The sequence below is a fragment of the Prescottella sp. D32 genome (genome assembly GCF_037287305.1).
GTDB classification, from domain to species: Bacteria; Actinomycetota; Actinomycetes; order Mycobacteriales; family Mycobacteriaceae; genus Prescottella; species Prescottella equi.
Map to the genome: position 1 here is coordinate 968687 of NZ_JARBSW010000002.1, position 57031 is coordinate 1025717.

General features: G+C 68.7%; 61 protein-coding genes (2 of these 61 cut by a window edge). 21 read left to right on the top strand and 40 right to left on the bottom strand.

All coding sequences use genetic code 11. The features are described 5' to 3' along the window. The 5 genes in view from rlmB to carD are tightly spaced (at most 13 nt apart) and all read right to left on the bottom strand, a layout consistent with a single transcriptional unit that may run on beyond the window. On the bottom strand, positions 1 to 94 hold the beginning of the coding sequence (gene rlmB / locus PSS76_RS14160; protein ID WP_005515672.1) for a 23S rRNA (guanosine(2251)-2'-O)-methyltransferase RlmB. It extends 872 nt beyond the left edge of the window; 94 of the gene's 966 nt are visible here — the first part of the coding sequence; it begins with the start codon at positions 92 to 94; its stop codon lies off the left edge, out of view. Then, positions 94 to 1503, bottom strand: coding sequence for a cysteine--tRNA ligase (gene cysS / locus PSS76_RS14165; protein ID WP_005515673.1), 1410 nt, complete (start codon positions 1501 to 1503; stop codon positions 94 to 96). Before cysS ends, rlmB begins: the two co-directional genes overlap by 1 nt. A gap of 11 nt (positions 1504 to 1514) precedes the next feature. Then, on the bottom strand, positions 1515 to 1991 hold the full coding sequence (gene ispF, locus PSS76_RS14170; RefSeq protein WP_013414809.1) for a 2-C-methyl-D-erythritol 2,4-cyclodiphosphate synthase: 477 nt from the start codon (positions 1989 to 1991) through the stop codon (positions 1515 to 1517). A gap of 13 nt (positions 1992 to 2004) precedes the next feature. After that, positions 2005 to 2688: a 2-C-methyl-D-erythritol 4-phosphate cytidylyltransferase gene (ispD, locus tag PSS76_RS14175; RefSeq protein ID WP_064079753.1), complete on the bottom strand. Its 684-nt coding sequence runs from the start codon at positions 2686 to 2688 to the stop codon at positions 2005 to 2007. Positions 2689 to 2690: 2 nt separating this feature from the next. Next, complete coding sequence (gene carD, locus PSS76_RS14180; RefSeq protein WP_005515676.1) at positions 2691 to 3179, bottom strand: RNA polymerase-binding transcription factor CarD; 489 nt, start codon at positions 3177 to 3179, stop codon at positions 2691 to 2693. A 297-nt stretch (positions 3180 to 3476) separates the two neighbouring features. On the opposite strand from carD, the gene PSS76_RS14185 reads away from it, so the two are divergent. Both PSS76_RS14185 and radA read left to right on the top strand, forming a co-directional pair. Next, complete coding sequence (locus PSS76_RS14185) at positions 3477 to 4073, top strand: copper chaperone PCu(A)C domain-containing protein (RefSeq protein WP_005515677.1); 597 nt, start codon at positions 3477 to 3479, stop codon at positions 4071 to 4073. Positions 4074 to 4151: 78 nt separating this feature from the next. Continuing rightward, on the top strand, positions 4152 to 5540 hold the full coding sequence (gene radA / locus PSS76_RS14190) for a DNA repair protein RadA (protein ID WP_041673837.1): 1389 nt from the start codon (positions 4152 to 4154) through the stop codon (positions 5538 to 5540). A gap of 3 nt (positions 5541 to 5543) precedes the next feature. Here the strand turns inward: radA and PSS76_RS14195 are convergent, their stop codons facing one another. Next, entirely contained in the window at positions 5544 to 6104 is a 561-nt protein-coding gene (locus PSS76_RS14195; protein ID WP_238840365.1) for a PaaI family thioesterase, read from the bottom strand. Positions 6105 to 6189: 85 nt separating this feature from the next. Between PSS76_RS14195 and disA the strand changes: the two genes are divergently transcribed. Next, a complete protein-coding gene (gene disA, locus PSS76_RS14200) occupies positions 6190 to 7284 on the top strand; it encodes a DNA integrity scanning diadenylate cyclase DisA (protein ID WP_081185932.1) in 1095 nt (364 codons plus the stop codon). A 28-nt stretch (positions 7285 to 7312) separates the two neighbouring features. On the opposite strand, the gene PSS76_RS14205 is transcribed toward disA, so the two are convergent. Together PSS76_RS14205 and PSS76_RS14210 are read right to left on the bottom strand one after the other, a co-directional pair. Next, positions 7313 to 7987 carry a hypothetical protein gene (locus tag PSS76_RS14205; RefSeq protein ID WP_081122501.1) on the bottom strand — a complete coding sequence of 225 codons (675 nt, stop codon included), beginning with the start codon at positions 7985 to 7987 and terminating at the stop codon, positions 7313 to 7315. Positions 7988 to 8148: 161 nt separating this feature from the next. Further along, positions 8149 to 8775: a carbonic anhydrase gene (locus PSS76_RS14210; RefSeq protein ID WP_081122502.1), complete on the bottom strand. Its 627-nt coding sequence runs from the start codon at positions 8773 to 8775 to the stop codon at positions 8149 to 8151. Positions 8776 to 8853: 78 nt separating this feature from the next. Between PSS76_RS14210 and PSS76_RS14215 the strand changes: the two genes are divergently transcribed. Next, on the top strand, positions 8854 to 9774 hold the full coding sequence (locus PSS76_RS14215; protein ID WP_081122503.1) for an HhH-GPD family protein: 921 nt from the start codon (positions 8854 to 8856) through the stop codon (positions 9772 to 9774). Between the two features lie 6 nt (positions 9775 to 9780). Here the strand turns inward: PSS76_RS14215 and PSS76_RS14220 are convergent, their stop codons facing one another. Beyond that, positions 9781 to 10518: an alpha/beta fold hydrolase gene (locus PSS76_RS14220; protein WP_337456272.1), complete on the bottom strand. Its 738-nt coding sequence runs from the start codon at positions 10516 to 10518 to the stop codon at positions 9781 to 9783. Between the two features lie 70 nt (positions 10519 to 10588). Between PSS76_RS14220 and mhuD the strand changes: the two genes are divergently transcribed. The 3 genes from mhuD (at position 10589) to PSS76_RS14235 (ending at position 12141) form a co-directional block, all read left to right on the top strand. Continuing rightward, positions 10589 to 10903 (top strand): mycobilin-forming heme oxygenase MhuD, encoded by a 315-nt coding sequence (gene mhuD / locus PSS76_RS14225; RefSeq protein WP_005515686.1) that lies wholly within the window; start codon positions 10589 to 10591, stop codon positions 10901 to 10903. Positions 10904 to 11146: 243 nt separating this feature from the next. Next, a complete protein-coding gene (locus tag PSS76_RS14230; protein WP_005515687.1) occupies positions 11147 to 11341 on the top strand; it encodes a CbtB domain-containing protein in 195 nt (64 codons plus the stop codon). Beyond that, on the top strand, positions 11332 to 12141 hold the full coding sequence (locus tag PSS76_RS14235; protein ID WP_081122504.1) for a CbtA family protein: 810 nt from the start codon (positions 11332 to 11334) through the stop codon (positions 12139 to 12141). The genes PSS76_RS14230 and PSS76_RS14235 overlap by 10 nt, the downstream gene beginning before the upstream one ends. A gap of 1 nt (position 12142) precedes the next feature. On the opposite strand, the gene PSS76_RS14240 is transcribed toward PSS76_RS14235, so the two are convergent. The 4 genes from PSS76_RS14240 to PSS76_RS14255 all read right to left on the bottom strand — a co-directional run bounded on the left by PSS76_RS14240 (position 12143) and on the right by PSS76_RS14255 (position 16769). Beyond that, complete coding sequence (locus tag PSS76_RS14240) at positions 12143 to 12901, bottom strand: DsbA family oxidoreductase (protein WP_337456289.1); 759 nt, start codon at positions 12899 to 12901, stop codon at positions 12143 to 12145. Positions 12902 to 12962: 61 nt separating this feature from the next. After that, on the bottom strand, positions 12963 to 14645 hold the full coding sequence (locus PSS76_RS14245) for a class I adenylate-forming enzyme family protein (protein ID WP_337456273.1): 1683 nt from the start codon (positions 14643 to 14645) through the stop codon (positions 12963 to 12965). 174 nt (positions 14646 to 14819) lie between these two features. Then, positions 14820 to 15482: a response regulator gene (locus PSS76_RS14250; RefSeq protein ID WP_005515691.1), complete on the bottom strand. Its 663-nt coding sequence runs from the start codon at positions 15480 to 15482 to the stop codon at positions 14820 to 14822. Positions 15483 to 15524: 42 nt separating this feature from the next. After that, a complete protein-coding gene (locus PSS76_RS14255) occupies positions 15525 to 16769 on the bottom strand; it encodes a sensor histidine kinase (protein WP_013414799.1) in 1245 nt (414 codons plus the stop codon). Between the two features lie 167 nt (positions 16770 to 16936). Between PSS76_RS14255 and PSS76_RS14260 the strand changes: the two genes are divergently transcribed. The 7 genes from PSS76_RS14260 (at position 16937) to PSS76_RS14290 (ending at position 20680) form a co-directional block, all read left to right on the top strand. Next, a complete protein-coding gene (locus tag PSS76_RS14260) occupies positions 16937 to 17545 on the top strand; it encodes a DUF4352 domain-containing protein (protein WP_022593979.1) in 609 nt (202 codons plus the stop codon). Between the two features lie 318 nt (positions 17546 to 17863). Next, complete coding sequence (locus PSS76_RS14265) at positions 17864 to 18058, top strand: CbtB domain-containing protein (RefSeq protein ID WP_013414798.1); 195 nt, start codon at positions 17864 to 17866, stop codon at positions 18056 to 18058. After that, positions 18049 to 18867, top strand: coding sequence for a CbtA family protein (locus PSS76_RS14270; RefSeq protein WP_275793200.1), 819 nt, complete (start codon positions 18049 to 18051; stop codon positions 18865 to 18867). Before PSS76_RS14265 ends, PSS76_RS14270 begins: the two co-directional genes overlap by 10 nt. A gap of 69 nt (positions 18868 to 18936) precedes the next feature. Then, on the top strand, positions 18937 to 19371 hold the full coding sequence (locus PSS76_RS14275; protein ID WP_005515707.1) for an SH3-like domain-containing protein: 435 nt from the start codon (positions 18937 to 18939) through the stop codon (positions 19369 to 19371). Then, a complete protein-coding gene (locus PSS76_RS14280; RefSeq protein WP_005515709.1) occupies positions 19368 to 19667 on the top strand; it encodes an SH3-like domain-containing protein in 300 nt (99 codons plus the stop codon). Before PSS76_RS14275 ends, PSS76_RS14280 begins: the two co-directional genes overlap by 4 nt. A gap of 9 nt (positions 19668 to 19676) precedes the next feature. Beyond that, entirely contained in the window at positions 19677 to 20351 is a 675-nt protein-coding gene (scnC, locus tag PSS76_RS14285; protein ID WP_013414796.1) for a thiocyanate hydrolase subunit gamma, read from the top strand. After that, positions 20348 to 20680 carry an SH3-like domain-containing protein gene (locus PSS76_RS14290; protein ID WP_005515712.1) on the top strand — a complete coding sequence of 111 codons (333 nt, stop codon included), beginning with the start codon at positions 20348 to 20350 and terminating at the stop codon, positions 20678 to 20680. The genes scnC and PSS76_RS14290 overlap by 4 nt, the downstream gene beginning before the upstream one ends. Before the next feature lie 51 nt (positions 20681 to 20731). On the opposite strand, the gene PSS76_RS14295 is transcribed toward PSS76_RS14290, so the two are convergent. Beyond that, positions 20732 to 21166 (bottom strand): OsmC family protein, encoded by a 435-nt coding sequence (locus tag PSS76_RS14295; RefSeq protein ID WP_013414795.1) that lies wholly within the window; start codon positions 21164 to 21166, stop codon positions 20732 to 20734. A gap of 66 nt (positions 21167 to 21232) precedes the next feature. Between PSS76_RS14295 and PSS76_RS14300 the strand changes: the two genes are divergently transcribed. After that, on the top strand, positions 21233 to 21880 hold the full coding sequence (locus tag PSS76_RS14300; protein ID WP_022593975.1) for a hypothetical protein: 648 nt from the start codon (positions 21233 to 21235) through the stop codon (positions 21878 to 21880). Between the two features lie 6 nt (positions 21881 to 21886). Here the strand turns inward: PSS76_RS14300 and PSS76_RS14305 are convergent, their stop codons facing one another. Further along, positions 21887 to 23482: an MFS transporter gene (locus tag PSS76_RS14305; RefSeq protein WP_013414793.1), complete on the bottom strand. Its 1596-nt coding sequence runs from the start codon at positions 23480 to 23482 to the stop codon at positions 21887 to 21889. Positions 23483 to 23571: 89 nt separating this feature from the next. On the opposite strand from PSS76_RS14305, the gene PSS76_RS14310 reads away from it, so the two are divergent. Next, the gene (locus tag PSS76_RS14310; protein WP_231849555.1) at positions 23572 to 24198 is read left to right on the top strand and encodes a nucleoside/nucleotide kinase family protein; all 627 of its coding nucleotides are present in this window, start codon (positions 23572 to 23574) and stop codon (positions 24196 to 24198) included. A 51-nt stretch (positions 24199 to 24249) separates the two neighbouring features. Here the strand turns inward: PSS76_RS14310 and PSS76_RS14315 are convergent, their stop codons facing one another. The 20 genes from PSS76_RS14315 to PSS76_RS14410 all read right to left on the bottom strand — a co-directional run bounded on the left by PSS76_RS14315 (position 24250) and on the right by PSS76_RS14410 (position 46085). Further along, positions 24250 to 26805 (bottom strand): ATP-dependent Clp protease ATP-binding subunit, encoded by a 2556-nt coding sequence (locus tag PSS76_RS14315; protein ID WP_005515718.1) that lies wholly within the window; start codon positions 26803 to 26805, stop codon positions 24250 to 24252. A 268-nt stretch (positions 26806 to 27073) separates the two neighbouring features. Then, complete coding sequence (locus tag PSS76_RS14320) at positions 27074 to 27808, bottom strand: sigma factor-like helix-turn-helix DNA-binding protein (protein ID WP_081205625.1); 735 nt, start codon at positions 27806 to 27808, stop codon at positions 27074 to 27076. A gap of 98 nt (positions 27809 to 27906) precedes the next feature. Next, positions 27907 to 29070: an acyltransferase family protein gene (locus PSS76_RS14325; protein ID WP_064079605.1), complete on the bottom strand. Its 1164-nt coding sequence runs from the start codon at positions 29068 to 29070 to the stop codon at positions 27907 to 27909. Next, positions 29067 to 30917: a hypothetical protein gene (locus PSS76_RS14330; RefSeq protein WP_306256402.1), complete on the bottom strand. Its 1851-nt coding sequence runs from the start codon at positions 30915 to 30917 to the stop codon at positions 29067 to 29069. The genes PSS76_RS14325 and PSS76_RS14330 overlap by 4 nt, the downstream gene beginning before the upstream one ends. A 687-nt stretch (positions 30918 to 31604) precedes the next feature. Continuing rightward, positions 31605 to 31958: a histone-like nucleoid-structuring protein Lsr2 gene (locus tag PSS76_RS14335; RefSeq protein WP_337456274.1), complete on the bottom strand. Its 354-nt coding sequence runs from the start codon at positions 31956 to 31958 to the stop codon at positions 31605 to 31607. A 127-nt stretch (positions 31959 to 32085) separates the two neighbouring features. After that, positions 32086 to 33597, bottom strand: coding sequence for a lysine--tRNA ligase (gene lysS, locus PSS76_RS14340; protein ID WP_022593961.1), 1512 nt, complete (start codon positions 33595 to 33597; stop codon positions 32086 to 32088). A gap of 82 nt (positions 33598 to 33679) precedes the next feature. After that, complete coding sequence (locus PSS76_RS14345) at positions 33680 to 34102, bottom strand: rhodanese-like domain-containing protein (protein ID WP_005515730.1); 423 nt, start codon at positions 34100 to 34102, stop codon at positions 33680 to 33682. Further along, positions 34099 to 34683, bottom strand: a complete 585-nt coding sequence (locus PSS76_RS14350; RefSeq protein ID WP_005515731.1) for a cysteine dioxygenase — start codon at positions 34681 to 34683, stop codon at positions 34099 to 34101. The genes PSS76_RS14345 and PSS76_RS14350 overlap by 4 nt, the downstream gene beginning before the upstream one ends. A gap of 150 nt (positions 34684 to 34833) precedes the next feature. After that, a complete protein-coding gene (locus PSS76_RS14355) occupies positions 34834 to 35646 on the bottom strand; it encodes a type III pantothenate kinase (RefSeq protein WP_022593959.1) in 813 nt (270 codons plus the stop codon). Positions 35647 to 35650: 4 nt separating this feature from the next. Next, positions 35651 to 36073: an aspartate 1-decarboxylase gene (panD, locus tag PSS76_RS14360; RefSeq protein WP_005515735.1), complete on the bottom strand. Its 423-nt coding sequence runs from the start codon at positions 36071 to 36073 to the stop codon at positions 35651 to 35653. A 32-nt stretch (positions 36074 to 36105) separates the two neighbouring features. Continuing rightward, positions 36106 to 37050, bottom strand: coding sequence for a pantoate--beta-alanine ligase (panC, locus tag PSS76_RS14365; RefSeq protein ID WP_013414785.1), 945 nt, complete (start codon positions 37048 to 37050; stop codon positions 36106 to 36108). Further along, a complete protein-coding gene (locus PSS76_RS14370) occupies positions 37047 to 37973 on the bottom strand; it encodes a Rossmann-like and DUF2520 domain-containing protein (RefSeq protein ID WP_041673831.1) in 927 nt (308 codons plus the stop codon). The genes panC and PSS76_RS14370 overlap by 4 nt, the downstream gene beginning before the upstream one ends. A gap of 134 nt (positions 37974 to 38107) precedes the next feature. Then, positions 38108 to 39079 carry a DUF6779 domain-containing protein gene (locus PSS76_RS14375; RefSeq protein WP_084979469.1) on the bottom strand — a complete coding sequence of 324 codons (972 nt, stop codon included), beginning with the start codon at positions 39077 to 39079 and terminating at the stop codon, positions 38108 to 38110. A gap of 93 nt (positions 39080 to 39172) precedes the next feature. Further along, the gene (locus PSS76_RS14380) at positions 39173 to 39640 is read right to left on the bottom strand and encodes a DUF3180 domain-containing protein (RefSeq protein ID WP_238780603.1); all 468 of its coding nucleotides are present in this window, start codon (positions 39638 to 39640) and stop codon (positions 39173 to 39175) included. 5 nt (positions 39641 to 39645) lie between these two features. After that, positions 39646 to 40152, bottom strand: a complete 507-nt coding sequence (gene folK, locus PSS76_RS14385) for a 2-amino-4-hydroxy-6-hydroxymethyldihydropteridine diphosphokinase (protein WP_064077718.1) — start codon at positions 40150 to 40152, stop codon at positions 39646 to 39648. Beyond that, a complete protein-coding gene (folB, locus tag PSS76_RS14390; protein ID WP_022593951.1) occupies positions 40149 to 40568 on the bottom strand; it encodes a dihydroneopterin aldolase in 420 nt (139 codons plus the stop codon). The genes folK and folB overlap by 4 nt, the downstream gene beginning before the upstream one ends. Positions 40569 to 40593: 25 nt before the next feature. Then, on the bottom strand, positions 40594 to 41403 hold the full coding sequence (gene folP, locus PSS76_RS14395; protein WP_044990435.1) for a dihydropteroate synthase: 810 nt from the start codon (positions 41401 to 41403) through the stop codon (positions 40594 to 40596). A gap of 32 nt (positions 41404 to 41435) precedes the next feature. Continuing rightward, entirely contained in the window at positions 41436 to 42053 is a 618-nt protein-coding gene (folE, locus tag PSS76_RS14400) for a GTP cyclohydrolase I FolE (protein WP_005515748.1), read from the bottom strand. Positions 42054 to 42137: 84 nt separating this feature from the next. Further along, a complete protein-coding gene (gene ftsH / locus PSS76_RS14405) occupies positions 42138 to 44471 on the bottom strand; it encodes an ATP-dependent zinc metalloprotease FtsH (RefSeq protein WP_084865463.1) in 2334 nt (777 codons plus the stop codon). Between the two features lie 261 nt (positions 44472 to 44732). Next, a complete protein-coding gene (locus PSS76_RS14410; RefSeq protein WP_337456276.1) occupies positions 44733 to 46085 on the bottom strand; it encodes an amidase in 1353 nt (450 codons plus the stop codon). Between the two features lie 99 nt (positions 46086 to 46184). Here PSS76_RS14410 and PSS76_RS14415 point away from each other — a divergent pair, with 99 nt between their 5' ends. Next, positions 46185 to 48524: a protein kinase domain-containing protein gene (locus tag PSS76_RS14415; RefSeq protein ID WP_081185910.1), complete on the top strand. Its 2340-nt coding sequence runs from the start codon at positions 46185 to 46187 to the stop codon at positions 48522 to 48524. On the opposite strand, the gene hpt is transcribed toward PSS76_RS14415, so the two are convergent. The 4 genes from hpt to dacB are packed head-to-tail and all read right to left on the bottom strand — an operon-like array spanning position 48485 to position 52530. Next, the gene (hpt, locus tag PSS76_RS14420) at positions 48485 to 49039 is read right to left on the bottom strand and encodes a hypoxanthine phosphoribosyltransferase (protein WP_005515752.1); all 555 of its coding nucleotides are present in this window, start codon (positions 49037 to 49039) and stop codon (positions 48485 to 48487) included. The two genes, PSS76_RS14415 and hpt, sit on opposite strands and share 40 nt — an antisense overlap. A 12-nt stretch (positions 49040 to 49051) precedes the next feature. After that, positions 49052 to 50041, bottom strand: a complete 990-nt coding sequence (tilS, locus tag PSS76_RS14425; protein ID WP_260985173.1) for a tRNA lysidine(34) synthetase TilS — start codon at positions 50039 to 50041, stop codon at positions 49052 to 49054. Beyond that, positions 50038 to 51087, bottom strand: coding sequence for an Rv3626c family coenzyme F420 biosynthesis-associated protein (locus PSS76_RS14430; RefSeq protein WP_005515757.1), 1050 nt, complete (start codon positions 51085 to 51087; stop codon positions 50038 to 50040). Before PSS76_RS14430 ends, tilS begins: the two co-directional genes overlap by 4 nt. A gap of 33 nt (positions 51088 to 51120) precedes the next feature. After that, positions 51121 to 52530 carry a D-alanyl-D-alanine carboxypeptidase/D-alanyl-D-alanine endopeptidase gene (gene dacB / locus PSS76_RS14435; RefSeq protein ID WP_081205617.1) on the bottom strand — a complete coding sequence of 470 codons (1410 nt, stop codon included), beginning with the start codon at positions 52528 to 52530 and terminating at the stop codon, positions 51121 to 51123. A 179-nt stretch (positions 52531 to 52709) separates the two neighbouring features. Here dacB and PSS76_RS14440 point away from each other — a divergent pair, with 179 nt between their 5' ends. From PSS76_RS14440 to sigJ, 4 genes are all read left to right on the top strand, one after another. Then, on the top strand, positions 52710 to 53201 hold the full coding sequence (locus PSS76_RS14440; RefSeq protein ID WP_005515761.1) for an inorganic diphosphatase: 492 nt from the start codon (positions 52710 to 52712) through the stop codon (positions 53199 to 53201). 97 nt (positions 53202 to 53298) lie between these two features. Then, positions 53299 to 53961: a transcriptional repressor LexA gene (lexA, locus tag PSS76_RS14445; protein ID WP_005515762.1), complete on the top strand. Its 663-nt coding sequence runs from the start codon at positions 53299 to 53301 to the stop codon at positions 53959 to 53961. A gap of 123 nt (positions 53962 to 54084) precedes the next feature. Beyond that, a complete protein-coding gene (locus PSS76_RS14450) occupies positions 54085 to 54558 on the top strand; it encodes a carboxymuconolactone decarboxylase family protein (protein ID WP_013414772.1) in 474 nt (157 codons plus the stop codon). Position 54559: 1 nt separating this feature from the next. Then, a complete protein-coding gene (gene sigJ, locus PSS76_RS14455; protein ID WP_337456277.1) occupies positions 54560 to 55423 on the top strand; it encodes an RNA polymerase sigma factor SigJ in 864 nt (287 codons plus the stop codon). A gap of 22 nt (positions 55424 to 55445) precedes the next feature. Here the strand turns inward: sigJ and PSS76_RS14460 are convergent, their stop codons facing one another. Continuing rightward, positions 55446 to 57031, bottom strand: the 3' portion of a protein-coding gene (locus PSS76_RS14460; RefSeq protein ID WP_005515765.1) for an MDR family MFS transporter. The gene runs 91 nt beyond the window's last position; the window shows 1586 of its 1677 coding nt (coding positions 92–1677); its start codon lies off the right edge, out of view; its stop codon occupies positions 55446 to 55448.

The window sequence follows — 57031 nt, forward strand, 5'->3', positions numbered from 1 at the left end:
GGCCCTTGCTGCGCTTGCCGCCGGATCCGACGACCTGGCCCTTCTTGGTGCCACCCTTGCGGATCGCACCGCGCCTGCTCGAATTACCCGCCATCACTTACCCGATTCGTTGGAAGAAGCTTGCTCGAGCGACCACTCGGGTCCGCTCGGAGTGTCGGTCACGGCGATGCCCGCCGCAGCCAACCGGTCGCGGACCTCGTCGGCCACCGCCCAGTTCTTGTCGGCCCGCGCCTGCTGGCGCCGGTCGAGTTCGGCCTGCACGAGCACGTCGAGTGCGCCCATTGCCGCCGCGTCGTCCGACGCAGCGGTCCACTGCTCGTCGAGCGGATCGACGCCCAGGATCCCGAGCATCGCCCGGACCTGGCCTGCGAGCGCCCGCGCGCCGTCCGCGTCACCGGACTCGAGCGCGATGTTGCCCTCGCGTACCCGGCCGTGGATCTCGGCAAGGGCCGCAGGCACGTTCAGGTCGTCGTCGAGCGCCGCCGCGAACTCCTCGGTCCACTTGCCGACCTGGACCTCGCCGGCCCGCTCGGCCGTCCGCTGCACGAACGACTCGCAACGCCGGTACCCGGCGGCGGCCTCCTGCAGCGCCTCCTCGGAGTACTCGAGCATCGACCGGTAGTGGGCGCTGCCGAGGTAGTACCGAAGTTCCTGCGGGCGAACGAGTTTGAGTACGTTCGGCACCGAAAGCACGTTGCCGAGCGACTTCGACATCTTCTCGCCCGACTTGGTGACCCAGCCGTTGTGCAGCCAGTACTGCGCGAAGTCGTCACCGGCGCACTTGGCCTGCGCGATCTCGTTCTCGTGATGCGGGAACACCAGATCCAGTCCGCCGCAGTGGATGTCGAACGCCTGGCCGAGGTAGAACACCGCCATCGCCGAGCATTCGAGGTGCCATCCGGGCCGGCCCGGACCCCACGGTGTGGGCCACGACGGCTCGCCCGGCTTGGCGGCCTTCCAGAGCGTGAAGTCCCGCGGATCCCGTTTGCCCGCACCCGCGCTCTCGCCCTGGTGGACGTCGTCGAGCTTGTGCCCGGACAACCGCCCGTACTCGGGGAAGCTCCGGACGTCGAAGTAGACGTCGCCGCCCGACGCGTACGCGTGACCGTTGTCGATGAGCCGCTGCATCATCTCGACCATCTGGGTGACGTGCCCGGTCGCGCGCGGCTCCACCGACGGCGGCAGCACACCCAGCTGCCGGTAGGCCCAGTCGAACGAACGCTCGAATGTCGCGGCCCACTCCCACCACGGGCGGCCCGCCTCGGCGGCCTTGTTCAGGATCTTGTCGTCGATATCGGTGACATTTCGCACGAACGCGACGTCGTAGTCGTGCGCGAGCAGCCAGCGGCGCAGCACGTCGAACGCGACGCCACTGCGGACGTGGCCGATGTGAGGTTCGCCCTGGACGGTGGCGCCACACAGGTACACCGAGGCATGTCCGGGGGTCAGCGGGACGAAGTCACGCGGAGCCCGTGTCACGGTGTCGTATAGGCGCAGGGTCACGACGAGCGATTCTACCGGGCGCTAGCAGCGGGGATGATCAGCGCGGTCGCCACCGCGGCGATGCCCTCGCCGCGACCGGTGAGCCCCAGTCCGTCGGTGGTGGTCGCCGATACCGAGACCGGTGCACCGAGGACGTCACCGAGCACCCGCTGGGCCTCCTCGCGGCGGGGACCGATCTTCGGCCGATTGCCGATGACCTGCACGGATGCGTTGCCGACGGTGTAGCCGGCGTCACCGAGCAGACGTCGGACCTCGGTGAGCATCCGCACACCGGAAACCCCGTCCCACTCGGGTCGGCCGGTGCCGAACACCGAACCGAGATCGCCCAGACCGGCCGCCGAGAGGAGTGCGTCACACAGCGCGTGGGCGGCGACGTCACCGTCCGAGTGCCCGGCGCAGCCGTCGACGTCGTCGAACAACAGACCGGCCATCCAGCACGGACGGCCCTTCTCCACGGGATGGACGTCCGTACCGATTCCGACTCGCACGCTCTCGGGCTCCTTACTCGGGTCCGGCCTGCCCGAGCAGTACCCGGGCCAGCGCGAGATCCCACGGGGTGGTGATCTTGAATGCCTCGGGCTCGCCGACGATGGTCCGGACCGGCTCGCCGAGCCGCTCGACCAGGCCGGCGTCGTCGGTCGCGTCCCCGTTCACGTCCTCGTACGCCCGACGCAACAGGTCGGCGTCGAAGCCCTGCGGGGTCTGGACGGCTCGCAGTTCCGAACGCGGCGGTGTGCCCGTGACGGTGCCGAGCACGTCGACGGTCTTGATGGTGTCGCTCACCGGCAGGACCGGCACGACGGCAGTGCGACCGGCCTGCAGTTCCGCCACGACGCGGGCGATCAACGACGGCGGCGTCAGTGCCCGCGCGGCGTCGTGCACCAGCACCAGACCGGCTTCGGGCGCCGCGGCGAGACCCGCACGGACCGAATCCGCGCGCTCCTCACCACCGACGACGACGAGCACTTCCGCGGGCAGGTCTGCCCGAGCAGCCTCGACGAGTTCGTCGGGAACGATCACCACAATGGTGTCGACGACGCCCGAACCGAGGAGTCCGTCGACGGCGCGGCGCAGCATGCTGCGACCACCGAGTTCGACGAACGCCTTCGGCACGGGCTCACCCAGCCGAACACCACGTCCGGCTGCAGGGACCAGCGCTACGACCGGCCCCCCGTTGTCACTCACTGTCAGGATGCTGCGGCCAGGACCTCGTCGAGGATGATCTCCGCCTTGGCGTCGTCCGTACCTTCCGCCAGGGCCAGCTCACCCACGAGGATCTGACGCGCCTTGGCCAGCATCCGCTTCTCGCCGGCCGACAGGCCGCGATCCTGCTCACGCCGCCACAGATCACGCACGACCTCGGCGACCTTGTTCACATCACCCGAGGCCAGCTTCTCCAGGTTCGCCTTGTAACGGCGAGACCAGTTCGTCGGCTCCTCGGTGTGCGGCGCACGAAGCACCTGGAACACCTTGTCGAGACCCTCCTGACCGACCACGTCACGCACGCCGACGTACTCGGCGTTCTCCGCGGGAACGCGGACGGTGAGATCACCCTGCGCGACCTTCAGAACGAGGTATTCCTTCTGCTCACCCTTGATGGTGCGGGTTTCGATCGCCTCGATCAACGCCGCTCCGTGATGGGGGTATACGACGGTGTCTCCGACCTTGAAAATCATCTGTCCCGTGCCCCTTTCGATCTTTCGAGTTTAACACGTGACCAAACGATCGTCCCATCAACGGCGCAGGTCAGGGGCGTCGTTACCTGATCTTAGGGGTTGACAGAGTGCCCCAACCGTGCATTTCGACCCCCCTCGGAGACCCCTCCGGAGCACCCCCGCGGACGCCCGATCCTGTACTCCGCCAACCGTTGCGCGCCCGACACGACCTCGTAACGAGTACCCAGAGTGCGGCGCCTCGAGGGTGACTACTACTCTGCCTAGTGGATTGTGAACCTGACCCATGGAGGACAACCCGTGACTGCTCTCACTGCGTCGCCGACTCGCCGAGTCATGGCCGCCGTCGCTCTCGCCGCCGGCGCGACGCTCATGCTGTCCGCGTGCGGAGCGGGTCAGATCTCGCAGACCGCGACCCAGGTCGCTGCCATCAACGGCAACCAGGCCACCAGCGGTGACATCGCGCTGCGCAACGTGCACGTCGTGTACCCGAACTCCGAGGAGTTCAGCATCGAGCCCGGCGGCGACGCCGAGCTCGCGTTCACCGCTGTCAACCTCAGCGAGTCGAAGTCGGACCGCCTGAAGTCCATCAAGACGGACTACGCCGGCTCGGTGAAGATCGACGAGAAGGACGGCACGCTCGAGATCAAGCCGCAGTTCGCGCTCGGCGCCGGCAACCCGGACGTCTCGGTTCCCGAGGAGGCGCCCGAGCACGTCAGCCTGATCGACGTCACCCTCCAGGACATCCGCGAGGGCGTCCGTCCGGGCCTGACCTTCCCGGTCATCTTCACGTTCGAGAACGCCGGCGACATCGTCGTGCAGGTCCCGGTCGACGCCGGCCCGAAGACCGAGCGCCACGAGTCGGAGAAGTCCCCCGTCGTGTCCGAGGGGCACTGACCCACAGCACGTGAAGGAAGGCCCGGGCGACAGTGTCGCCTGGGCCTTCCTGTCTGTGGCAGCCACTAGGATTCCCGGGTGGCCAAACCCAAATCCAGCTTCAGGTGTTCGTCGTGTCAGCACACGGTTGCCAAGTGGGTCGGCCGCTGCCCCGAGTGCGGCACCTGGGGGTCCATGGACGAGGCCCCGGTCCTGGCAGCGGTGACGTCCCGCCCCGGAGCCTCGCTGGCCCGCGCGGGCGCGGCGGCACTGCTCCCGTCCACACCTGCGACGCCCATCACCCAGATCGACGGCAAGACCACGCGTGCCAAGGCGACCGGCGTGGACGAACTCGACCGGGTCCTCGGCGGCGGCGTCGTCCCCGGATCGGTGGTGCTGCTCGCCGGTGAACCCGGCGTGGGCAAGTCGACGCTGCTGCTCGAGGTGGTCCACCGGTGGGCCACCCGCAGCGCCGACGACCGCGCGCTGTACGTCACCGGCGAGGAGTCGGCGGGACAGGTGCGCCTGCGCGCGGACCGCACCGGCGCGGTGCACGAGCGGGTCTACCTCGCCGCGGAGTCCGATCTGGCGACGGTTCTCGGTCACGTCGAGCAGGTCCGCCCCACGCTGCTCATCGTCGACTCGGTGCAGACCATGCTCGCGGCGGACGTCGACGGCGTCGTCGGCGGTGTCACGCAGGTGCGGGCCATCACGAGTGCGCTGACGTCACTCGCGAAAGCCAGCGGCGTGCCGGTGCTGCTCATCGGCCACGTCACCAAGGACGGCGCGGTGGCCGGTCCGCGGTCGCTCGAGCACCTGGTCGACGTTGTGCTGCACTTCGAGGGCGACAAGCACTCCACCCTCCGCATGATCCGCGGCATCAAGAACCGGTTCGGCGCCGCCGACGAGGTGGGCTGCTTCGAACTGCGCGAGGACGGCATCGTCGGCGTGAGCGACCCGTCCGGACTGTTCCTGCACCACCGACTGGACGAGGTGCCCGGCACCGCCGTGACCGTCACGATGGACGGCAAGCGTCCACTGCTCGGCGAGGTGCAGGCACTCGTGGCGCCCACCCACAACCCGTCGCCGCGGCGGGCGGTGAGCGGACTCGACTCGGCGCGCGTGTCGATGGTGCTGGCCGTGCTCGAGCGCCGGCACTCGATCAAGCTCTCCGACAAGGAGGTCTACGCCGCGACCGTCGGCGGCATGCGGATGACGGACCCGTCGTGCGATCTCGCGCTCGCGATCGCGGTGGCGTCGGGCAGCAAGGACCGTCCGATCCCGGCCGGCACCGTCGTGCTGGGCGAGGTCGGCCTGGCCGGCGAGGTCCGCCGGGTGAGCGGCGTCGGCCGCCGGGTCGCCGAGGCCGCGCGCCTGGGCTTCACGCGCGCGGTGGTTCCGGTCGACTCCGGCGAACTACCGAAGGGCATCCGGGCGATCGAGGTCGCGAACGTCGGAGATGCCTTGCGGGCGTTGAGTCTTCGCTGAGCGTCAGACCGCGGAGGTGCCGAACGGCGACGTCGGCTGACCGTCGACGAACGCCGCGGTGGGCGCGAAATGCTCCGGGTCAACCGTCAGGAACAGCCCGCGCGAGGTCGCGACCGGGGTGTTCGGGTCGGTGCCCGGTCCCTCGACGATGAACGCCTCGGAGGTCGTGTAGGCCTTGCGCCGGACGGTGCCCTCGATCCGCGCACGGAACTCGAGCACCGAGCTGAGCGGGATGGGCCGGGCGAAGTCGATCTCCAGGTGCGCGGTGACGACCGGGCCGCCGAGCACCATGCACGCCATGCCCTGGACCTCGTCGAACGCGGTCGACAGGATGCCGCCGTGGATCACACCCGGTCCGCCCTGATAGCGGTTCGCCACCTCGAGCCGACCGGTGACGGTCAGGTCCTCGCCGGCCTGGAAGGTCATGGCCATACCGGCGGGCTGGTCGTCGCCGCAGCCGAAGCACTTGGACCAGTGCTGCGGGAGCGGTTCCCCGGGAGCGGGGTACCAGTCCGGCACCTCCGGAAGAACGAGGTCATCGGGCAAGGTCCAAGTACTGCTCACAACTAGGTAATGTAGATGCGGCCCGACCGCGGCCCGTATGCGGCACGGCAAGATGTGACGTCGACCGCACCTGGGGGGATCCGCGATGAACGATGTGCCCGCGTCGACGGTTGCACGCGACACCCGGGAGACCATCGCCCGGCTCGCGCCCGGAACCGCCCTCCGCGACGGCCTCGAGCGGATCCTGCGTGGACGCACCGGCGCGCTGATCGTGCTCGGTTACGACGACCAGGTCGAGGAACTGTGCGACGGCGGCTTCGAACTCGACGTCGACTTCGTGCCCACCCGGCTGCGCGAGCTGTCGAAGATGGACGGCGCCGTCGTGCTGTCCACCGACGGCACCCGCATCCTGCGCGCCAATGTGCAGCTGGTGCCGGACCATCGCATTCCGACCGTCGAATCCGGGACCCGGCACCGTGCGGCCGAACGGACCGCGATCCAGACCGGATATCCGGTGGTGTCGGTGAGCCAGTCGATGAGCATCGTCAGTGTGTACGTCGGCGGGATCAGGCATGTCATCAACGCGTCGGAGACGATTCTCTCGCGTGCCAACCAGGCCGTCGCCACCCTCGAGCGCTACAAGTCCCGCCTCGACGAGGTCACCAGGCAGCTGTCGGTGGTCGAGATCGAGGACTTCGTGACCCTGCGCGACGCCCTGACCGTGGTGCAGCGACTCGAGATGGTGCGCCGGGTCTCGGTCGAGATCGAGCAGGACGTCCTAGAACTGGGGACCGACGGCCGGCAGCTGGCACTGCAGCTGGAGGAACTCGTCGGCGACAACGACGCCGTCCGGCAGCTGATGGTCCGCGACTACCTGGCCGGCAGCGAGCCGGCCTCGGCGACGGCGGTGGATAGCACCCTCGCCGCGCTCGACAAGCTCACCGACGTGGACCTGCTCGACCTCACGACGCTCGCCCGCGCGTTCGGGTACCCCGGGACGATCGAGGCCCTCGATGCGCCGATGAGTCCGCGCGGCTATCGCGTGCTCACCAGGGTTCCGCGGCTGCAGTTCATGCAGATCCACCGGCTGGTCTGCTCGTTCGGGACGCTGCAGGGGCTGCTGGCCGCAACTGCCGCGGACCTGCAGTCGGTGGACGGCATCGGCGGCCTGTGGGCCCGGCACATCCGGGAGGGCCTGTCGCGACTCGCGGAGGCGTCGATCAACGGGCCATACGACTAGGCCGGTACGTCGGGCCGGCGCCGTCGGCTCATGCGATGTTGAACGGCTCCGGGTTGCTCTTGAGGGAGCCCAGCTGCCCGACCACGGTGTATCCGCCGGGGGCGACCGGCTCGCGCGGCGCCGTGCAGCCCGGTGCCGACGTCTTCGCCGACCACTTGACGGTGAAGCGTGCCTGGCCGCCCGGCTCCAGCGTCCGGACCTCCGGCTCCGACGACGGGAAGCAGTCGACGTTGGACCACAGGCGGTTCGCGCCGTCGAGCGAGTACACGAGCACCTGCTGCAGGCCCGACCCGAGATCGCGCTCGCACGCGTTGGTGCCGATGTTCGTGATGGCGATCGTGAAGCCCGGCTCGTCACCCGCCTTGTACTGCGGCTGGTCCGGGGTCACCTTGAGCGCGAGCGACTGGTCGGCGCAGTCCTTGGACGGGTTGGCCGACGTGGTGCTGCTCGCCGTCGTCGTGGAGGACGAGTCGGCACCCGAGGTTCCCGACGGATCCTCGGACTGCGACGTCGTCGGCGCCTCGCTCGATTCCGTCAGCTCGGACGTGGCCGCGGCGGCGGTCGACTCGGAGTCGTCGTCACCGCCGCCGATGGACAGGACGATCCAGACGATCAGCGCGAGCACCACGACGGCGGCGCCGATGGCGAGCGCCCGCCGGCGCCAGTAGATCTCCGGGGGCAACGGTCCGTTCGGTTCAAGCACGACTCAACCGTAATTGGCCCCGGCCGGTACCCGCCTGAGCAGCCTCGGCGTGTCGCTCCCCCGAAGCTGCCGGACCATGCATTAAAGAAGTGCCGCCCCGGCTCCGCGCACACCGGCGGCCCCGGAGCCGATATCGCTCCGGGGCCCCTGTGACGGAGGTGTCAGTCGACGGACTCGCCGACGTCGCCGACGACGCTCTGCAGCTTGATGTCGCCCTCGGCGAGCTTGTAGGTGACGCCGACGATGGCGCACTTGCCGGCCTCGACGGCCTCGGAGATGATCCGCGACCGCTGCATCAGCAGCGAGCCGGTCTCCACGACGTGACGGCGCTCGAGGTCGTCGACGGTGCTCAGGCCCTCACGGCGACCCATCAGGATCGACGGCGAGACGCGCTCGACGACGTCACGGATGAAGCCGGCCGGAATGGCACCGTTGTCGAGGGCGTCGAGTGTGGCCTTGACGGCGCCGCAGCTGTCGTGGCCGAACACGACGATCAGCGGGACATTGAGGACCGCGACGGCGTACTCGATGGATCCGAGGACGGCACTGTCGATCACGTGACCGGCCGTGCGGACGACGAACGTGTCGCCGAGGCCCTGGTCGAAGATGATCTCGGCGGCGACTCGGGAGTCACCGCAGCCGAAGATCACTGCGGTCGGATGCTGGGCGTCGACCAGCTTCGCACGGTCGGCAATACCCTGGCTCGGATGCAGCGGGGTACCACTGACGAAACGCTCGTTACCCTGCTTGAGGGCTTTCCAAGCGGAGATCGGGTTGGAATTGGGCATGGGGCAATTGTGCACCCTCCGCCGCCTGCCGTCTCGATTGGACCGATGACGAAAGCCCGGAGTGGTGAACGGAGAAGGATGAGGGATTCGGTGTCTTCGGGGTCTTCGGTGTCTTCCGGGTCGGTCGACGGCGCGGCGCTGCTGCGGTGGTACGACGAACAGGCGCGGGACCTGCCGTGGCGCCGGGGCGGCGTCACCGCCTGGCACATCCTGATGAGCGAGATCATGCTGCAGCAGACGCCGGTGGTCCGCGTCGCCCCGATCTGGGAGGAGTGGGTGCGCCGTTGGCCGGTGCCCTCGCTCATGGCGGCCTCGAGCCAGGCCGACGTCCTACGCGCGTGGGGCAAGCTCGGATACCCGCGGCGGGCACTGCGCCTGCACGAGTGCGCGGGCGTGCTGGCACGTGAGCACGACGACGTGGTCCCGGCCGATGTCGACGTGCTGCTGAGCCTGCCCGGCATCGGCGACTACACCGCCCGCGCGGTTGCCTGCTTCGCGTACGGACAGCGGGTTCCCGTAGTGGACACCAACGTTCGACGCGTCGTGGCGCGTGCGGTGCACGGCCGGGCGGATCAGGGCAACCCGTCGGCCAGGCGCGACATGGCCGACGTCGACGCATTGTTGCCCCGCACCCGCGAACGGGCGGCACGGTTCTCCGCGGCGTTGATGGAGCTGGGAGCGACGATCTGCACCGCCCGCACCCCGGACTGCGCGAACTGCCCGCTGCCGCGCTGTGCGTGGGTGGAGGCCGGGCGCCCCGCGTACACCGGAGAACCCCGCAAGGTGCAGAAGTTCGCGGGCACCGACCGCCAGGTCCGCGGGAGGCTGATGGACGTACTGCGCGGCAGCGCGCACCCGGTCGAACGCGCCCAGCTGGACCTGGTGTGGCTCAGCGATCCCGGACAACGCGACCGCGCGCTGGACTCGCTGCTGGTGGACGGTTTGATCGAGCAGACCGAGGACGGGATGTTCGCGCTGGCCGGCGAGGGCAGTCGCTGACCACCGTCAGCGCAGCGACGTCAGGAACTCCTCCACCGCGGTCCGATACCGCTCGGGCTGGTCGTCGTGGACGAGGTGGCCGGCCTGCGCCACCCACACGTACCGGGCGTCGTGGCCGTCGAGCATGCGACGCATCTGCCCCTCGGGAGTGATCGTGAACTCGCCCTCGATGAGCAGCGCGGGCGCGCGGGCGGCGTCCCACTGCGCCCAGAAATCGCGGGTGCCCCACTCCTCCGAGATGTCGCGGAACGTCTCGACGTCACCGTGCAGATACCAGCCGTCCGGGCGCCGCTCGAACGAATCGAGGAAGTAGCGGCCCGCAACCTCACCGAAGTACTCGAGCACGGAGTCCTCGGTGGGGAACGGCTGTGGCCACGCGGAAACCATTGCGGCCCAGTCCTGTGCGGTGCGTCCACGGAAGTCCGGCGCCATGTCCTCGAGCACCAACGCGCGTACGCGATCGGGGTGCGCCGCGGCGAAGCACCACGCGTGCAGCGCCCCCATCGAGTGCCCGATCACGGTGAGCGGCTCGTCCAGTCCGGCGACAGCAGCGGCGAGGTCGGCCACGAACAGCTCCGTGGTCGGCTCCCCGTCGATCGGCCGCCCGTGCCCGGCCGCGTCGAACGTGTAGACGTGGCCGTGTTCGCGCAACCACGACACGTGCCGCGACCACGTTCTGGCACTGCCCATGAGCCCGTGCAGGAGCAGTATCGGCCGCCCCGTCCCACCCTCGTCGTGCAACACGGATCCGACGGTAGCCGAACCGCCGGCGACTCGGGGAGAACCCGCGTGGGCCCGGAGTACCCTCGCGAGCATGGCAGTCGTGAAGATCAATGCAATCGAGGTACCCGAGGGTGCCGGACCCGAACTGGAGAAGCGGTTCGCGAACCGCGCGCACGCCGTGGAGAACTCCCCCGGATTCCTCGGGTTCCAGCTGCTGCGTCCGGTCAAGGGCGAGGGCCGCTACTTCGTGGTGACTCAGTGGGAATCGGACGAGGCCTTCCAGGCGTGGGCGAGCGGGCCCGCCCGCGAGGCGCACGCCGGTGAGCGCGCGAAGCCCGTCGCGACCGGCGCCTCGCTGCTCGAGTTCGAGGTGGTCCTCGACGTGGCGGCGAAGCCCGAATCCTGATCCACCGCATCCGGTTCGACGACGAACCGAGCCGGTAACGGACAAATCGGTCACGGTGTCGATCATCCGATTGACACCGTGACTTCGGGATGCCAGAGTTCGCTCGACAGAGCGATGGATCGACGGTAATCCGGTGCCATTCCGGAGCGGTCGCGCCACTGTGATCGAGGGGCTGCCCTCGAAAGCCAGACACCCCGGCCATCGCATGGACCTAGCGGGACGCGTAATCCCCAGGAGGCACCGATGGCAATCGCCTATTCACCCGACAAGTCGGCCGATTCGGCCGCTGTCGCACTCATCGCGGCGGCAGTAGTGCTGCTCGCCATGCTCGCGCTCTACCTGGTCGGGTTCGACCAGGGCGCAATCTCCCGCAGCGGCATGTACATGCACGAATTGATGCACGACGGCCGACACCTGCTGGGCCTGCCGTGCCACTGAACACACTGACGCCCGTCACCGAAAGCCTCAGGACCCTACTTCTGCGCGGACTACTGGCCGGCCTGATCGCCGGCCTGCTGGGCGGTGTCGTCGCATTCGCGCTCGGTGAGCCGCACGTGCAGGCCGCGATCGAGATCGAGGAATCCGCCGCACCGGCCGAACCGGACCACCACGCGGGCGAGACCGCTCCGCACGATCACAGCGCGGAAGCCGCTGAGCCGGAGGGACACTCCCACGGCGACGACGCCCTCGTCAGCCGTACCGGGCAACGTTTCGGCCTGTTCCTCGCGACGACGCTCGCCGGCCTGGCGCTGGGCGCGATCTTCGCGGTAGTCGTGCACTACGCACGCCGGTTCACCGCGATGGCGGGCACCCCCCTCGCCATCGCGGTGGCTGGATTCGGTTGGCTGGCAATCGAAGCCGTGCCGTTCTTCAAGTACCCCGCCAACCCGCCGGCGGTCGGCGACCCGGACACCATCAACGAGCGGACCCTGCTGTGGCTCGCCTCGGTGCTCCTCGGCTTGCTCGCCGTTGCGGCGGCCGTCTACGCGGGGCGTGCGCTGCGGGATCAGGACCTGGTGACGACCCGTGTCATCGGACAGGTTGCCGCGTTCCTCGCGGTGGTCACGATCGGCTACCTCGCCCTACCCGGAATCAACGAGGTCGGCGAGGACTTCCCCGCCACCCTGCTGTGGCAGTTCCGCATCTCGTCCCTCGCCACCCAGGCCACACTGTGGCTGGCACTCGGCCTGGCTTTCGCTTTCCTCACCGAACGCGGGGCCCGGCGGGCGGTCCGCTAGCTCAGACCGCGCACGAATCGTCGGCGCAGCCCTCGGCATTCCCGCCGGGGGCTGCACCGCTGTCCGCACCTTCGGCGTCGGCGTCCGCGACGGCCCGCCGCAGCAACTCCGTGAACACGTCCTGCGGCTGCGCCCCCGACACCGCGAGTCGGCGGTTCGCGACGAAGAACGGCACCCCTGAGACCCCGAGTTGCCCGGCCGCCGTGAGGTCGGCCCGCACCAGGTCGGCGCCGGCGTCGCCGGCGAGTGCGGCCGCCGCCTCGGCGGCGTCCATCCCGACGCTCGCCGCGAGGTCGGCCAGCACGTTCCGGTCGTCGATCACCTTCCCGTCGGTGAAGTGGGCCCGGAACAGCGCCTCCAGCAGCGCATCCCGGCGCTCCCCCGCGAGATGCAGCAAGCGGTGCGCGTCGAACGTGTTGGCGGCGATCACGGTGTCGAAGTCCATGACCAGCCCGTCGGCCGCGGCCGTCGCGGCGACGTGCTGGAACATCTGACGCACCTGCTCGGCGGGCATCCCCTTGAGCTCGACGAGCGCCTCGAGTTCACCGCGGCGCGCGCCGACCGGGGTGTCCGGCGCGAGTTGGTACGACCTCCACACCACCGAGACCCGATCCCGATCCTCGAACCGGTCGAGGGCCGCCGTGAAGCGGCGCTTACCGATGTAGCACCAGGGGCAGGCGACGTCCGACCACACCTCGATCAGGGCGGTCGGCGCAGCGGGCTCGTTCTCGGCGGGCTCGGCGCCGACATTGCTCTCGATGGTCACGACGCATTCGAACACACGGCGGACGCGACTTGTTCCGCGCCCGCCGCCGGACCGGTCAGCGCCGCGCCAGTTCCTCCCTCAGGACGCGCTTGAGCACCTTGCCGGTGCTGCTGCGGGGCAACCCCGCGGACCCCTTTGCGATCACCAGGCGCTGCGGCGTCTCCCCGGGATCGATACCGCGATCCACCAGGAACTGCCCGATCTCCTCGAGACTGATGGCGGCGCCGGGCCGGCACGCCACGACGGCGACCACCTGCTCACCCAGCCGACCGTCGGGGCAGCCGATCACCGCAGCGTCCGACACGGCCGGATGCTCGGCGATCATCGTCTCGAGATCGACCGACCCGATCCGCACGCCGCCCCGCCGGATGATGTCCGACGCCCGGTCGACGAAGCGCAGATAGGCGTCGTCGGGGCCGTCGATCACGAACAGATCGCCGGTCATCAGGAAACCGTCCGCATCGAACGGGTCGCGGTCGCGCGCCGGGTTGAGATACCCGGAGAACACCGTCGGCCCCTTGACGCGTAGTTCGCCGAGCACACCGGGATCGACGATCTCGGCACCGGTCTGCTGATCGACCAGCTTGAGCACGGTGCCCCGCCCGTGACCGGAACGCGGGTACAGCATCGCGTGCGGCCGATCGTCCGAGCGGGCGTCGGGGTCGGACCGCAGCGTGACACCTTCGATGGTGCCGAAGAAGTTCACCAGTTCCACGCCGTACCGCTCCCGCCAGCGCTGCACGGTCTGCGGGTCCAGCGGCCCCGCGCCCACCCCGATCCGGGTGAGGGTGGACAGGTCGACGGACGGCCCCTCCATGACGTCGACGGCGGCCAGCATCGACGGGCGTCCGGCCGTGTACGTGACCTTCTCCTCGGCGATCTGCCGCACGAACACGTCCAAACGGAACGGCTGATGCTGCACCAGAACACATCCCGTGGACAGCCAGGGCAGCATCGTCCCGATGATTCCCGCCGACGTCATCATCGGGAACGGGTTGAGGATCACGTCGTCGGCGGTGAGGCCCGCCGCCTCGACGACACCACGCGCGTGGGCGAGGGACTCGCAGTGCGCGTGCGGAACGCCCTTGGTCCGGCCCTCGGTGCCGGACGTCCAGCAGATCGCGATGCAGTCGTCCGCCGCGGGACTGTCGGCCGCGACGTGCGCCGCAACCTCTGCGATGTCCGCGGCGGTGGCGACGCCGTGGCCTATCCGGACGACACCGTCCGGCACGCCGACGCCGTACGAGAGAACGGTCCGCAACGTCGGGATCTGCGTTCGCACCGAGATCACCCGTTCGGCAACGTGATTGGAGCCGATCCGAGCCGCGGTGACGAAGGCGCTCACACACGATTCGTTGCACACCTCGACGATCTCGGGTTCGGTCGAGTGAACGGCGAGCAGCGAGACGATCGCCCCGATCCGCCAGACGGCCAGCACGACGGCGATCTGCTCGACGGTGTTGGGCAGCTGGACACCGACGACCTCACCGGCACGGACCTCGGCGCGCAACAGCATCGCCGCGAGCCGATCGACCTCGGCGTCCAACTCGGCCCAGGTGACCCGGCCGGGGACCCCGTCCACGTACTCGGACTTGTCCACCGGGTCGACGACCGCGAGCTGACTGCCTCGCTCTCGCACCCTTTCGGCCAGTAACTGCTGGACGGTGTCCTGAGTCCAGACACCGGACTTGGTGTAGTCGTCGATGCGGATCTGAGGGTGAATCTTCAGGCTCCCCATGTGCCCTCCCTGGTCTCGCGATCCGACGTCCCCGACAGCCGTCACTCCACTGGATGTGTGATCTAGGTCACTAGATTTATCACGGTCGGGTTACTTGCGCGAGTCGCAGACCATCGGATAGGGCACGACCTGCGGAAATCAGACGAATCCCACGAAGTAGGGCAAGTGTCCAGGTCAGACGACCAGGCCTGCTCGGTAGGCCTGCAGGGCGGCCTCGACACGATTGCGCACACCGAGCTTCTCGAAGATCGCCGATACGTGCGACTTCACCGTGGTCTCGCCGAGGAACAGCCGGCGGCCGATGTCCGCGTTCGATTCACCTTCGGCGAGCACGGTCAGGACTTCCCGCTCCCGCTCGGTGAGCCTGCTCAGATCGGGGCGTACCACCGGCGTCGAACCAGCCGTCCCTTCGCTCTCGGACACTATGCGCCGCAGGGCCTCCGGGCTGAAAAGCGTGTTTCCCGACGCCACCACACGGACCGACTGATGGAAGGTGAGCGGGGCCTCGTCCTTGCTCAGGAAGCTGTGCGCACCGGCCGCGACGGCCTGCACGACGAGGTCGTCCACGTCCATCGCGGTCATCGCGATCACCTTCGGCGGCGACTCCAGCTCCATCAGGCTGCGCGTCGCCTCGAGACCGCCTGTCCGGCGCATCTTCAGATCCATCAGCACGACGTGCGGCTGCAGCGACGCCACCGCGGCAGGCACCTCGTCGCCGTCACTCACACACCCCACCACCACGATGTCCTGTGCAGGCTCGAGAATGTCCGCTACCCCCCGTCGAACGAACGGATCGTCGTCGACGATCAGAACCGTAATTCCCCCAAGGTCTTCCATAGTGTGGACAGATTAGCGGCCGACACCGACATTTCCGGCCGATCAAGCAGTCCAGGGAACCCAGCAACTCACCACGAACTCCGATCCGATACGCCCGGCCTCGAAGGACCCACCGATCTCCCGCGCCTGCTCCGCCAGCCCGCGCAACCCGGTCCTCGATCCGACTCCGACTTCGGTGACACTGTTGCTCAACGCGTTCCGGACCAGGATCCGGATCCCGCGCTCGGGTGCACCTTCGAGGGAGATCGCGACGATCTGGTCGGACGCGTGCTTCTGGGCATTGGTCAACGACTCCTGCACCACGCGGAAACAGACGTGCCCCGACAACACACCCACGTCACCCGGTGCGAGGTCGGTGGCCAGTGTGCAGTGCATGCCGGCGGCACGGGCCGCCTGCACCAACTGGGGCACCGCGTCGATTCCCTGGTGCCGGGCCGACTGCTGGGGACCACCGGTGCCGCGCAGGACCCCCACGATGCTCTTGAGATCGTCGAGCGACTCGTGGGCGGTGGCTCGGATCTGTGCCGCCGAGTTGACGACCTTCTCCGGATCGTCGGCAGCATTGACCTGCAGGGCTCCCGCGAACAGCGAGATGCGGCTCAGACCGGCGGCCAGCGTGTCGTGCATGTCCCGAGCGATCCGGGTCCGTTCCTCGGCCCGGATCATCTCGTCGCGCATCACGTCGCTGCGTTCGGTCGCCGCGTCTCGCACCTGTTCCGCCTCCACCAGCGCGCTCCGCGTACGAACCACGGTCGCCGACGCCAGAACCAGGGCGACGACGATCGCCGCGACCAGCAGCGGGATCCACGCCGCGACGACGTACTGGGGCATCGGGCTGCCGTCCTCGGGCTTCTCCGAGGCCATCGTGAGAACCGAGTACTCACGCAGGCGATGCGCGTCGTACAGCAGGGACACCGCGCACGCCACCCAGACCGCGACCGCCGCACCGGCCAACCGGTATCCGCGTGCAACCCCGGCAACTGCGAAGAGCGCGACGAGAGCGGCGGTGGCATCGGTCTCGAACACGATCGGGCCGACCAGCGCGATCGCCAGCACCAGCCAGGGACGCTCGTGCCGCCACACCAGTGCCGCCGCGGCGACGAGGTTGAGGACGAGTCCCACCCCGTGGTTCCACGCCGGCGTGTTCGCCGACATCGACGCGAGCCCGACGGTCATGAGCGAGCAGAACGCACTGAACGACACCGCGAGCACGGTCCACACTCGACGCCGGATCCGCACAGCTCTCTCGGGATTCACGAGGAGGACGGTACGCAATTCGACCGACACCGCGGCATCCGACGGAGGTCGGATCGTCGCAGGCGCGAACAGTACGAAATGAGGAGACGATCGGTCCATGAGGAGGAAGACGCCGACAGCGCCACTGCGATGTGCTCGTCACAGCACGACGCGCGCCGCCACCCGACTGCGCGCCACGAACATCGAAAGGAAGCTCGGTGAGCGCTCCGCAGCAGTTCCCGCATCCGCAGCAACCCGGCTACACGCCTCCCCCACCCGCGAAGAAGAACTGGTTCGGCCGACACAAGGTACTGACCTCGCTCGGCGTCGCCGTTGTCGCGATCATCGCGATCGTCGCGGCCACCGGAGGATCGGGCGACGGCCCCACTCGGGAAGCCCGCGAGGCCGGCGCCGCCGTCGAACGACCGTCGGATGCCCGGATCGGAACCCCTGTCCGCGACGGCAAGTTCGAGTTCGTCGTGCACGGGGTGGAAGCCGGAGTTCCCACGGTCGGGACGAACGAGTACCTCACCGAGAAGGCGCAGGGGCAGTTCGTCCTCGTACGGATGACCGTCCGCAACATCGGCGATCGGGAGCAGAGCTTCACCACCTCGGCACAGAAGATGGTCGACGCACAGGGACGGCAGTATTCGGTCGACGACATGGCGACCTTCACCCTCGACCAGGGTGTGCCGTTCGAACAGATCAATCCCGGCAACTCCGTGGACGCCACGATCGTGTTCGACGTGCCCGCCGGAACCGTCCCCGCAGTGCTCGAAGTACACGATTCAGTCTTCTCGGGCGGTGAATCGATTCTGCTGCAGTAGTTGTCGGCAGGTCCCGTGCTCGGCGGGGTTCGGCGTCGAGGGGTCGCCGAGCCCCGCCACTCTCACGGTGTCCGGTCCGTCCCCGCGGTTGTGCGATCAGCACAACCGCGTGCAGGCGTGGAACCGTCGCGTGTAGCGTCGGAACTGCCCTCGATCCGACGCCGAAGAGCAGGCCACTCGACCCCCGTCGGCTCGTCGTCGGGCAAGACTGCACGCCGCCTTCGGATCCTGATCCGCCGGGCCGCTCGCACGGTTGGGCCTCGGTGCCGGATCCGCCCCTCTCTCCCACCCGCTCCGGGGCGCACCCCAGGAGGAAACATGACTCTCGTCCACAGTCCCGACAGGGCAATCGAATCGCTCGGAATCGCGCTCGTCGCGGTCGGCGTCGTGCTCGTCGCGCTGCTCACCCTCTACCTGGTCGGATTCGATCAGGGCGCGATCTCGCGCAGCGGAATGTACATGCACGAACTGATGCACGACGGCCGGCACCTCCTGGGGCTCCCATGCCACTAGCAGGATCGCTGCGAAGTCTGCTGCTCCGCGGCCTGCTCGCGGGACTGATCGCCGGCGTGCTGACCGGTGCCGTGGCCTTCGCACTCGGCGAACCACACGTCGCCGCGGCGATCGCCATCGAGGAGTCGGCTCCCGCCGCCGACGCCGAAGGATCACACGACCACGAAGCCGGGACGGCGGCACACTCGCACGGTGACGACGCGCTCGTCTCACGGGACGGCCAGCGCGCGGGATTGTTCCTGGCGACCACTCTCGCCGGTATCGCGATCGGCGCGATCTTCGGAGTCGTCGCCCACTACGCGAGACGGTTCACGACCGTGGCGGGTCCGCTGCTGGCACTCGGTCTGGCCGCAGGAGGTTGGCTCGCGGTCGAGGCGGTGCCGTTCTTCAAGTACCCGGCGAACCCACCCGCGGTAGGCGACCCGGAGACGATCGACCAGCGAACCTGGCTGTGGTTGGCGGCGCTCGCGCTCGGACTGCTCGCAGTCAGCGCGGCGGTGTACACGGCGAAGATCCGTGTCTCCCAGAGGTACTGGACGATCAGGGTCGGCGCCTCGATCCTCACGTTCCTGGTGATCGTGACGGTCGGCTACCTCCTGCTGCCGAGTGTGAACGAGGTGGGAGACGACTTCCCCGCAACTTTGCTGTGGGAGTTCCGAATCTCGTCGCTGGCGACCCAGGCGACATTGTGGCTGTGCCTCGGCCTCACCTTCGCATTCCTCACCGAACGCGCACAGCGCAGGGCGACTCACGGGCCGGTTCCCACTGCCGTGTACGACGCGACGACGACCGGCACAGCGCGACCGTAGGAGGGGCACTGGCGAGGTTTCGAAAACGACCGCACAAGCACCCCGAACCCACATGGAAGGGAGACCTCCATGACCACCGAAAACCAAGCCCGATTCCAAACGCTCACCGATGGTCTGGCCAAGATCGCACCAGCGGAGCACGACGTCCAGGATTCGCCGTACACGATCTCCAACGCACGGTACGACGTCCTGCGGCACGTCCTCCACGACGTCGGCGGGCAGCCCGCGCTCTCGGTCCCGTACCTGGAGAAGGGCGAAGAGGCGTGGGAGTTGAACACCTACGTCACCTGCGAGTGCCTGGCCTGGCGGGGCTCGTGGAATGCGGAGATGCGTCGGCGGGCCGAGGTCGATCTCGGCGAGACGCAGTACTTCGGCTATCCGTACTACGCCCGATGGCTCACCGTGGCGGCCAAGGTGATGGTCGACAAGGGCCTCATCCCCCTCGACGAACTCTGCGACCGCGTCGACCAAGTGCGCGCCCGGCTTCAGGAGGAACGGAAATGACCCCCAAGTTCAAGGTGGGCGACCGCGTGGTCGTGAAGGACCAGACGAGCCTGTTCCACACCCGCACACAGGCGTTCGTGCGCAATCAGGAAGGGACCGTCGTCGAACACCGCCCCGAGTGGGTGATACCGGAGGACGAGGCGTTCGACAAGCTCGAGACCGGACGCAAGGAACCCTTCTACGTCGTCCGCTTCAAGCAGACCGATCTGTGGCCCCGCTACACCGGGTTCCCCGTCGACACACTCGAGACCGAGTGCGCAGAAGGCTGGCTCCGGCCTGCCGGGACGAACGAGTGAGGAGGAGAAGTGAGCGATCCACACAAGCCCATCCAGGCCTCCGAGGAGATCAGTGAGTTCGAGGTCCTCGAGCTCGCCCTGCGCGAGCTCGCCATCGAGAAGGGACTCTTCTCGGCCGAGGACCACCGCCGATTCTCCGAGTGGGCCGAATCCATCGGGCCTTCAGGCGGATCCAAGCTGGTAGCCAAGGCCTGGACCGACCCCGAGTTCAAGAAGCGACTGCTCGAGAACGGCACCGAGACGTGCAAGGAGGTGGGTATCGACTGGCGTGACCCGACCGGCAGCGGCACACCGAGCGACTACACGTTCTTCTACGTTCTCGAGAACACCCCCGAGGTGCACAACGTGATCGTGTGCACCCTGTGCTCGTGCTATCCGCGGCCCGTGCTCGGCATGTCGCCGGACTGGTACCGGACGCCGAACTACCGGCGTCGCATGGTCCGCCGTCCCCGCGAGGTACTCGCCGAGTTCGGCCTGCACTTCCCGTCGAATGTCGAAGTGCGCGTGCACGACTCCAACCAGAAGTCCCGGTTCATGGTGATGCCGATGCGACCGGAGGGCACCGAGGGCTGGACGGAGGAACAACTCCAGAAGATCGTCACCCGCGACACGATGATCGGCGTGGCACTGCCCACGGCGGACTGGGACGCATCGAAGGCACCGTCGGCAGGAGGCGGCCGATGACCGCGACACAGGGCTACGAGGTCATTCTGCGAACACTGCAACCGGGGAACGAACGAGCCGGCGACCTCGACGACACCGACCGCAAGCCCGATCCCTGGGAGTCGGCGATGCAGGCCACCTGCGAGTGCCTGTCGTGGCGCGGATCGTGGGACAACCTCGAACGCCGCCACACCGAGGACGAACTCGGCGAAACCATCTACAGCCAGTTCCCGGTGCACTCGCGGTCAGCCATCACCACCGCGCATACCTTCCTCGATCGCGGCATCGTCAGCCAGGACGAACTACGCGCGAAGATGGAACAGATCCGGGCGAGGCTCGAACGCACCTGAGAATCGGGAACCTTTCCGCCCCAGTACGTTCGAGCGCTCACAACCAGGGGGCTACTCGAGCGCGGCGTCCAGCGTGATGGCGACGCCGGTCAGAGCCTTGCTCACCGGGCAGGACTCCTTGGCGGCCTGGGCGACGCGGGCGAACCCCGCAGCGTCCAGGCCGTCGACCTCTGCGCGCACCGTGAGTACGATGCCGGTCAGTTTGAATCCGGGGTCGTCCGGCCCGAGCGAGACGTCGGCGCGGATGTCCAGGCTCTGCGGGGTACCGCCCGCCTCCCCGATCAACGCCGACAACTGCATCGCATAGCAGGACGAGTGCGCCGCCGCGATCAGCTCCTCGGGACTGGTCGTACCCCCGGCATCGTCCGCTGCCCGCTTCGGAAACGACACTTCGAACGTGCCGACTCCCGAACTGGTGAGTTCCACTTGACCCGAACCCTTTTCGAGTGTCCCGTTCCAGGCGGTACGTGCGGTGCGTGTGGGCATGTGCAGATCCCCTCTCGTCGGTAGGTCCACGTCCTCCTCGCAAACTACCCCCTATCGTGTACTTGCATGGGACAGCTGGAGAAGGTCGGGCTACGCCGCGAATCGCTCGGCTTCGCGATCGGCTCGATCCTGTTCGCAGTGGGCGCGCTCCCGGGCTACGCGACGAGGGTGGGCAGCGAGGCCGACAACCTCACGTACTTCGTGGGCTCTCTGTTCTTCACCGTTGCCGCCTTCATCCAACTCCGGCTGAGCGGACGCCTGGTTCCCACCGCCTCGACATCACGGGTGGACCGGTACGACTGGTGGTCGGCCTTCGTGCAGTTCGTCGGCACCCTGCTGTTCAACGTCAGCACCGGCGCCGCCCTCGTACACAGCCTGACCGTGCCCGAGCACCGCGAATTCGTCTGGCAGCCGGACGTGTTCGGTTCGCTGTGTTTCCTCGTGGCCTCAGCGCTCGCCGTCGTCGCCACCACGGACGTCGACGGGCTGTGGGATCCGCACGCGCGGAACTGGGGCAGCACGTGGCTCGGCGCGATCGGCTCGGTCGCCTTCGGGGTGTCCGCGGCGGGCGCCCTGCTCGTCCCCGGAACGCATCGGCCGGAGAGCGCGACGGCCGCGAACCTCGGCACGCTGATCGGGGCGCTGTGTTTCCTGGCCGCGGCACTGTTGATGCGGCCGTCGTCGCCCCGGGTGGCGACGGGCGCCGGGGACTGACGGAGCTCAGGACCGCGACTCGGCGCGCTCGGCTGCCGCCCGGTCGATCTCGCGATAGCGCTCGAGCAGTTCCCGCTCCCCGTCGCGGCGCGGGTAGGCGAAGAAGACCAGCGATGCGCCGACCAGGACGATCACGATGGCCGCGACATATGCCCGGGAGTCCCCGTCGAGGAACGCTGCGCGGGCGGCAGCGGTGATCGCGTCCGCGTACTGCGGGTACCGCTCCGCCACGTTCTCGGCGCCGGCGAAGGACTTCTCGAGCGCCGCCTGGGTCTGGTCACCGACGTCACCGGACTGCGGGGCGGCGGCGATCGCGGCGGCGAAGGACGCCGCGTACCCGGCGGTGAGCAGCGCGCCGAGCACCGACTGCACGATGGCTCCGCCCAGGTCGCGCTGCAGGTCCGCGGTGCCCGACGCCATTCCCGCCCGCCACACCGGCACCGACCCGGTCAGCGAATGCGAGGCGGGCGTACCAGCCAGACCCACACCCGCTCCGAGGAACATGTAGCCGAGCGCGATCTTCCAGTACTGCGCGTCCTCCTTCCACAACAACAGCGCCACCAGCAGTCCCAGGACGATCGCCGCGTACCCCAGCAGCAACGTGAATCTGGCACCGTGCGACTCGACGAGCTTCGCGGACTGCGGGGCGACCACCACCATGACGGCTGCGGCGGGCAGACCGGCCGATCCTGCCGCCAACGTCGAGTACCCGAGCACGTTCTGCATGAACTGCTGTCCGATGAACAAGGTCCCCATGAGCGTTCCGAAGACGACTATGCCCGCGACCGCCGCGACCCAGAAGATGCGGCGGCGAGCCACCCGCAGGTCGAAGAGAGGGAACCTCGCGCGTAGCTGCCGGACGGCGAAGGCCACCCCGGCGGCCAGAGCCACCGACAACATCGACAGTGCCGTCGTACGCATTCCGGCGACGGGGGCGAAGTTGATTCCCAGCACCAGCGCCGCCACCAGGATCACCGAGACGATGCCGCCGAGATGATCGACCGGGTCGGCGGACTCGTTGACGTGGCTCGGCACGAACACCACCGCCGCGCCCAGCGCCACCAGCGCCAACGGGACCGTCACCAGGAACACCGAGCCCCACTCGAACGACTTCAGCAGGGCCCCGGACACGAGCGGGCCGAGCGACGAGATACCGCCACCGATCGCGGACCACAACGCGATCGCCTTCGTCCGTCCCGGCCCCGACCAGAGCGCGGTGATCAACGCGAGAGTGGTCGGGAAGGCCATGCCGGCCGCGACGCCACCGAGCAGTCGGGCGACGATCAACACCTCGACGGTCGGCGCCGTCGAGGCGATGACGGATGCCGGCACGGACAGCGCCATCCCCAGTACCAGCATCATCTTGCGCCCGTACCGGTCGCCGAGTGCTCCGAGGTAGAGCACCGAACCTGCAAGTCCTACCGAGTAGCCGACGGCAATCAGGTTGAGCTGCGTCTGGCTCGCGTCGAACGCCTTGCCGATGTCCGGCAACGCGACATTCGCGACCGCCAGGTTCAGGTTCGCCACAGCGGCGACGAGGATCAGCGCCGCCAGGACGAGTGGGGCCCGAGCGGGACGAGTCCCCGCCGCTGCGGATGTCATCCGGCCAGTCCACACCATCCCGACCGGTGCGTGGCCCGAAATGCCGATGCTGCGCCGGCGAGCCCCGGATCTGGCATAGCGTGCTGCCCATGACCGTCGACACCGACCTCCCGGCGCTCGCCGAGAGCACGGCCCGAATCGTCGCGCTCGCGCACGCCGCGCACAGGCGCCATCTCCGGCACCGCGGACGAGGACCGATCCTGATCGGCATCGACGGACCATCCGGCGGCGGCAAGTCGACGCTTGCCGCGCGGGTCGCCGCGGCGCTGGACGACGCCCCGACAGTTCGCATGGACGACCTGTACCCCGGCTGGGACGGCCTCGCCGCCGCGGTTCCGCGGTTGGTCCGACAAGTCCTCTCCCCGGCCCGGCACGGCCGGATCCCGCGGTACCGCCGGTACGACTGGCACCGCGGCGACTACGCGGAGTGGCGTGCCGTCCGCCGTCACCGGTACCTCGTCGTCGACGGCGCCGGGTCGACGTGCGGCGTCGCCCGGGAGTACTTCGCGGTCCGGGTTTTCGTCGACGCCCACCCGGACGACCGGATGCGTCGGGCACTGGAACGGGACGGCGAGATATTCCGCCCGCACTGGGACCGGTGGGCGCGGCAGGAATCGGCGCTGTTCGGACCGGACCGCACCCGGCGCGCCGCCCACGTCACGGTGTCGACGAGCTCTGCCCTCACCGGAACCGAGATTCGGACTCAGGCCTCGTGACACGACGACGCCCCGCGAGCTTTCGCTCGCGGGGCGTCGCTTTACGTGAACCTACTCGGCCGAACCGCCCTCGGAGGGGGTGGAGTCACCGGCACCGGCCAGCGCCTCGGCAGGCGAGTCCGGAACCTTGACCGGCTTCGGGGATCCGTGGAACGTGAACTTCGCGTTCTCGCCGGCGCCCTCGCCGTCCCAGCCCTCGACGTCGACCAGGACGATCTGGCCCGGGCCCAGTTCGTTGAAGAGGATCTTCTCCGACAGCTGGTCCTCGATCTCGCGCTGGATGGTGCGACGCAGCGGTCGCGCACCCAGGACGGGATCGAAGCCGCGCTTCGCGAGCAGCGACTTGGCCTGCTCGGTCAGCTCGATGTCCATGTCCTTGTTCTTCAGCTGCGCCTCGACGCGACCGATCATCAGGTCCACCATCTGGATGATCTCGTTCTGCGAGAGCTGGTGGAAGACGATGATGTCGTCGATACGGTTGAGGAACTCGGGGCGGAAGTGCTTCTTGAGCTCGTCGTGAACCTTGAGCTTCATGCGCTCGTAGTTCGACTCGCTGCCCGTTCCCGCCGAGAAGCCCAGACCCACGGCCTTGGAGATGTCCGAGGTACCGAGGTTCGAGGTGAAGATCAGCACGGTGTTCTTGAAGTCGACCGTACGACCCTGACCGTCGGTGAGACGGCCGTCCTCGAGCACCTGCAGGAGGGTGTTGTAGATCTCCTGGTGTGCCTTCTCGATCTCGTCGAACAGGACCACCGAGAACGGCTTGCGGCGCACCTTCTCGGTGAGCTGGCCGCCCTCTTCGTAGCCGACGTAGCCGGGAGGGGCACCGAACAGACGCGACGCGGTGAACCGGTCGTGGAACTCGCCCATGTCGATCTGGATGAGGGCATCGTCCTCGCCGAACAGGAAGTTCGCGAGCGCCTTGGACAGCTCGGTCTTACCGACACCGGACGGGCCGGCGAAGATGAACGAGCCCGACGGACGCTTCGGATCCTTCAGGCCGGCGCGGGTACGACGGATCGCCTTGGAGACGGCCTTGACGGCGTCCTCCTGGCCGATGATCCGCTTGTGCAGCTCCTCCTCCATACGGAGCAGACGCGTGGTCTCCTCCTCGGTGAGCTTGAAGACCGGGATGCCGGTCCAGTTGCCCAGCACCTCGGCGATCTGCTCGTCGTCGACCTCGGCGATGACATCCAGATCACCCGAACGCCACTGCTTCTCCCGCTCGGCACGCTGCGCGACGAGGGTCTTCTCCTTGTCGCGGAGGTTCGCGGCCTTCTCGAAGTCCTGCGCGTCGATCGCGGACTCCTTCTCGCGGCGGGCGTCGGCGATCTTGTCGTCGAACTCGCGCAGGTCCGGCGGTGCGGTCATCCGGCGGATGCGCATTCGGGCGCCGGCCTCGTCGATGAGGTCGATGGCCTTGTCCGGCAGGAAGCGGTCGTTGATGTAGCGGTCGGCCAGGGTGGCCGCCGCGACCAGCGCGCTGTCGGTGATCGAGACGCGGTGGTGCGCCTCGTAGCGGTCGCGCAGACCCTTGAGGATCTCGATGGTGTGCTCGACCGTCGGCTCACCGACCTGCACCGGCTGGAACCGGCGCTCGAGGGCGGCATCCTTCTCGATGTACTTGCGGTACTCGTCGAGGGTGGTGGCACCGATGGTCTGCAGCTCACCGCGGGCCAGCTTCGGCTTGAGGATCGAGGCCGCGTCGATAGCGCCCTCGGCCGCGCCCGCACCGACCAGCGTGTGCAGCTCGTCGATGAACAGGATGATGTCGCCGCGGGTGTTGATCTCCTTGAGGACCTTCTTCAGGCGCTCCTCGAAGTCACCGCGGTAGCGGCTGCCGGCAACCAGCGAACCCAGGTCCAGCGTGTACAGCTGCTTGTCCTTGAGGGTCTCCGGGACCTCGCCGTTGACGATGGCCTGCGCGAGGCCCTCGACGACCGCGGTCTTGCCGACGCCCGGCTCACCGATCAGGACAGGGTTGTTCTTGGTACGGCGGCTCAGCACCTGCATGACGCGCTCGATCTCCTTCGAACGGCCGATGACGGGGTCGAGCTTGCCTTCCAGGGCGGCCTGGGTGAGGTTGCGGCCGAACTGGTCGAGGACCAGCGACGTCGACGGGGTACCCGCCTCGCCGCGGCTGCCGCCGGCCTCGGCCGGCTCCTTGCCCTGGTAACCCGACAGCAGCTGGATGACCTGCTGGCGGACACGGTTGAGGTCGGCACCCAGCTTCACGAGGACCTGGGCGGCGACGCCCTCACCCTCGCGGATCAGGCCGAGCAGGATGTGCTCGGTGCCGATGTAGTTGTGGCCGAGCTGCAGCGCCTCACGGAGGCTGAGCTCGAGGACCTTCTTGGCACGCGGAGTGAAGGGGATGTGTCCGGACGGGGCCTGCTGACCCTGGCCGATGATCTCCTCTACCTGGCTGCGGACACCTTCGAGGGAGATACCCAACGACTCCAGCGACTTCGCCGCCACGCCTTCACCCTCGTGGATGAGACCCAGCAGGATGTGTTCCGTGCCGATGTAGTTGTGGTTGAGCATCCTGGCTTCTTCTTGAGCCAGGACGACGACGCGCCGCGCGCGATCGGTGAACCTCTCGAACATCGCTCTCCCTCACACTCTCCGGCAATCAGTTCCGAGACCTGCGTCTCGGTCCTCCCGCCGCGTTTCGCTCCGGCACAACAGGCTGACGGCCTCCGGAACCGACGAAGGTTCCACGACCCCACCTCATACTCTAGTGGGCTGCCTTGCGACCTGCCGCTCCTCCACCCGTCAAACGTGCGGAGCGGACCTGCATAAAGTTCTCAACGCCGCAGGTCGCGGAAACGTTTCCCGGACGCTGTACGCCTGAAGCGAACATCACCGCACTCGGTCACCGCCGCAGATCCCACACGCTGTCCAGCGACCCCAGCTTGTGCGGGTTCCGGATCGCGTAGACGCGGGTGATGCGGCCGTCCTCGACGACCACGCTCACCGCGGTGGCCTCGCCGTCGACGTCGATTCGGATGCCGGGCATCCCGTTGAGCCAGGTCGTGGTCGTCGCGAAACCCGGCAGCGATGCCGCCTTGGACAGGAAGACCGCCACCCGGCGGGCGCCGACGATGGGCTTGCGCGCCGCCGTCGCGATGCCGCCGCCGTCGGCGACCACCACGACGTCCGGAGCGAGCACGTCGACCAGCGCCTGCACATCACCGGTGGAGACGGCGGCCAGGAATTTCTCGACCACCGCCTGCTGCTGGGCTCGGTCGACCTGCATCCGCGGTCGGCGTGCCCCGACGTGCTCGCGCGCCCGGTGCGCGATCTGCCGCACGGAGGCCGGCCTCCGGCCCACCGCTTCCGCGATCTCCGCGTACGGCATCTCGAAGACCTCGTGCAGCACGAACACCGCCCGTTCGACCGGCCCGAGGGTCTCGAGAACCGTCAGCATCGCGATCGACACGTTCTCGGCCAGCTCGACGTCGTCCGCGACGTCGGGGGTGGTCCGGTTGTGCCAGGTCACTTCCACCGGTTCGGCCACGTCGCCGAGCATCCTGCGCGACATGCGCTTGACCACCGCGCCGCAGATTCCGGTCAACTCGGCCCGGGGGATCCGGGTTCTGCTGGTCATGATTCCTCCTCCGCTCGTGTGCACTCGGATCACGTGCACTCGGCATGGAGACACCGGCCGGAGGGAAGGTGTGACACAGCCTTCGAACTCTCCGCCCCTCAGTCGACCGGACTCGTAGTGGGCACCCGGTCGGCTCCACGCCGCACCACCGTCATCGGCCGGCGCTCCACCCGGGGGCCCGAGGGGATCACGCGTTCGAGTGTCCGATGCAGCGCCCACGCGATCGGGACGGAGAACGCGACGGTGACGACGAATACGCCGACCGTCGAGCCCTGGAACGTCCGGTAGCCGAGCATGTCGACGACGAATTCCATGACGACGAGATGCACCAGGAACATCTCGTAGGAGATCTCCCCGAGCCACACCATCGGGCCCGACGAGCACAGCCGCCCCAGCGGGCCGGGGCGATCGCCGATCACGAGTGGCGCCATCAGCGCCGTCGCGAACAGCAGGTACAGCATGGATTTGCTGATCGCCTCGGTCGCGTTCGACGGCACGATGGTCGCCTCCCCGGCCAGCGGGGTGCACGCGAGCAGCAGGAAGTAGAGCGCGAGCAAACCCGTTCCGTACGGGTTGCAGCGCCTGATCGTCACCGACGCCAGCGCGAGCAGCATTCCGCCCGCGAACCATGCTACGAATCCGGGCAGCCACAGCCGGGCGGTGAACGTGATGTCGGTGCCGTGGGTGATCGACGTCCACAGCGGAGAGACCGCGACGAGGGCGAGCAGTGCGATCGCGAGGCGCATGGGGTGCCACTCCCGCCGGCAGACGACGACCACCAGCAGCCAGCCGATCACCGGTAACAGCAGGTAGAACGTGACCTCGACCGCGAGACTCCACATCTGGGTGAGACCGGTGTGCAGATGGCCCGGACCGTAGATCTGGGTGAGCGTCATGTTCCGCAGGAAGCCCGACCAGCCCAGCCCGGTCTCGCCAGCGTCGTCCCGGAACAGGTAGATCGCGTACGTCGCGGCGACGGTGATCCAGTACGCCGGCAGGATGCGGCGGGCGCGATGCCACAGGTACGTCCGCGTCGACGGCAAGGCGCGCTCCCCCGCCGCGGTCAGCAGCCACGGCCGGAACAGCAGGAATCCGGAGAGAACGAAGAAGATCGCGACCCCGATCTCGAGCCTCGAGAACGCGCCACCGGCCAGATCGGGGGTGTACCGGCCCGTCCAGAACGCCGCGTGGGCGCCGACGACCAGCAGTGCCGCGACGGCCCGCAGGCCCGTCAGCGACCGAATGTAGCCCGCCTCGCTCACGACCCGGCCTTCGGTGCGCCGACGACGGAACCGACCGGTCCCGCGCCCACACACAGTTCCAGTCCGGGCGTCTCCGGTGTGAGCCGTAGCCCCTCGCCGGCGCCGTACAGCCGCACGAAGACCTGGTTCAGTCCGGCCTCGACGGGAACCGTCACCGTGTCGTCGCTGCGATCGAGACCGACCTCGACCACACCGTCCGCGCTCGCGAAGTAGTTCAGCTGCGCCGTCCACTCCCAGTCGATCAGCGGACCGTCGAGCGGCAAGACCGCACCGTCTCCCTCCACCCGGTACCCGCAGCCCGGTTCGGGGCCCTGGCCGAGTTTCCGGGTCGGCGTCACCGCGGCGGGGATCAGGCGTCCGGAGTCGTCGAGCAATTGCAGGTAGTCGGTGTGCCGGGCGAACTCCGGACGGTCCCGCAGCGGCGCGAAGAGGTGACTGGTGGTGTTGTGCGGGTAGGCGACCGGCAGCAGTACCCAGATCGAGACCGGCTGATCGAGCAGCGGCGTGTCCGGGTTCGCGGCGAGCGACTGACGGGCGTGCGCCAGGTAGTCGACGGTCGGGTTGTCGCGCCACCGTTGCACGAAGGTGACCGTCGACCACAGGCTGCTCGCGACGAACAGCATCGTCAGCGCCGCCACGACGACCGGCGGCACCTTCGGCAGTGACCGGACGCTTTCGCGGCGCGGCGCACGCACGATGAGCGCCCAGCCGATGGCGAGCACGACGGTGCTGTCGGCGACGTACCGGAGCGTCTGCGCCAGCTCGTACGCCGTGTCGGGTCCGGATCGGGTGAGCACCATCGCGGCCTCGGACGCCGCGACGTAGGCGACCATCGCGATCCACACTCCGCCGGTGCGCAGGCGATACCGCAACGACCACGCCAGCGCTGCAGCCACCGCAACCCACCCGAACACCACGAGCACGATCGGAGGGGTCGCCCACGGCGGACTCGGGGGCCAGCGATCCCACGCCCACGGACCTCCGAGCAGCGTCGGGATCACACCGAGAGAAGTTCCGTGATGCAGCAGACCGGCGGTCTGCGTCGCGCTCGGCAGTACGAATCGTGACTCGGTGAACACCAGGTACGACGCCGCCCAGCACGCGACGACCGCAGCGAGTGGAATCCACAGCGCACGCCCCTTCGCCAGGGCCGTGCGCACCGGATGGTCGATGTCGTCGACGCGGTACATCAACACCACCACTGCGAACGCGACGATCGGCACCAGCACCGACTTCTCGAAGAACGCCAGCGACAGCGCGGCGACGATCGCGCCGGACACCGCGAACCGCATCCGCCCGGTCCGGCACAGCCGGACAGCGTCGCCCGCCACCCAGGCGAGACCGATCTGCATCGGCAGCGAGTTCAGACCGGCCGCCCACCACGCGAAGGACGGCAGCGTCAGGGGCGAGAAGAGGTAGAACGTGAGCGGCAGCAAGAGGACGGCGCGTGTGCCCAGCAGCAGTCGCAACACCCGCAACACCGCGAGCGAGGCGCCCGCCTGCAGCACGATCAGCATGATCGCCGGAACCGTCCAGTTCAGCGGCGCCACAGCCGTAGCCAGCCAGGCAGCCAGGAACGCGGCCGGCATGAAATGCCCGTCGTGGTCGTAGAACAGGAACGCGCCGGACGGCACCGAGTACTGCCCCGACCGGCTGACGAGGATCAGGTCGTCCCAGTAGAAGTCCCCCGCGAACGCGACGATGCCGCGCACCACGAGCTGAAGAGCGACGAGCGCCGCCGCGACGGCGAGAACCCGGCGTGGGGAAAGCGGCCACCAACGGTTCCGCGTCGGCGTGTCCGACGACGCCGTCGGGTCGCCCGTGCCTGCTTCCGGAACGGTTCGCACTCGCGTACTCCTTCCAGCCCGCCGGTCACCGTCGGGGAACCTTACCGACGCAAATTAATGCGTCTCTGAGGGTCCGACGGGCCGCCGTCCGGTCGGCCTCCGACGATAGGCCCGACAGCGAAGTCCGTACACGCGTCTCGGGGATTACGGATCCACCCGCCTTTTCCAGGCACACCTGTAACGGCGCCGACCGCGTAATCGGTCGGCACGGGGGCGTCGTGCGATCCAGCACGGAAATGATGTGACTTCGCGACGCACGGCTCGACACGCTTCATACCACCGCCGGCAGAAATCGGCCACTCGAGATCATGCATAGCGAAGTATCGCGACCGGAAGGCGCAATAGCCCTCGACGATCGACGCCGCCAGGAAGGCCGACCAATTACTCTGCGACGACTTACCACCGGCGCGTCGCACCGACACTTCCCCGCTCGAATGGCTTGCCCACGGATTACCCGCCCAGCCGTCCGAGCAGCACGACGACCCACCGGGATTGCCCAGAATCAGCGAAATTCCCGCAGCGTGACAGAAAACCGGACGGTCTTCTTGCGCAACGTCCGAAGCACGATTCAGCGGTAATTTCTCGGGCTGCGTGCCCGCAAAGATCCACCTCGGCTGCACATCGCGGACGTTATCAGCGAGTCAGCGGAGGTGGACCCGATTCGCGGGAGCCGTGCTCGGCCCGTGATCAGTGCGCCTTGTTGTACGCCTCGGTGATTTCGGCGGAGATGCGCCCACGGGACGAGACCGTGAACCCGTTGCGACGCGCCCATTCGCGAATTGCCGCACTCTGCTCCCGATCGACGGACGGTCGCGAGGACGTGGCGCCGGCGCCGGCCGAACTCTTTCCACCGCGACGACTCTTCGTCACCTTGCGTGCGTGCGAAACCCACACCTCGAGCTGCTCGCGCAGTTTCGCAGCATTATCGGACGACAGATCGATCTCGTACAGAACCCCATCCAGGCCGAACTCGACAGTTTCATCGGCAGTCGCGTTCTGATCGACGTCGTCGATGAGCGTTACGGTGACCTTCTTTGCCATGGGGTCAATTCCTTCCGAATCTTGCGACCTGCTCGGACGCTAACCGCCTGTCGGCGACTCGAATGCAATAGTACCCCGAGTCACCGAATTCGATGACTCAGCATTGGAATTAATATAAAGCCGCCGGTCAGCGCGCGGAAGGCCGGACAATTGGGAACAGGATCGTTTCCCGGATTCCCAATCCGGTCAGCGCCATGAGCAGACGATCGATTCCCATACCTGTTCCAGTGGTCGGAGGCATACCCTGTTCCATCGCCGCCAGGAACTCCTCGTCGAGAACCATTGCCTCGTCGTCACCCGCCGAGGCCAGGCGGGCCTGATCCATGAAACGCTCGCGCTGAATGATCGGATCGACCAGCTCGGAGTAGCCGGTGGCCAGCTCGAATCCGCGGACGTACAGATCCCACTTCTCCGTCACCCCCGGCAGGCTGCGGTGCTGACGCGTCAGCGGCGACGTCTCCACCGGGAAGTTCCGCACGAAGGTCGGCTCGAACAGCTGATCACCGCACTGGTGCTCCCACAGCTCCTCGACGAGCTTGCCGTGGCCGTAGCCCTTGTCCTTCGGGACCTCGAGTCCCACCCGCTCGGCCAGCGCCAGCAGTTCCTCGACCGTGGTGTCGGGAGTGACGTCGACGCCGATCGCGGCGGACAGCGACGGATACATCTCCATCGTCTTCCACTCGCCGCTCAGGTCGTACTCGGTGCCGTCGGCCAGCGTGACGACCTGCGTGCCGAACGCCGCCTGCGCGACTTCCTGGACGAGCTCGCGGATCATCTTCGCGGAGTCGTCGTACGTGCCGTAGGCCTCGTACGTCTCGAGCATCGCGAACTCCGGAGAGTGCGTCGAATCGACACCCTCGTTACGGAAGTTGCGGTTGATCTCGAACACCTTCTCGATACCGCCGACGACGCAGCGCTTGAGGAACAGCTCCGGCGCGATGCGCAGGTACAGGTCGATGTCGAGCGCATTCGAGTGCGTGACGAACGGACGCGCGGCGGCGCCGCCGTGCAGCGTCTGCAGCATCGGCGTCTCGACCTCGAGGAAGCCACGGCGCTCGAGCGCGTTGCGCAGCTCACGCACCACCGCCACACGCTTGCGCGCCATGTCGCGGGCCTCGGGACGGATGATCAGGTCCGCGTAGCGCTGACGGACGCGCGACTCCTCGCTCATCTCCTTGTGCGCGACCGGCATCGGGCGCAGCGACTTCGCCGCCATCTGCCACGTGTCGGCCATGACGCTGAGCTCACCGCGGCGCGAACTGATGACCTCGCCGTGCACGAACACGAAATCGCCGAGGTCGACGTCGGACTTCCACGCCGCGAGGGCGTCCTCACCGACGTTCGCCAGGCTCAGCATCGCCTGCAGCTGGGTGCCGTCGCCCTCCTGCAGCGTCGCGAAGCAGAGCTTGCCGGTATTGCGGACGAAGATGACCCGGCCGACGACGCCGACCTGCTCGCCGGTGCTCGAGTCGGGCTCGAGATCGGGGTACTTGGCACGGATCTCCGCGAGGCTGTGAGTGCGTGGCACGGAGACCGGATACGGCTCCTGCCCCTGGGCGAGCAGACGCTCCCGCTTCTCGCGGCGGATCCGGAGCTGCTCGGGGGTGTCGTCTACTGGCTGCGCGGGTGCTTCACTCACGGGGTACAAGACTATAGGGCGGCGCTCGTCGAGCTTGGCGCCGGTATCACGTCTTGCCTTCGGATCCGCCGGACGTCAGGGGTCAGTGCGCCGACACCGATGCCAGTTCACGGGTGCAGTGGCGCTCGCCCATCAACGCGCCGAGCAGACCTGCCGCCTTGATCGCCTTGTAGCCGCCCACCAGATCGGTGGCCTTGTGCAGCCCGAGCTGCCGCAACGACGCCGCCGCCAGGCTCGAGGTGTAACCCTCGGAGCACACGATCACCCATTCGACGTCGTGGTCCACCGCGAGCGCGAGGTGCGCGTCGCTGGACGGATCGAGCCGCCACTCGAGGACGTTGCGCTCGACCGCGAGCGCCCCGGGCAGTGTGCCCTCACGCGCACGCTGCGCCTGCGGGCGAATGTCCACGAAGATCGCGCCGCGGCGGTGAGCCTCGACGAGTTCGAAGACGTACATGCGGTCGAGCTGGGAACGAGCGTCCTCGAGCATCTGGTCGATGGTCACTTGGAGCCCCCTTCGGGCAGATCGGTCAGCTCGGTACGGGTGCGGCGCAGCGCGCCGTGTTCGGTGACCTCGTAGTAGGACATGGCGGTGAGCGGCGGCGAGTACGCGTGCACGCTCAGTGTGGGTTCGGTGCTGTCGGTGGCGGGGCCGGGAGCACGCATGACGTCGTGCACCCACCCGAGCGGGAAGGCAGCCTGATCGCCGGCGTCGAGGGTGCGGCGACGCAGATCGCCGTCCGTCCACCGGTACTCGGCGAGGCTGCCGCTCAGCACGGTCAGCGCACCGAAAGATCCTGCGTGGTCATGCAATTCGGTGGACTTGTCCGGAACCCAGCTGATCAGCCAGACGTCGACGTCGTCGTCCGAGGACAGCCGCGTGGACCAGCGCTCGTGCGTCGGGAACGCCGCGGGCAGCAGGTGGTCGTGCCGACCCTCGATAACGTCGGCGGCACCCTGGTCGGTGATCCGGAGCAGGTCGGCGGGACGCAGTCGCGTGGGCAATGACGATCCGAGACGACGGACGTCGGGGTGAGTGGAGAGGTCGAGCGCAGACGTGGAGACGCCGAAAGAAGAAGAAGGCATGAGCAAAGCTCCAGGAAGTGAAATTGGTCAAGGCAGCGTTCAGCCTCGACAACACTCCTGGGCGCTCATGCAACGGAACATGTCGAACAGTGTGACACAACATCGCCGACAGGGAAACCCCGAACACGCGTGGCGACGCGCAACTTCGCCTCAGATCTCGCTGCGACGCGCTCCACGACGCGCGAGATTGCGCTCGTACACCAGACGCAGACCCTCGAGCGTCAGCTCGGGCTCGTGGTGTTCGACGGTCTCGCACTCCGGCATGATCAACGGCGCACTGTCACCGGTCGCGATGACGGCGACGTCCGCGCCACCGAATGCCGTGAGCTCCGCGCGAACTCGGCGCACCAGACCGTCGACCAGGCCGGCGAATCCGAACACGGCGCCGGACTGCATCGCTTCCACGGTGTTCTTCCCGACCACCGATCTGGGGCGGATCAGTTCGACCTTGCGCAGCGCCGCCGACTGCGACGCCAGCGCATCCGTGGAGATCTCGAGGCCTGGCGCGATGGCGCCACCGAGGAACTCCCCCTTCGCCGACACGACGTCGATGCACGTCGACGTCCCGAAGTCCACGACGATGCACGCACCGTCGTAGAAATGATGCGCCGCAAGACTGTTGACGATTCGGTCGGCCCCGACCTCCTTGGGGTTGTCGACCAGCAACGGCACCCCCGTGCGCACCCCGGGCTCCACCACGACGTGCGGTACGTGGTCCCAGTAGCGGCCCAGCATCACCCGGATCTCCCGCAGCACCGACGGCACGGTCGACAGCGCCGACACACCGGTGACCTGTTCGGCGTTCGCACCCAGCAGGCCCCGGAACTTGAGCGCCAACTCGTCGGCGGTCATCCGCGGATCGGTGCGCATCCGCCAGTCCTGCACCAGCTTCGAGTGCGAGCCGCTGCCGGTGAACAGCCCGAGAACGATGTTGGTGTTCCGGACGTCGACGGTGAGGAGCACCGTCCTACACCAGACTGGAGAGCATCCGGGGCGTGATCAGACCGGAACCCTCGGGCGCGTGCGCGGGGTCCGAGCCGAGCTCGACCGGCTTGTTGTCGCCGTCCACGAACACGACGCGCGGCGCGTACTCGCGGACCTCGTCCTCGTTCATCACGCCGTAGGCGATGAGGATGACGAGGTCGCCCGGGTTCACCAGATGCGCTGCGGCACCGTTGATCCCGATGACACCCGAGCCGCGCTCGCCGGTGATCACGTAGGTCTCGAGGCGGGCGCCGTTGTCGATGTCGACGATCGTCACCTGCTCACCCTCGAGCAGGTCGGCCGCCTCCATCAGATCCTGGTCGACGGTCACCGAACCCACGTAGTGCAGGTCGGCGTGCGTGACCGTCGCCCGGTGGATCTTCGACTTCATCATGGTGCGCAACATGTTCGGCCCTTCGGTGTGTCTGTGGGAGGAGGTCAGTAGATGTCCGCGACGGCCGGGTCGCCCGGCTGGGTGTCGCGCTCGAGGAACCCGGTGCCGACTGCGACACCGACGTTGTCGATCAGCCGGGTGGTGCCGATACGGGCGGCGACCAGGAGACGACCGTCGCCGCGCTCCGGGGCCGGCCCGAGATCGACGCCGCGCACCTCGAGGTAGTCCACCTCGATCGCGGGGACGGCGTCGAGCACGGCACGGGCGGTGCCGAGGATCGCCTCCGCACCACCGGCCGCGGAGTGGGCGCCCGCGACGAGCGCCGCCGACAGCGTGGTGGCCAGCTGCCGCTGGTCGGCGTCGAGGTAGCGGTTGCGCGACGACAGCGCCAGGCCGTCCTGTTCACGCACCGTCGGCACCCCGACGATCCGGACGTCGAAGTTGAGGTCGCGGACCATCTGCCGGATGAGCGTCAGTTGCTGGTAGTCCTTCTCACCGAAGAACGCGGCGTTGGGCGCAGCGATCTGCAGCAGCTTCGCGACGACGGTGAGCATGCCGGCGAAGTGCGTCGGACGGCTCCCGCCCTCGAGCTCGGCACCCAGCGGACCCGGCTGCACCGTGGTCCGCGGCCCGTCCGGGTACATCGCGGAGGCGGTGGGCGCGAACACCAACTCGACGCCCTCGGCACGCAGTAGTTCCAGATCCGCGTCGAGGGTGCGCGGGTAGGCGTCGAGGTCCTCGCCCGCGCCGAACTGCAGCGGATTCACGAAGATCGACACGACCACGACAGCACCGGTCAGCTTCGCCTGTCGGACCAGCTCGATGTGTCCGGCGTGCAGGGCGCCCATCGTCGGCACGAGAGCGACCTGACGGCCGACACCGCGCAGCGCCTTCGACACCCGCGTCAGGATCGCGGGGTCGTGGTGCACGGTCAGTTCGCCGCGCTTGTATCCGCCCTGCAGTGCAGAAGCTTCGGTCACAGTGCTCACCTTCGGTCCTCGAGTACTTCCATCAGTTCGGGCTTGGATCCCGTGCGTTGCGCGGTCCGCCGCGACAGGGCGCGATAGCCGGCGGCCAGTTGCGGGTCGACGCCCTCGAGAACCTCGAGATGCTTCGCGACTGCTGCCGCGTCTCCCCGGGCGACGGGGCCGGTCAACGCGGACTGTCCACGCCGCAGGGCGTTGTCCAGCGCCGCCGAGAGCAGCGGCTGCAGCACCCGCTCGGGCAGCCCGTTGGGATCGGAGCCGACCAGTTCCTGGCCGAGCAGTTCCTGCCCCTCGAGCGCCACACGCAGCGCATCCACGGCGTCGACGACCAGCGTCACCAGGTGGTTGCTGCCGTGCGCGAGCGCGGCGTGGTACAGCGGGCGGACGTCCTCCCGGACCCGGACGGGTTCACCGCCGATCTCGAGCACGAGCGACTGGCCGATCGCGTAGCCGATGTCGTCGGCGGCGGTGATGCCGAAGCAGGCGTCGGACAGCCGTGCGGTGTCCTCGACATGGCCGGTGAACGTCATCGCGGGATGGATCGCCAGCGGGACGACGCCCTGCGCGGTGAGCGGTTCGAGAATACCGATGCCGTTGGCGCCGGAGGTGTGCACGACGATGGTGCCGGGGCGTACCGATTCGGTCGCGGCGAGACCCTTGATCAGTCCCGCGAGTTCGTCGTCGGGAACCGCGAGGACCAACAGCTCCGCGCGGGCCGCGACCTCGGGAACCGGAAGGATCTCGCTGTCCGGCAGTCGCGTCTCGGCGCGGTGGACGGAAGCGTCGGACACCGCGGAACAGGCGACGACCAGATGACCGACTCGCTCCAACGCGGAGCCTACGGCTGTGCCGACCCGACCTGCGGAGACGATTCCGACCGTCAATCGCGCAGGCGCAGGCCCATTGGTGATCCCGAAAGAGGTCACACTTGTCCTCTCGTTCGTTCCAGTCCCGCTCGGCGGGTACCAGACGTCCTGCGGAGAGAATAGCGCCGCGCGAAGAGGCGCCGCCACGGGCTACAGACGTGATCTACAGCTCACTCGCGTGCGACGCAGAACGGTTACTCTGCCCGCCGGCGCCGGCGCGGCGCGCTCCCGCTCGATTCCGCGGACTTCATGTTGGCCATGATCTCGGCGACCGAGAGTCCGCTCGAGTGCGCACCCGCGGGCTCGGCGTCCTCGGACAGTCGGCGCGAGCGTCGCGAGGTGGGACGTGCGGAGTCGTCGAGCTCGGACTGCGACTCCGCCTCCGGCTCCGGCTCGGGTTCCGGCTTCCGCTCCTGCACGGGCTGCGGTTCGGGCTCAGGTTCGGGCTCAGGTTCGGGCGCGGGCTGCGGTTCGGGCGCGGGCTGCGGCTGGGTCTCCTCGGCCTTCTCCGCCTCGTCGTCCACAGCCTCGACATCGAGGGGTTCGGGCTGCACGACCGTCGTCTCGGCCGTCATCGGCTCGTCGTACGGGGTCGCGAAGGACGGTCCCCGCGGGGCCGGAGGCTGGTTGTCGTTACGTGCCGGCTTCTCCGCCCCGGGAACGAACAGTCCCGACGCGGCGGGCTGGTAGCCGCCGGCGATTTCCTGGACGCGCATCGACTCCGCGCGCAGTGCCACGCGGTCTTCGGGCAGGCGGCCGTCGAACAGGACCTCGAGGTTCTTGCGCAGCGCCGCGAGTTCCTCGCGCAGCGCAGCGATGGTCTCGGCCTCGGCGCCCAGTTCGCCGCGAACCCGCACCTCGACACCGAGTTCGTATTCGCGGCGTGCGGTGATCTCGCGCTCGAGCTGCAGTTCGTACACCTTCTGCAGGTCGCGAACCTTGGCCTTGTCGAGCGCGGACTCACGGCGGTACTTCGTCATCGCGATGGCACCGAGCGTGGCGGCCCACAGCGCGACGACCAGCCCCACGCGCAGGAGCTGGACACTTTCACTGAAAATCAAGAGGAGCGACGCGACCACGGCGAGCACGACGAGGCCGGCGACGATCATCTGGCTCGCACTACGCCGATTACGGCGTACTTGCTTGGCGCGACCGGGAACCGTCATGCGATCAGGGTAGCCGGACCGGGAGAGTTCCCAGCTCCGGACACAACGGTGGCAACAATCCGTTATGCCCGTTTGATCCGAGGTGTGTGCCGCTCAATGCGCCGGCTCGTCCGGGTGGTCGTCGGGCGTGCGGCAGCAGTGCTCGAGCCACAGTGCGGCAGCCACCAGCAAAACGGCCGCAATCAACCCGACGATGACGCCCGAACTGTCGGACACGGCCGCCCGCAGGTGCGACCTCTGTGGCCACAGGAACACCAGAAACCCCGCCCAGACACCCGCGCTCGCCGCTCCGACCAGTGCGGATGCCTTCGCGAGCGCGACCGCCCGGGCCGCGGTGATCGGGTGCAGCTGCCTCGGCCCGTCACCGATCGCGTGCTCGCGCACACGTGAGCGGACGACGAAAGCGAGAACCGTCTCGATGAGCGCAACCGGGTACAGCGACGCCCCGGCATAGACCGGGATCGGGGGAAGCGAGCCGTACGCGACCCGCAGCAGAAGCCACGTCGCCACTGCCGCGAGCAGCGACAGTGACAACAGGTCCCAGATCCGGGTCGGCTTCATCACAGTTACCGTAGTTCCAGCCGCTGCGTCGTCCGCCGAACTCCGTCCCTTTCACTCGCGTCCAATTGCGCGAGCAGCTCGTCCACCCGCACGTCCACCCCGTCGACGTCGAGGGTCGCATCGGGTTCGACGGCGAGCCACGGCACGAGGACGAAGGCACGCTCGTGTGCCCGCGGGTGCGGCAGTGTCAGTTCCGGGTCGTCGCTGCGGATGCCGTCGCACGTGACGACGTCGACGTCGAGGGTGCGGGGGCCCCACCGTTGCTCGCGGACACGATCGGCCGAGGCCTCGAGCTCCTGCCCGCGCCGCAGCCAGCCGTGGGCATCGGTGCCGGGGTCGTCGACCACGACGATCGCGTTCAGGAAGTCCTGCTGCTCGACGCCGCCCCACGGGGCCGTCGCGTACACCGGGGAGACCGCCACCACGTGTTCCCGGAGACCGTCGACCACACCTTGCAGGTGGGCGAGGCTGTCACCGATGTTGGATCCGATGGACAGGACGGCCCGGCTCATCGGCGGATTCCGGCGCCGGCGCGCGAGCGGGTCGCCACGACCGCGACGTCGGCGAAGGTCAGCGGGATCGGGGCGGACGGCTTGTGCAGCACCACCTCGACGCCGCGAACGCGGTCGTCACGCATGACGTCGTCGGCGATCTCGGCGGCGACCGTCTCGATCAGATCCCGCGCCGGGCCACCCACGATCGCGGCGGCGCGCTGCGCCAGGTCGCCGTAGTCGAAGGTGTCCTGGAGATCGTCCGACGCCGCCGCGGGAGCGAGGTCCATCCACAGCGTCACATCGACGTAGAAGTCCTGACCGTCCCGCTTCTCGTGGTCGAACACCCCGTGGTTGCCGCGGACCTTCAGTCCCCGCAACTCGATGCGATCACCCGAGACTTCCGGGACATCCGGGCCACTACCGCCACCGCTCACCGCCACCTCCTGGCACAAACGAGAATCAACTCTGGGCACCTCGCGCCCACGCCGACGCCACCGCGATCGCATCGAGCGAGGCCTGCGCGTCGTGCACACGTACGCCCCACGCGCCGTGCATCGCGGCGAGCGCCGAGATCACCGCGGTGGCCGTCTCCCGCCCCGACGGCGGCCGCACCACCCCGTCGGCGTCGGCGAGCAGCGATCCCAGAAAACGTTTCCGTGACGCCCCGATCAACACCGGGAAGCCGAGTTCGACGAATTCCGGAAGCGCGTGCAGCAACTGCCAGTTGTGGTCGGGGTCCTTGACGAAGCCGAGACCCGGATCCAGCACCAGCGCCGACGGATCCACCCCCGCCGCGATCGCCGCGTCCACCTGGACCATCAGCTCGTCGCGGACGTCGCGCACCACGTCGTCGTAGTGGGTCGAGCCGCCGGCATGCACGAACTCGCCCGCGGGCCGCCAATGCATCAGCACCCAGGGCACCCCGGCGTCGGCGACGACGCGGGCCATGTCGGAGTCGGCACGCCCACCCGAGACGTCGTTGACGATGGTGACGCCCGCCTCGATCGCGGCCTGCGCAACCGAGGCCCGCATGGTGTCGACGCTGACGGTCACACCCTCGTCCACCAGAGCCGCGACGACCGGGGCCACGCGCTCCGCTTCGATCTTCGGATCGACGCGGGCGGCACCCGGCCTGGTGGACTCGCCACCGACGTCGACGATGTCCACACCGAGCCGGTGCAGGTGCACACCGTGCGCGACGGCCGCGTCCCGATCGAGGAACTGCCCACCGTCGGAGAAGGAATCGGCGGTGACGTTGAGGACGCCCATCACGACGGGGCGGCCGGGGCGCGGTAAGGCGATCACTTGCGCAGGATCAGATCCAGCGCCTCGGCACGCGAAGCAGAGTTCGACTGGAACAGTCCCCGCACCGCCGACGTCGTCGTGCTGGCGCCGGGCTTGCGGATGCCCCGCATGGCCATGCACAGGTGCTCGGCCTCGACGACGACGATGGCGCCACGCGGAGCGAGTTTGGCCATCAACGCGTCGGCGATCTGGCTGGTGAGCCGTTCCTGCACCTGCGGACGCTTGGCGTACAGATCGACCAACCGGGCGAGCTTCGACAGGCCGGTCACGCGACCCTCCGGACCCGGGATGTAGCCGACGTGGGCGACACCGTGGAACGACACCAGGTGGTGCTCGCACGTGGAGTACATGGGGATGTCGCGGACGAGGACCAGCTCCTGGTGTCCCTCGTCGAAGGTCGTGTTCAGGACGTCGTCGGGGTTGGTGTACAGACCCGCGAAGACCTCGCGGTACGCGCGTGCGACGCGCGCCGGGGTGTCCAGCAGACCCGGGCGGTCGGGGTCCTCACCGACCGCGAGCAGCAACTCGCGAACAGCCGCTTCCGCGCGCGCCTGATCGAAAGGCCTCCCAGTGGCGAGGGCGACCGACTCGCTCCCCAGCTGATTCACCGACAACCGACCGCACCTCCAGTATCGGGGCTGACTGCCCTGGCCCACCCAGGTAGGAGTGGGCCAGGGCCAAGCCTAGTTGCGAGCCGACTACTGCGAGCCGCTCGGCCCCTCCCATGCCTGCGTCCGAGTATCGTCATCAGACCGTCCGGTCCCTTCAGTCCCAGGTCGGGCACCCTGGCCGCCCGGCTGCGGATTCGGGGGCTCCCACTGCGGGTACTGCTGCCAGCCACCGTGCTGAGGCCGATTCCGGCTGTCGGCGCCTTCCTTCGGCGGCCAACCCGGCGCCGACCAGCCGGCCGGGGCACCGTAGTCGGGCATCGTGCCGTGCGGCGGCTGCTGCGCCTGGGGCTGGCCCGGCGGGTAGGACTGCTCGGGCCGTGGCGCCCGGTTCGGATCCGTCGCGTCGTGCCCGTTCACCGGAGCCGTCGACTCCCGGTGCGCGAACGCGGGCTGCGGGATCGCCTGCGTGGGCTCGGCAACCGGCGGCCACGTCTCGCCCCGCTCGACGGCGAGCTCGCGCGGCGTCTTGATCGGCGGCTTGTCCGACGGCGTGCGCTCGCCGAACACGTTGAACGCCGTGATCCGGGGACGCTTCTCGACGGACGTGAAGATCTCTTCCAGATCCTTGCGCGTGAGCGTCTCGCGCTCGAGCAGTTCGCGCGCGAGGATGTCGAGGACGTCGCGGTACTCGTTGAGGATGGACCACGCCTCGGTGTGCGCCGCCTCGATCAGGTTGCGCACCTCCTCGTCGATCTCGCGGGCCACCTCGTGCGAGTAGTCGGAGTTCATGCCCATCGAGCGACCCAGGAACGGATCGCCCTGCTCCTGGCCGTACCGCACCGCACCCAGCTTGGCGCTCATGCCGTACTCGGTGACCATCGCACGAGCGATCTTGGTGGCCTGGTCGATGTCGGACGACGCACCCGTCGTGGGCTCGTGGAACACGAGTTCCTCGGCGGCGCGTCCGCCCATCGCCATCACCAGGCGGGCGATCATCTCGGACCGCGTCATCAGACCCTTGTCGTCCTCGGGCACCGTCATGGCGTGACCGCCGGTGCGCCCGCGAGCCAGGATCGTCACCTTGTAGATGGGCTCGATGTCCGGCATCGCCCAGGCGGCGAGTGTGTGGCCGCCCTCGTGGTACGCGGTGATCTTCTTCTCGTGCTCGGAGATGATCCGGCTCTTGCGGCGCGGGCCGCCGATCACGCGGTCGACGGACTCCTCGAGCGCCGCCTCGGTGATCACGGTGCCGTTCTCGCGGGCCGTGAGCAGGGCCGCCTCGTTGATGACGTTCGCCAGGTCGGCGCCGGACATGCCGACGGTGCGCTTGGCGAGGCCCTCGAGGTCGGCATCCTGCGCGATCGGCTTGCCCTGCGAATGCACCTTCAGGATCGCGCGGCGGCCCGCCAGGTCTGGGGCGCCGACCGGGATCTGCCGGTCGAAGCGGCCCGGGCGCAGCAGGGCCGGATCGAGGATGTCGGGGCGGTTGGTCGCGGCGATCAGGATGATGCCCTGGCGGTCACCGAAACCGTCCATCTCGACGAGCAGCTGGTTGAGGGTCTGCTCACGCTCGTCGTGTCCGCCGCCCAGTCCGGCGCCACGCTGGCGGCCGACGGCGTCGATCTCGTCGACGAAGATGATGCAGGGGCTGTTCTGCTTGGCCTGCTCGAACAGGTCGCGCACGCGGGATGCGCCGACACCGACGAACATCTCGACGAAGTCCGAACCGGAGATCGTGAAGAACGGCACGCCGGCCTCGCCCGCGACGGCGCGCGCCAGCAGCGTCTTGCCGGTGCCGGGGGGCCCGTACAGCAGCACACCCTTGGGGATCTTGGCGCCGAGCGCCTGGTAGCGCGCGGGGTTCTGCAGGAAGTCCTTGATCTCGTACAGCTCTTCGACCGCCTCGTCGGCGCCCGCGACGTCCGCGAACGTCGTCTTCGGCATGTCCTTCGACAGCTGCTTGGCCTTCGATTTGCCGAAGCCCATCATTCCGCCGCGCCCGCCGCCCTGCATGCGGTTCATGACGAAGAAGAAGATGCCGAGCAGGATGATCATCGGCAGCACGAACAGCAGGATCGACGTCAGCCAGCTCTCCTGCGTCACGCTGGTGTTGTACTGCTCCGCCCCGGACCCGGCGACCTTGTCGAACACTTGCTCGGAGGCGGCACTCGGGTACTTCGCGATGATCTCGGTCTTGCCGTCGGTGGCGTCGTCGCCGTTCTTGAGCCACAGGCGCACCTGCTGTTCACGGTCGTCGATCTGCGCCTTGTCGACGTTCTTGGCGTCGAGTTGGGCGATCGCCACGGAGGTGTCGACCGATTTGAAGCCGCGCGTGTCGTTACCGAAGTAGCTGAAGGCGTAGATCACCAACAGGACGCCGGCGACTATCGCCAGGTTGCGGAACACAGTCTTGCGGTTCATACAGGTTCGGCCACGGCGGCCGGTCCTTTCGGTAGTGCGGGCTACGCTCGTGCAGGTTCACGGGTCATCAGTCCGGCGTACCGGACAAATCAACTCCCGGCTGTCCGGACATCTCAGATTACCGCGAACGATGATGCTCGATGCCTGGTAGCAGCCATCCACTCCGAGAAGTGGGGTCATTGCGTTCAACGCACGACGGTGCCGTCCTGGTTCCCGGCCGGAGCCGATCGGGGGCCGTGGCCACCCGTTTCGTGCCGCATCTCACACACCGGGGTGCCGCGACCATCCCTGACGACGCTCGATTTCGGCGGCCACCGCGAGAATCTGCGACTCACCTCCGGGAGGCGCGGCTATCTGCACGGCGAGCGGTGTTCCCGACCCGCTGTGCATACCGACCGGAACACTCGCGGCCGGCCAGCCGAGGACGTTCCAGAGCGCACTGAACGGGGCATATCGTACATTTGCGACGACGTTGGCCGCCCACGACTTCTCGCTCCACTCGATGGCGGGCAGCGGTGGTTGCGCGAGGGAGGGCGTCAGGACCACGTCGTGCTCGTCGAAGAACCGGCGCATCCGCGCCTCCAGGCGTTCCACCTGAGAGGGGCGGACCAGGCCCACCCGCTCCACCACGCGTCCGATCGCGACGTGGCGTCGGGTCCGCCGCTGCAGCAACGCCGGGTCCAACTCGGCGGCGTCCGCCGCGGTGCCGGCGAACCAGCGGGCGAACGCCGCGGTCATGTTCGGCGGATACGGCACCTTCGTGCCGACGGTGTGGTGACCGCCCGCGCCCAACAGCGCCGCCGTCGCCTCCACACCCCGGGCCCATTCACCGTCCAACCGCACGATCGGCGACGGCGTGTTGGTCGCGACCCCGATTCGCAGCGGCCGCGGTGCGGGCACCTGCGCCAGGTCCGGCCGATCGGCGAGCACCGCGAGCATCAGGGCCGCGTCCTGGACGGTCGACGCGATGGGGCCGTTCTCCGACATCCCGAACCACGAGTGCACACCGAGTTCGGCCGGGACGAGTCCCCGGCCCGGCTTGATACCGAAGACGCCGCACGCGGCGGACGGAATCCGGATCGATCCCATCCCGTCGGCGGCGAGCGCTATCGGCACCATCGCGTCGGCGACGGCCGCGGCCGAGCCGCCCGACGATCCGCCCGGCACGAGCGCCGGATTCCAGGGATTGCGGGTGATCCGCCCCGGGGAGTCGACGGCGCCCCACACGCACAGTTCGGGGACCGCGGTCAGCCCCACGGGGATCGCCCCGGCCGCCCGCAGCCGCGCGACGGTGGGGTGATCGTGGGCCGAGGGCATCGGGCTGGTGGCCACCGAGCCGTCCCGCATCGGTTCGCCGGCCACCTCCACGTTGTCCTTGATCGCGACGGGCACTCCCGCGAGCGGCAGATCGGAGAGATCCTCGCGTTCGGTCAGCCTGCGCGCCTCGGTGAGCGCGCGGTCCCGCATCACCCGTACGAAGGCGTTGATCCGGGGGTCCCGTTGCTCGATCCGGCCTAGCGCATCCTCGACGGCGGCGACGGGCGACAGCTCACCCGCGCGGACCCGGGCTGCGATCGACGTGGCGGTGAACTCCTCGACCAGATGATCTCGCACCTGCCGAGTATCCGTCCGTCGGCGATAAGATTTCGAGTACCCCGAGGGGTGAGTTGTACCCACCCTTCTGCACTCCCCATCTTCGGACGGTGACGAGTGATGGACGGATCAGTCGAATCGACCGCCGGCGCCACGAGAGCCGCGGCGTCGACGGTCACCGGTGTTCAGCCGGCCGAACCCGGAACCCGGACGGTGTCGTTCCTGGCCGATGTCGTGGCCCGCTTCGCGTCCGCATGGGAAGCACCCGGCGACGGCACTCCGCCGGACCTGGAGTACTTCCTCCCCGGCGGTCTGCCGGTGGGCGACGCCCTGCGCCGGGCGGCGCTGGTCGAGCTGATCAAGGTGGATCTCGAGTACCGGTTGCTGCGCGCCGACCGACCGAGATCGCTGGCGTCGTACTGCGAGGAGTTCCCCGAACTGCGGTCGAAGCCGCTGCCCCCCGACCTCATCTACGAGGACTTCCACCTGCGCCGGCGCGGCGGGCACACCGTCGACGTCGCGGAGTACGCACGGGAATTCCCGGAGCACGCCGACCGGTTGACGGACGTGCTCGACGGCGCCGGCGACTACCGCAGCACCCTCGTCGCGCAGCCGGGCGCGCAGCATGCGCTCGACCAGGTGGAGGTCGGCGACCACATCGACGACTTCGACCTGCTGACCGGGCTCGGCCGCGGATCGTTCGCCCGGGTCTTCCTGGCCCGGCAGCGGTCGATGCAGCGGCTGGTGGCGGTGAAGATCTCCCACGACCACGGCACCGAACCGCAGACACTGGCCCAGCTCGACCACGACTACATCGTGCGGGTGTTCGACCAACGCCAACTGGCCGACCGCGAGCTGAAGCTGCTGTACATGCAGTACGTCCCGGGTGGCACCCTGCTGGACGTGCTGCGCCGGGTGCGCGAACAGCCGCCCGGGCATCCCCGGACGGGGCGGCTGCTGCTCGAGTCGATCGATGCGGTTCTCGAGCGCAAGGGCGAGATCCGGCCGTCGGATTCGAGCGTGCGCGACGAGCTCGCGACGCTGACGTGGCCCGAGACGGTGGCGTGGCTGGGCCGACGTCTCGCCGACGCGCTCGACTACGCCGACCAGCACGGCGTGCTGCACCGCGACATCAAACCCGCGAACGTGTTGTTGACGTCGGAGGGCGTGCCCAAGCTCGCGGACTTCAACATCAGTTTCAGCGATCGCGTGGCGGGCACCAGCCCGGTCGCGTACTTCGGCGGCTCGCTGGCCTACATGTCCCCCGAGCAGCTCGAGGCCTGCCACCCGGAGATGCCCGGATCGGCGGCCGATCTGGACGCGCGCAGCGACATCTACGCGCTCGGGGTGATGCTGTGGGAGCTGCTCACCGGGCGGCGTCCGTTCGCGGACGAGAGCGGCGCAGGCGAGTCGGCGACCTCCCTCGAGCGGATGCTCGGGCTGCGCCGCCGCGAGATCGACCCACAGTTCCGCGACGAGCTGCCCGACGACTGTCCGGCCGCGCTGCGCCGCGTCCTGCTCACGTGCCTCGCCCCTGATCCCGACGGCCGATGGGCCACCGGGGCCGAGCTGGCGCAGCAGTTCGACCTGTGCCTCGACGCACGCGCTCGCGACCTCGTCGACCCGCCCCCGACCAGCTGGCGGTACCGGCTGCGGCCGTGGATGATCCCGATCGTCGCGTTGGGTGCGGGGGTCCCGAACGCGCTGGCGGCGATGTACAACTACCACCACAACCAGACGCTGATCATCAGCGAACTGTCCGCGGAGGCGCAGCAACGGTTCGTCGAGGTCTCGAGGGTGATCAACAGCGTGCTGTTCCCGCTCGGGTTCGTACTGATCGTCTACTTCTGCCGCTACGTCATCTCCGTGCCCCGCGGTCTGCGCAAGGGCCGCACCTACGACGCCGCCACCCTCGCCCGCGCCCGCGCCGACACACTGCTGATGGGCGACCGGATCGTCGCCGTGGTGTTCGCGCTGTGGCTGGTGGCGGGCATCGTGTTCCCGGTGTCGCTGCAGATCGCGGCCGGCAGCATCCCGCAGGGCGCGTACGTGCACTTCCTGGGATCCCAGATCGTGTGCGGCGCGATCGCCGTCGCGTACCCGTTCTTCCTGGTCACGTTCTACGCCGTGCGCTGCCTGTACCCGTCACTGCTGCCGCACGGCATCACCAGCAGCAGCGACGAGCGACGACTCCGCGGACTGGACCGGCGCAGCACCATGTACCTGGCGGTGGCCGCGTCGGTGCCGCTGGTCGGGGTGGCCGGGGTGACGTTCCTGTCCCCCGACGAGATCTCCGTCGTGATCTATGCCGTCCGGGTGCTGTGCGTCGGCGGCGTCATCGCGTTCGTCTTCGTGTACTGGCTGTTCCGCCTGCTCGAGGAGGATCTGCGGGCACTCGAACGCGTCGTTTCCCAGGGGACCTATCCGCCGTACACCTTGGGGTCGAGGGTGCCGATGTAGGGCAGGTCGCGGTAGCGCTCGGCGTAGTCGAGGCCGTATCCGACGACGAACTCGTTGGGGATGTCGAAGCCCACGTGCGCGACGTCGACGTCGACCTTGCACGCCTCGGGCTTGCGCAGCAGTGTGACGACCTCGAGCGACGCCGGGTTGCGCGTGCGGAGGTTGCGCATCAGCCACGACAGCGTCAGTCCGGAGTCGATGATGTCCTCGACGATCAGCACGTGCCGGCCGGCGATGTCCTTGTCGAGATCCTTGAGGATCCGCACCACGCCGGACGACGACGTCGACGAGCCGTACGAGCTGACGGCCATGAACTCCATCTGGGTGGGGATCGGCAGGGCCCGCGCGAAGTCGGTCATGAAGAAGATCGCGCCTTTGAGGACACCCACGAGCAGCAGGTCGTCCTGCATCGATTCGTCGGCGTAGCGCGCGGCGACGGCCTCGGCCAGTTCGGCTGTGCGCTCCTCGATCTGCTCCTCTGAGATCAGTACCGATGCGATGTCGCCCTCGTACACGGAGCATTCCCTTCAGTCGTTCACGAACCCCGCGGACAGCCTGCCACGCCGCCGGGATGCAACCAACCTGACTCCCGTTCTCCCGCCGCCGAGTGCGACGCCGCCCTGCCCGCGCCAGCGGCCGACGAGGTCGTCGACGGCACGTAACTGCTTGTCCGTCAATGCCTTCGCTCCCAGGTCGAGGAGCCACAGCCGCAGGACGCGGCGCCGCACGGCGACCGGAACGTCGACCAGGTACTCGATCACGAGGTCATTTCCGTCACGTGCGGACGCGACGGCCCGTTCGGCGAGTGTGTCGAGGACCTCGCCGTCCTCGCGGAGGTGTTCGGCGGTCCGGGCGAGCGCCTCGGCGACACCGCCGCCGAGGGCGTCCTCGAGCAGCGGCAGCACCTCGGTGCGCAATCGGACCCGGGTGAATGCCGGGTCCGCGTTGTGCGGATCCTCGTGCGCGACCAGGCCCAGCTCGGCGCACGCCCGACGGGTGACGTCGCGGCGCACCCTCAACAGCGGGCGACCCCACGGCGCGTCGTAGCCGGCCATCCCGCGGATCGACCGGCCACCGGAGCCGCGAGCGAGGCCCAGCAGCACGGTCTCGGCCTGGTCGTCGAGGGTGTGGCCGAGCAGTACCGGGCACCCGGCGCGCGCGGCGTCGAGGGCTGCGTAGCGGGCAGCGCGGGCGGCGGCCTCGAGCCCCCCGGGGCCGGTGACGTCGACGGGCACGACGTCGGCGCCGGCGCAACCGAACTCGAGTGCGCGGGCGGCCGCGGCGGCGGCGACCTCGGCGGACCCGTCCTGCAGGCGATGGTCGACGACGACGGCCCGCACCGACGGTGCCTCGGCGACCGCGGCCGCCGTGAGCGCCAGCGAGTCCGCGCCGCCGGAGAGCGCCACGACGACACCTCCCGCCGGGTGGTGCCGGGCCAGCCAGGCGCGCACCGCGTGCCTGACCTCGAGAATCGCGGGCTCCTCCGGGAGCAGCGGCGGCGAGGACGGTGCGCTCACCCGAGGACCCGGGCGATCCACGCGTCCGGATCATCGACCTCGGCGGTGACGGGCAGCGCGTCGGGGCCGGACCAGATCGCGTTGAACTCGTCCATCCCGACCTTGGCGACGACGGTGTCGACGAACACCTTGCCGCGCACGTACTGCGCCATCTTGGCGTCGATCCCGAGCAGCGCACGGACGACGCGCTGGACGGGGTTGCTCTTGCGGTGACGGCGCGCGTCGAACGCCTTGCGGATGCGGACCACCGACGGCACGACGTCGGGTCCGACGGCGTCCATCACGTGGTCGGCGTGGCCCTCGAGCACCGTGCCGAGCATCAGCATCCGGTCCAGCGCCTGCCGCTGCGGCTCGGCCTGTGTCGCGCGCAGCAGTCCGACGATGCCGCGCTGATCCGGGGGCAGGTCGTCGCGGCGGCGTTCGCGCAGCGCACCCGCGAGCCGGGTGACCATCTCGGTCATCGGTTCGTCGGCGGCCTCGCCGAGCGTGGCGACGGACCGGCGCATGTAGTCGCCCATCCACGGCGCCGACGAGAACTGGACCCGGTGCGTGACCTCGTGCAGGCACACCCACAGCCGGAAGTCGCTGGGCGGAACCCGCAGCGTGCGCTCCACCTGCAGCACGTTGGGGGCGACGAGGAGCAGTGCGCCGTGCTCACCGGTGAACGGGTCGTACTGGCCGAGGATGGCCGACGACAGGAACGCCAGCATCGCCCCGGCCTGGAGTCCGCCGGGTTTGCCGGCCAGCAGCGTCTTCTGCCCGGCCTCGAGATCGGAACCGGTGAGCTGTGCCATCGACTGCGCGGCGGCGCGGATCCAGCCGGCCCGATCGAGGACCTGAGCCTCGGGGATCGGCAGCCCGTCGGCGAGCCTCGTGACGTCGCGGACCGGTCCTTCGGCGCGGATCGACGCCTGCGCGAGTTCGGCGACGACGCTCTCCGCGGTGTAGCGGGACGTGGCCGGTCCGGCCGGGGCCAGGCGGGCACCGGCGCGCGCGGCGACACCCCAGTCCACTGCGTTCGCGAATCCGTGCTCGGGCTCCGTCACCTCTCGACCCACTTCCGGTTGCTACCTGCTACCTCACCTGCAGCCACACAGCCGCAGCGCACCCGCCACCGCATCGAGTGCGGGACGGCTCACCTCCGGCGGACGATCGTTGGACATCAGCGCGAACGTCAGTACCCGACCGTCCACGTCGACGACGTACCCGGTCAACGCACTGGCGACCGAGAGCGTTCCCGTCTTGGCGCGCACCCAGCCGGCGCCGGTCCGGTCGCCCGACGCGTAGCGGTCGGACAGGGTGCCGGTGGCACCGGCGACGGGCAGGTCGTCGAGCATCGGCCGCAGCTGCGGCTTGGTCTCCCCCGCCGCCGCGGTGAGGATGTCGGCCTGCAGCCGGGCCGGGACCCGGTCGTCGACGGACAGCCCGCTGCCGTCGTGGAGGGTGAGCCCGTCGGTCTTGAAACCGGCGTCGTAGAGCGTCTTCCCGATCGCTTCCGTCGCACCGGTGAAGGAGGCTTCGGAGTTCTTCGCGACCGCGACCTCGCGGGCGATCGTCTCGGCGAGCACGTTGTCGGAGCGACGCATCATCTGCCCGAGCCGGTCACGCAACGGCGCGGACAGCACGCTCGCGACGGGGGCGGCGCCGGATTCGGCCTTGCCCACGGTGACTCGGGCGAGATCGATGCCGAGGGCCTGCGCGAGGACACGACCGGCGTCGAGTGCCGGGGTGGCGCTGCGCGGCGGTTCCTCGGCGAACGGGTCGCTCCGCGCGCCGTCGATCATGACGGACTCGATGGGCGCGATGTAGCCGGCGGCGACGTCCTCGGGCATCCAGCCCTGCGCCATCGTCGGGCCGGCGTAGGCGCTGATGTCGACGACGATGCTGTCGACCTCCGCACCCGCGCGCCGGATCTGCTCGACGAGGTCGGCTATCCGGGGCGCGCCCGGGTAGTAGCTGGGCTGGCCGACCGGCTGGGCCGTCAGGGTCGGATCGCCGCCGCCGACGAGCACGAGCTCGCCGGGTCGCGAACCCTGCACGACGCGGGTCTCGACCCGATGGTCCGGTGACAGGGACAGCATCGCGGCGGCGGCGGTGAGGATCTTGGCGGTGGACGCCGGGGTCATCGGAGTGTCGGGGTTCTGACTCCACAAGGTGGTGCCGGTGCGGGCGTCGGCGACGACACCCGTGAAGGCGCCGAGCGCGGGATTCGACACCAGCGGGGCGAGGACGGCACCGAGCGCGGCCGGAGTCGGCATCGGCGCGTCGTCGGGAACCGGTGCCACCTGCGGCGTCGCGGTGACCGGCGACGGCTCGGCGGAGGTGGTGGTGGCGCCGTCCGCCGCGGTGGAGGTGTCCTTCTGGACGAGGACGATCGTCAGTGCCGCGACTGCGACGATCAGCACGGCGACCAGCGACATCAGGATCCGGACATTTCGGCGGCGGCGTCCGGCCAGTGCGCCGATCTTCTTCTTCCCGTCGCCCGCCAACGTCCCTCCGAAATCTCTCGCCGCTGATTCCGCGGACCACCCAGATCGCCTCGCGCGCAGTTCCCACTGCTTCCGGCGCCCGCATCACACAGTATCGCCGACCGGCTACCCTTTTCCCGAACCGTCGATCCAGGCGGGCTAGGCAGACAGCCAGTAGACCCAGACAGTGAGGACATGACGTGGAGTTCGACGTCACCATCGAAATCCCCAAGGGCCAGCGCAACAAGTACGAGGTCGACCACGAGACCGGCCGCGTGAAGCTGGACCGCTACCTCTACACCTCCTTCGGCTACCCGGCCGACTACGGCTACATCGAGAACACCCTCGGCGAGGACGGCGATCCGCTGGACGCGATGGTGCTGCTGCCCGAGTCGGTCTTCCCCGGCGTCATCGTCGAGGCCCGCCCGGTCGGCATGTTCAAGATGGTCGACGAGGCCGGCGGCGACGACAAGGTGCTGTGCGTCCCCGCGGGCGACCCGCGCTGGGATCACATCCAGGATCTGGCGGATGTCGCGCAGTTCGAGCTGGACGCGATCAAGCACTTCTTCGTGCACTACAAGGATCTCGAGCCCAACAAGCACGTCACGGGCGCCGACTGGGTCGGTCGGGCCGAGGCCGAGAAGGTCATCACGGAGGCCGTCGAGCGCCTGAAGGCGAACGGCGGACACTGAGTTCGTCTGCGAGGGGCGGGGCCACGATGGTGGTCCCGCCCCTCGCTGTTTCTGCTGCCTTCCGGCGCCGTCCGACGCCCCCACTACGATTCGGCGGGTGACCGGTTACGACGATCTCGACATGTTCGGCGGCCTCGACGCTTCCACCCTGCCGCCGCGTCAGCAGCGGATCCTGCTGACGATCCGGGACTGGGTGGACGGGCACGGGTGCCCGCCGAGTACCCGTGAGATCGCGGACGCGGTGGGGCTGCGGTCCACATCGACGGTGTCGAAGCATCTGAAGGCCTTGGAGGACAAGGGCTTCCTGCGCCGGGGCGGGTCGATGACCCGACAGCTGGACGTGCGCCCGTTCCTCACCGGCTCGGCGCCGGGACGGTCCACGGAGAACACGGTGACGGTCCCGGTCGTCGGCGACATCGCCGCCGGCGCTCCGATCCTCGCGGAGGAGCACGCCGACGAGATGCTGTCGTTGCCGCGCGAGCTGGTCGGCTCGGGCACCGTCTTCGCCCTGCGGGTGCGCGGCGAATCGATGGTCGACGCAGCGATCTGCGACGGCGACACCGTGGTGGTGCGCCGCCAGGAGGAGGCGCACTCCGGCGAGATCGTGGCCGCGATGATCGACGGCGAGGCGACGGTGAAGGTGCTGCGACGCCGTAACGGGCACGTGTTGCTCGAGCCGCGCAACCCCGCCTACGAGGTCATCGACGGCGACGAGGCCGTGATCCTCGGCAAGGTGGTCTCGGTGATGCGGCGGATCTGACGCCCGCCGAGCCGCCGCCCCACGAGGCCGGCTATGTTGTGACCTGCCTCACAACGGGTCACACAAGTCGCGCCCGCCCCGTCCTCCCTCCGACCGCGAAACAACGCATCAGGAGGAAGTACCGTGAACGCTCGACTCGACTTCTTCGGCAACGCCACTGCCGCCAAGTTCACCAAGTACATCAACTCGGCGGGCAAGGTGATCGGCGACTCGACGCTGCCCGCCACGACGCAGGAACTGGTGAAGATCCGTGCCAGCCAGATCAACGGCTGCGGCTTCTGCACCGACATGCACACCAAGGACGCCGCCCACGCCGGCGAGTCGGCGCTGCGGCTCAACCTCGTCGCAGCCTGGCGAGAGGCCACCGTCTTCACCGATGCGGAGCGCGCCGCGCTCGAGCTGACCGAGCAGGGCACCCGCATCGCCGACGCCGCGGGCGGCGTTCCGGAGGACGTCTGGACCAACGCCACCAAGTACTTCGACGAGGACCAACTCGCCGCGCTGGTCGGGTTGATCGCGTTGATCAACTCCTACAATCGGATGAATGTCATCGCGGCCACGCCGGCAGGCGGCTACACCCCCGGTCAGTGGGGCTGACATGTCCGTCGCATCCGAGTTCGACGCCCTGCGGCCACGCCTGGTCGGCGTGGCCTACGGGCTGCTCGGCAGCGTGACCGAGGCCGAGGACGTGGTCCAGGAAGCCTGGATCCGCCTGCAGCGCAGCAACCTCGACGAGATCGACGAACTCACCGGATGGCTGGTCACCACGACCTCCCGCCTCGCTCTGGACGTGCTGCGCTCGGCGCGGAGCCGGCGTGAGAGCTATGTCGGCCCCTGGCTGCCGGAGCCGGTGGAGACGGCAGCCGATCCGGCCGACGCGGTCAGCCTGGCCGACTCCATCTCGTGGGCGATGCTGGTCGTCCTGGAGACGCTGGCCCCGGCCGAGCGCGCGGCGTTCGTCCTGCACGACCTGTTCGGGCTCTCGTTCACCGAGATCGGTACGGCGCTGGGCCGAAACCCCGCAGCCTGTCGGAAACTGGCCTCGCGCGCTCGCGACCACATCGATTCCCGCAAGCCACGATTCACGATCGACCCCACGGTGCACCGCAGTGTCGTCGACGCCTTCGCCGAGGCCGCGACGTCCGGAGATCTGGAAGGGCTGCTGCGCGTCCTCGATCCGAATGCCGTCCTCACCGCCGATGGTGGCGGCATCGTCCGGGCCGCACTCGAACCGGTCCTCGGCGCCGAGGCGATCGCCGCCTTCCTGTCCGGCATCGCGGCGCAGGGACCGCACAAGACCATGCGCGCCACCGTCGTCAACCACAACCCGGCACTCCTGGTCTTCGTCGGCGACGCTTTGGACGGCGTCGTCGCGCTCGGCATCACCGAGGGGTTGGTCACCTCGATCGACTTCGTCCGTAACCCGCAGAAGCTCAACGGTATCGGCATCCAGGGCCGATGACGGACGAACCGCCGCCGACGTGTCAGCTGTCGACGGACTCGTCGGCGTCCACACCCGATTTCTGCCGAAGCGGGACTTCCCGCCAGATGAGGATCAGCACCAGCGACACGACGGCGAGGACCACGATCGGCGGGTAGACGGCCTCGAAGGCGATCGCGAATCCGTCCTTGAACGGGGCCGCGAGCGTGGGGTTCAGCTGTTCGATGAAGGACGTGTCGTTCATCGCGGCGCTCGCGGCGCTCGGGTCCCCGCTCATCAGGCCGCGAGCGATCTCGGCCTCCACCGGGTTCGGGCTGCTCGCACCGGCCGCGACCGCCTGTTGGAATTCGGGTGACCGGGCGGCGTCCTGCAGTTGCGTGGTGATCGACGGCGTCAGCTGGGCGAAGAGGATCGACAGGAACAATGCGACGCCGAGCGTGCCGCCGATCTGCCGGAAGAATGTTGCGGATGCGGTGGAGACGCCCATGTCCTTGGGCGGCAGCGCGTTCTGGATCGCGAGGGTCAACGGTTGCAGCAGGTTTCCCAGCCCGAGCCCGAGCACGAAGATGAAGGTCATGAAGACGTACAGACTGGTGTGCGCGGTCACCGAGTGCAGCAGCAGCGCGGCCACCGCAATGAGGACGGCGCCGACGATCGTGAAGATCCGGTAGCGGCCGGTGCGGGCGATCAACTGGCCGGAGACCACCGAGCCGATCGCGATGCCGAGTACTGCGGGCAGCATCTGGAATCCGGCGAGCGTCGGGCTCGAGCCCTGCACCACCTGCAGGTACTGCGGAATGACGGTGATCGCGCCGAACATCACCGCACCCACCAGGAAGCTGATGAGCACGCCGAGCGCGAACGTCTGGCCGCGGAAGAAGTGCAGCGGGAACAGTGCCGCGTCCTTCATGAAGTACTCGACGACGACGAATCCCAGCACGCCCACGACGCCGATCGCGTAGCAGGTCAACGATTCCGGACTGGTCCAGCCCCACGCGCGCCCCTGCTCGGCGACCACGAGAATCGGCACCAGGCCTACCGCGAGGACCAGGGCGCCCCACCAATCGATCCGCATCGGCCGGTGCACGGGCGGCAGGTGCAGGACCCGCCACACCACGGCGAGCGCGACCAGTCCGATGGGGACGTTGACGAGGAACACCCACCGCCAACCGGCGATTCCCAGGATCGACGGCTGCCCCGACAGCAGGCCCCCGATCACCGGGCCGAGGACGCTCGACGTGCCGAACACGGCCAGGAAGTAGCCCTGGTAGCGGGCTCGCTCGCGCGGGGAGACGATGTCGCCGACGATCGCGAGGGCGAGGGAGAACAGGCCGCCCGCGCCCAGGCCCTGGATCGCCCGGAACACCGCGAGCATGTACATCGACTGCGCGAAGGTGCACAGCACCGAGCCGATGACGAACAGGACTATCGCGGCCATGAAGAACTGTTTGCGGCCGTAGATGTCGGAGAGTTTTCCGTACAGCGGGGTGACGAGGGTCGCGGTGATCAGGTAGGCGGTGGTCACCCACGCCTGGAGCGCGTAGCCGTCGAGGTCGTCGGCGATGGTGCGCATCGCGGTCGCGACGATCGTCTGGTCGAGCGCGGCGAGGAACATGCCGAGCATCAGGC

Coding starts and splice junctions, on each gene's coding strand:
- PSS76_RS14215 (WP_081122503.1), top strand. CDS start 8,854: ATGAGGGATTCGGTGTCTTCGGGGTCTTCGGTGTCTTCCGGGTCGGTC.
- PSS76_RS14275 (WP_005515707.1), top strand. CDS start 18,937: ATGACCACCGAAAACCAAGCCCGATTCCAAACGCTCACCGATGGTCTG.
- PSS76_RS14415 (WP_081185910.1), top strand. CDS start 46,185: ATGGACGGATCAGTCGAATCGACCGCCGGCGCCACGAGAGCCGCGGCG.
- PSS76_RS14270 (WP_275793200.1), top strand. CDS start 18,049: ATGCCACTAGCAGGATCGCTGCGAAGTCTGCTGCTCCGCGGCCTGCTC.
- folK (WP_064077718.1), bottom strand. CDS start 40,152: ATGAGCCGGGCCGTCCTGTCCATCGGATCCAACATCGGTGACAGCCTC.
- PSS76_RS14250 (WP_005515691.1), bottom strand. CDS start 15,482: ATGGAAGACCTTGGGGGAATTACGGTTCTGATCGTCGACGACGATCCG.
- PSS76_RS14350 (WP_005515731.1), bottom strand. CDS start 34,683: ATGCCTTCTTCTTCTTTCGGCGTCTCCACGTCTGCGCTCGACCTCTCC.
- PSS76_RS14315 (WP_005515718.1), bottom strand. CDS start 26,805: ATGTTCGAGAGGTTCACCGATCGCGCGCGGCGCGTCGTCGTCCTGGCT.
- carD (WP_005515676.1), bottom strand. CDS start 3,179: ATGATTTTCAAGGTCGGAGACACCGTCGTATACCCCCATCACGGAGCG.
- PSS76_RS14335 (WP_337456274.1), bottom strand. CDS start 31,958: ATGGCAAAGAAGGTCACCGTAACGCTCATCGACGACGTCGATCAGAAC.
- PSS76_RS14375 (WP_084979469.1), bottom strand. CDS start 39,079: ATGACGGTTCCCGGTCGCGCCAAGCAAGTACGCCGTAATCGGCGTAGT.
- PSS76_RS14210 (WP_081122502.1), bottom strand. CDS start 8,775: ATGCCCAATTCCAACCCGATCTCCGCTTGGAAAGCCCTCAAGCAGGGT.
- PSS76_RS14310 (WP_231849555.1), top strand. CDS start 23,572: ATGACCGTCGACACCGACCTCCCGGCGCTCGCCGAGAGCACGGCCCGA.
- PSS76_RS14320 (WP_081205625.1), bottom strand. CDS start 27,808: ATGACCAGCAGAACCCGGATCCCCCGGGCCGAGTTGACCGGAATCTGC.
- PSS76_RS14265 (WP_013414798.1), top strand. CDS start 17,864: ATGACTCTCGTCCACAGTCCCGACAGGGCAATCGAATCGCTCGGAATC.
- PSS76_RS14290 (WP_005515712.1), top strand. CDS start 20,348: ATGACCGCGACACAGGGCTACGAGGTCATTCTGCGAACACTGCAACCG.
- PSS76_RS14230 (WP_005515687.1), top strand. CDS start 11,147: ATGGCAATCGCCTATTCACCCGACAAGTCGGCCGATTCGGCCGCTGTC.
- PSS76_RS14280 (WP_005515709.1), top strand. CDS start 19,368: ATGACCCCCAAGTTCAAGGTGGGCGACCGCGTGGTCGTGAAGGACCAG.
- panD (WP_005515735.1), bottom strand. CDS start 36,073: ATGTTGCGCACCATGATGAAGTCGAAGATCCACCGGGCGACGGTCACG.
- folP (WP_044990435.1), bottom strand. CDS start 41,403: ATGGGCGTCCTCAACGTCACCGCCGATTCCTTCTCCGACGGTGGGCAG.
- PSS76_RS14380 (WP_238780603.1), bottom strand. CDS start 39,640: ATGAAGCCGACCCGGATCTGGGACCTGTTGTCACTGTCGCTGCTCGCG.
- PSS76_RS14300 (WP_022593975.1), top strand. CDS start 21,233: ATGGGACAGCTGGAGAAGGTCGGGCTACGCCGCGAATCGCTCGGCTTC.
- mhuD (WP_005515686.1), top strand. CDS start 10,589: ATGGCAGTCGTGAAGATCAATGCAATCGAGGTACCCGAGGGTGCCGGA.
- sigJ (WP_337456277.1), top strand. CDS start 54,560: ATGTCCGTCGCATCCGAGTTCGACGCCCTGCGGCCACGCCTGGTCGGC.
- PSS76_RS14245 (WP_337456273.1), bottom strand. CDS start 14,645: ATGGGGAGCCTGAAGATTCACCCTCAGATCCGCATCGACGACTACACC.
- ftsH (WP_084865463.1), bottom strand. CDS start 44,471: ATGAACCGCAAGACTGTGTTCCGCAACCTGGCGATAGTCGCCGGCGTC.
- PSS76_RS14305 (WP_013414793.1), bottom strand. CDS start 23,482: ATGACATCCGCAGCGGCGGGGACTCGTCCCGCTCGGGCCCCACTCGTC.
- disA (WP_081185932.1), top strand. CDS start 6,190: ATGAACGATGTGCCCGCGTCGACGGTTGCACGCGACACCCGGGAGACC.
- PSS76_RS14295 (WP_013414795.1), bottom strand. CDS start 21,166: ATGCCCACACGCACCGCACGTACCGCCTGGAACGGGACACTCGAAAAG.